This window comes from Desulfobacula sp. (genome assembly GCF_030145145.1).
GTDB lineage: Bacteria > Desulfobacterota > Desulfobacteria > Desulfobacterales > Desulfobacteraceae > Desulfobacula.
In genome coordinates this window covers 1-55,979 of the sequence record NZ_JAQYWD010000027.1, presented here as the reverse complement: position 1 = coordinate 55,979, position 55,979 = coordinate 1, and the positions used below count along the sequence as shown (strand labels likewise).

Annotated in this window: 67 protein-coding genes (1 of these 67 running past the window's edge); 17 read left to right on the top strand and 50 right to left on the bottom strand. The window is 48.6% G+C overall.

The features are described from left to right. On the bottom strand, positions 1-264 hold the 5' portion of the coding sequence (locus tag Q1Q15_RS15975; RefSeq protein ID WP_300462080.1) for a diguanylate cyclase. Its footprint begins 1,371 nt before the window's first position; only the first 264 of its 1,635 coding nucleotides appear in the window; the start codon lies at positions 262-264; the stop codon falls past the left edge of the window. A gap of 234 nt (positions 265-498) precedes the next feature. Between Q1Q15_RS15975 and Q1Q15_RS15970 the strand changes: the two genes are divergently transcribed. Genes Q1Q15_RS15970 through Q1Q15_RS15960 form a run of 3 tightly spaced genes read left to right on the top strand, consistent with a single transcriptional unit; the run spans position 499 to position 3,775 of the window. Next, a complete protein-coding gene (locus tag Q1Q15_RS15970) occupies positions 499-2,064 on the top strand; it encodes an NAD(P)H-hydrate dehydratase (protein WP_300462077.1) in 1,566 nt (521 codons plus the stop codon). Next, positions 2,061-2,525 carry a tRNA (adenosine(37)-N6)-threonylcarbamoyltransferase complex ATPase subunit type 1 TsaE gene (tsaE, locus tag Q1Q15_RS15965; RefSeq protein ID WP_300462074.1) on the top strand — a complete coding sequence of 155 codons (465 nt, stop codon included), beginning with the start codon at positions 2,061-2,063 and terminating at the stop codon, positions 2,523-2,525. The genes Q1Q15_RS15970 and tsaE overlap by 4 nt, the downstream gene beginning before the upstream one ends. Positions 2,526-2,554: 29 nt before the next feature. Next, positions 2,555-3,775 carry an aspartate kinase gene (locus tag Q1Q15_RS15960; protein ID WP_300462071.1) on the top strand — a complete coding sequence of 407 codons (1,221 nt, stop codon included), beginning with the start codon at positions 2,555-2,557 and terminating at the stop codon, positions 3,773-3,775. Positions 3,776-3,796: 21 nt separating this feature from the next. On the opposite strand, the gene pyrF is transcribed toward Q1Q15_RS15960, so the two are convergent. The 18 genes from pyrF to Q1Q15_RS15870 all read right to left on the bottom strand — a co-directional run bounded on the left by pyrF (position 3,797) and on the right by Q1Q15_RS15870 (position 25,800). After that, positions 3,797-4,528, bottom strand: coding sequence for an orotidine-5'-phosphate decarboxylase (gene pyrF, locus Q1Q15_RS15955; RefSeq protein WP_300462069.1), 732 nt, complete (start codon positions 4,526-4,528; stop codon positions 3,797-3,799). A 126-nt stretch (positions 4,529-4,654) separates the two neighbouring features. After that, complete coding sequence (locus tag Q1Q15_RS15950) at positions 4,655-4,798, bottom strand: hypothetical protein (protein ID WP_300462067.1); 144 nt, start codon at positions 4,796-4,798, stop codon at positions 4,655-4,657. Between the two features lie 70 nt (positions 4,799-4,868). Beyond that, complete coding sequence (locus Q1Q15_RS15945; RefSeq protein WP_300462064.1) at positions 4,869-7,304, bottom strand: GNAT family N-acetyltransferase; 2,436 nt, start codon at positions 7,302-7,304, stop codon at positions 4,869-4,871. Between the two features lie 3 nt (positions 7,305-7,307). Further along, positions 7,308-10,445, bottom strand: a complete 3,138-nt coding sequence (locus Q1Q15_RS15940) for an efflux RND transporter permease subunit (RefSeq protein WP_300462062.1) — start codon at positions 10,443-10,445, stop codon at positions 7,308-7,310. Then, positions 10,442-11,626, bottom strand: coding sequence for an efflux RND transporter periplasmic adaptor subunit (locus Q1Q15_RS15935; protein WP_300462059.1), 1,185 nt, complete (start codon positions 11,624-11,626; stop codon positions 10,442-10,444). Before Q1Q15_RS15935 ends, Q1Q15_RS15940 begins: the two co-directional genes overlap by 4 nt. A 33-nt stretch (positions 11,627-11,659) precedes the next feature. After that, complete coding sequence (locus tag Q1Q15_RS15930; RefSeq protein WP_300462057.1) at positions 11,660-13,069, bottom strand: efflux transporter outer membrane subunit; 1,410 nt, start codon at positions 13,067-13,069, stop codon at positions 11,660-11,662. A gap of 258 nt (positions 13,070-13,327) precedes the next feature. Then, positions 13,328-14,611: a hypothetical protein gene (locus Q1Q15_RS15925; RefSeq protein WP_300462054.1), complete on the bottom strand. Its 1,284-nt coding sequence runs from the start codon at positions 14,609-14,611 to the stop codon at positions 13,328-13,330. Then, a complete protein-coding gene (locus Q1Q15_RS15920; protein WP_300462051.1) occupies positions 14,604-15,164 on the bottom strand; it encodes a hypothetical protein in 561 nt (186 codons plus the stop codon). Before Q1Q15_RS15920 ends, Q1Q15_RS15925 begins: the two co-directional genes overlap by 8 nt. A 34-nt stretch (positions 15,165-15,198) precedes the next feature. Next, positions 15,199-15,732: a type 4a pilus biogenesis protein PilO gene (gene pilO, locus Q1Q15_RS15915; protein ID WP_300462048.1), complete on the bottom strand. Its 534-nt coding sequence runs from the start codon at positions 15,730-15,732 to the stop codon at positions 15,199-15,201. Continuing rightward, a complete protein-coding gene (locus tag Q1Q15_RS15910) occupies positions 15,716-16,333 on the bottom strand; it encodes a PilN domain-containing protein (protein ID WP_300462045.1) in 618 nt (205 codons plus the stop codon). Before Q1Q15_RS15910 ends, pilO begins: the two co-directional genes overlap by 17 nt. Next, positions 16,324-17,385 carry a pilus assembly protein PilM gene (gene pilM, locus Q1Q15_RS15905; protein WP_300462043.1) on the bottom strand — a complete coding sequence of 354 codons (1,062 nt, stop codon included), beginning with the start codon at positions 17,383-17,385 and terminating at the stop codon, positions 16,324-16,326. Before pilM ends, Q1Q15_RS15910 begins: the two co-directional genes overlap by 10 nt. A gap of 9 nt (positions 17,386-17,394) precedes the next feature. Further along, positions 17,395-17,934 (bottom strand): type II secretion system protein, encoded by a 540-nt coding sequence (locus Q1Q15_RS15900; RefSeq protein ID WP_300462042.1) that lies wholly within the window; start codon positions 17,932-17,934, stop codon positions 17,395-17,397. A 170-nt stretch (positions 17,935-18,104) separates the two neighbouring features. Further along, complete coding sequence (locus Q1Q15_RS15895) at positions 18,105-19,202, bottom strand: type II secretion system F family protein (RefSeq protein ID WP_300462040.1); 1,098 nt, start codon at positions 19,200-19,202, stop codon at positions 18,105-18,107. Between the two features lie 3 nt (positions 19,203-19,205). After that, the gene (locus tag Q1Q15_RS15890; RefSeq protein ID WP_300462037.1) at positions 19,206-20,924 is read right to left on the bottom strand and encodes a GspE/PulE family protein; all 1,719 of its coding nucleotides are present in this window, start codon (positions 20,922-20,924) and stop codon (positions 19,206-19,208) included. Positions 20,925-20,954: 30 nt separating this feature from the next. Next, entirely contained in the window at positions 20,955-21,308 is a 354-nt protein-coding gene (locus Q1Q15_RS15885) for an STAS domain-containing protein (RefSeq protein ID WP_300462036.1), read from the bottom strand. Then, on the bottom strand, positions 21,308-21,694 hold the full coding sequence (locus tag Q1Q15_RS15880) for a response regulator (protein ID WP_300462032.1): 387 nt from the start codon (positions 21,692-21,694) through the stop codon (positions 21,308-21,310). Before Q1Q15_RS15880 ends, Q1Q15_RS15885 begins: the two co-directional genes overlap by 1 nt. Beyond that, positions 21,687-23,489, bottom strand: coding sequence for an ATP-binding protein (locus Q1Q15_RS15875; RefSeq protein ID WP_300462029.1), 1,803 nt, complete (start codon positions 23,487-23,489; stop codon positions 21,687-21,689). The genes Q1Q15_RS15880 and Q1Q15_RS15875 overlap by 8 nt, the downstream gene beginning before the upstream one ends. Before the next feature lie 106 nt (positions 23,490-23,595). Continuing rightward, positions 23,596-25,800 (bottom strand): EAL domain-containing protein, encoded by a 2,205-nt coding sequence (locus Q1Q15_RS15870; RefSeq protein ID WP_300462027.1) that lies wholly within the window; start codon positions 25,798-25,800, stop codon positions 23,596-23,598. Between the two features lie 336 nt (positions 25,801-26,136). Here Q1Q15_RS15870 and ilvN point away from each other — a divergent pair, with 336 nt between their 5' ends. The 10 genes from ilvN (at position 26,137) to moaA (ending at position 36,116) form a co-directional block, all read left to right on the top strand. Beyond that, positions 26,137-26,637 carry an acetolactate synthase small subunit gene (gene ilvN, locus Q1Q15_RS15865; RefSeq protein ID WP_300462024.1) on the top strand — a complete coding sequence of 167 codons (501 nt, stop codon included), beginning with the start codon at positions 26,137-26,139 and terminating at the stop codon, positions 26,635-26,637. Positions 26,638-26,723: 86 nt separating this feature from the next. Further along, entirely contained in the window at positions 26,724-28,094 is a 1,371-nt protein-coding gene (locus Q1Q15_RS15860) for an HDOD domain-containing protein (RefSeq protein ID WP_300462022.1), read from the top strand. A 4-nt stretch (positions 28,095-28,098) separates the two neighbouring features. Further along, the gene (selA, locus tag Q1Q15_RS15855; RefSeq protein WP_300462019.1) at positions 28,099-29,505 is read left to right on the top strand and encodes an L-seryl-tRNA(Sec) selenium transferase; all 1,407 of its coding nucleotides are present in this window, start codon (positions 28,099-28,101) and stop codon (positions 29,503-29,505) included. Next, complete coding sequence (locus tag Q1Q15_RS15850) at positions 29,502-30,728, top strand: tetratricopeptide repeat protein (protein ID WP_300462018.1); 1,227 nt, start codon at positions 29,502-29,504, stop codon at positions 30,726-30,728. Before selA ends, Q1Q15_RS15850 begins: the two co-directional genes overlap by 4 nt. Positions 30,729-30,755: 27 nt before the next feature. Next, a complete protein-coding gene (locus Q1Q15_RS15845; protein WP_300462016.1) occupies positions 30,756-31,328 on the top strand; it encodes a D-sedoheptulose 7-phosphate isomerase in 573 nt (190 codons plus the stop codon). Next, the gene (locus tag Q1Q15_RS15840) at positions 31,318-32,262 is read left to right on the top strand and encodes a hypothetical protein (RefSeq protein WP_300462014.1); all 945 of its coding nucleotides are present in this window, start codon (positions 31,318-31,320) and stop codon (positions 32,260-32,262) included. The genes Q1Q15_RS15845 and Q1Q15_RS15840 overlap by 11 nt, the downstream gene beginning before the upstream one ends. Positions 32,263-32,429: 167 nt before the next feature. Then, entirely contained in the window at positions 32,430-32,672 is a 243-nt protein-coding gene (locus Q1Q15_RS15835) for a zinc ribbon domain-containing protein (protein WP_300462011.1), read from the top strand. Between the two features lie 6 nt (positions 32,673-32,678). Beyond that, positions 32,679-33,611 carry a hydroxymethylbilane synthase gene (gene hemC, locus Q1Q15_RS15830; RefSeq protein WP_300462008.1) on the top strand — a complete coding sequence of 311 codons (933 nt, stop codon included), beginning with the start codon at positions 32,679-32,681 and terminating at the stop codon, positions 33,609-33,611. Next, positions 33,601-35,130: a uroporphyrinogen-III C-methyltransferase gene (cobA, locus tag Q1Q15_RS15825; RefSeq protein WP_300462006.1), complete on the top strand. Its 1,530-nt coding sequence runs from the start codon at positions 33,601-33,603 to the stop codon at positions 35,128-35,130. The genes hemC and cobA overlap by 11 nt, the downstream gene beginning before the upstream one ends. A gap of 2 nt (positions 35,131-35,132) precedes the next feature. Beyond that, entirely contained in the window at positions 35,133-36,116 is a 984-nt protein-coding gene (gene moaA / locus Q1Q15_RS15820) for a GTP 3',8-cyclase MoaA (RefSeq protein ID WP_300462003.1), read from the top strand. On the opposite strand, the gene Q1Q15_RS15815 is transcribed toward moaA, so the two are convergent. After that, positions 36,117-37,172: an AI-2E family transporter gene (locus Q1Q15_RS15815; protein WP_300462000.1), complete on the bottom strand. Its 1,056-nt coding sequence runs from the start codon at positions 37,170-37,172 to the stop codon at positions 36,117-36,119. It lies immediately after the preceding gene. A gap of 403 nt (positions 37,173-37,575) precedes the next feature. Here Q1Q15_RS15815 and Q1Q15_RS15810 point away from each other — a divergent pair, with 403 nt between their 5' ends. The 4 genes from Q1Q15_RS15810 (at position 37,576) to Q1Q15_RS15795 (ending at position 42,044) form a co-directional block, all read left to right on the top strand. Further along, positions 37,576-38,688, top strand: coding sequence for a TRAP transporter substrate-binding protein (locus tag Q1Q15_RS15810; protein ID WP_300461998.1), 1,113 nt, complete (start codon positions 37,576-37,578; stop codon positions 38,686-38,688). 101 nt (positions 38,689-38,789) lie between these two features. After that, positions 38,790-39,335 carry a TRAP transporter small permease subunit gene (locus Q1Q15_RS15805; protein ID WP_300461995.1) on the top strand — a complete coding sequence of 182 codons (546 nt, stop codon included), beginning with the start codon at positions 38,790-38,792 and terminating at the stop codon, positions 39,333-39,335. Then, positions 39,335-40,669, top strand: coding sequence for a TRAP transporter large permease subunit (locus Q1Q15_RS15800; RefSeq protein ID WP_300461993.1), 1,335 nt, complete (start codon positions 39,335-39,337; stop codon positions 40,667-40,669). Before Q1Q15_RS15805 ends, Q1Q15_RS15800 begins: the two co-directional genes overlap by 1 nt. A 319-nt stretch (positions 40,670-40,988) precedes the next feature. After that, entirely contained in the window at positions 40,989-42,044 is a 1,056-nt protein-coding gene (locus Q1Q15_RS15795; protein WP_300461991.1) for a sensor domain-containing diguanylate cyclase, read from the top strand. Positions 42,045-42,103: 59 nt separating this feature from the next. On the opposite strand, the gene rplQ is transcribed toward Q1Q15_RS15795, so the two are convergent. The 30 genes from rplQ to Q1Q15_RS15645 form a co-directional block, all read right to left on the bottom strand. After that, on the bottom strand, positions 42,104-42,460 hold the full coding sequence (rplQ, locus tag Q1Q15_RS15790; RefSeq protein WP_300461988.1) for a 50S ribosomal protein L17: 357 nt from the start codon (positions 42,458-42,460) through the stop codon (positions 42,104-42,106). A gap of 6 nt (positions 42,461-42,466) precedes the next feature. Further along, complete coding sequence (locus Q1Q15_RS15785) at positions 42,467-43,489, bottom strand: DNA-directed RNA polymerase subunit alpha (protein WP_300461985.1); 1,023 nt, start codon at positions 43,487-43,489, stop codon at positions 42,467-42,469. Between the two features lie 47 nt (positions 43,490-43,536). Next, positions 43,537-44,163 (bottom strand): 30S ribosomal protein S4, encoded by a 627-nt coding sequence (gene rpsD / locus Q1Q15_RS15780; RefSeq protein WP_300461982.1) that lies wholly within the window; start codon positions 44,161-44,163, stop codon positions 43,537-43,539. 29 nt (positions 44,164-44,192) lie between these two features. Further along, positions 44,193-44,588, bottom strand: coding sequence for a 30S ribosomal protein S11 (rpsK, locus tag Q1Q15_RS15775; RefSeq protein WP_300461980.1), 396 nt, complete (start codon positions 44,586-44,588; stop codon positions 44,193-44,195). A gap of 26 nt (positions 44,589-44,614) precedes the next feature. Beyond that, positions 44,615-44,983, bottom strand: a complete 369-nt coding sequence (rpsM, locus tag Q1Q15_RS15770; protein ID WP_300461979.1) for a 30S ribosomal protein S13 — start codon at positions 44,981-44,983, stop codon at positions 44,615-44,617. 12 nt (positions 44,984-44,995) lie between these two features. Beyond that, entirely contained in the window at positions 44,996-45,109 is a 114-nt protein-coding gene (gene rpmJ / locus Q1Q15_RS15765) for a 50S ribosomal protein L36 (protein ID WP_041279618.1), read from the bottom strand. Positions 45,110-45,157: 48 nt separating this feature from the next. Next, positions 45,158-45,376, bottom strand: coding sequence for a translation initiation factor IF-1 (infA, locus tag Q1Q15_RS15760; protein ID WP_014958808.1), 219 nt, complete (start codon positions 45,374-45,376; stop codon positions 45,158-45,160). 36 nt (positions 45,377-45,412) lie between these two features. Next, the gene (gene secY / locus Q1Q15_RS15755) at positions 45,413-46,732 is read right to left on the bottom strand and encodes a preprotein translocase subunit SecY (RefSeq protein WP_300461967.1); all 1,320 of its coding nucleotides are present in this window, start codon (positions 46,730-46,732) and stop codon (positions 45,413-45,415) included. Positions 46,733-46,763: 31 nt separating this feature from the next. Beyond that, positions 46,764-47,198, bottom strand: coding sequence for a 50S ribosomal protein L15 (rplO, locus tag Q1Q15_RS15750; protein WP_300461964.1), 435 nt, complete (start codon positions 47,196-47,198; stop codon positions 46,764-46,766). Position 47,199: 1 nt separating this feature from the next. Next, positions 47,200-47,382, bottom strand: a complete 183-nt coding sequence (gene rpmD, locus Q1Q15_RS15745) for a 50S ribosomal protein L30 (protein ID WP_300461961.1) — start codon at positions 47,380-47,382, stop codon at positions 47,200-47,202. A 13-nt stretch (positions 47,383-47,395) separates the two neighbouring features. Continuing rightward, a complete protein-coding gene (gene rpsE / locus Q1Q15_RS15740) occupies positions 47,396-47,890 on the bottom strand; it encodes a 30S ribosomal protein S5 (RefSeq protein WP_363320999.1) in 495 nt (164 codons plus the stop codon). 16 nt (positions 47,891-47,906) lie between these two features. Further along, positions 47,907-48,275 (bottom strand): 50S ribosomal protein L18, encoded by a 369-nt coding sequence (rplR, locus tag Q1Q15_RS15735; protein WP_300461958.1) that lies wholly within the window; start codon positions 48,273-48,275, stop codon positions 47,907-47,909. 20 nt (positions 48,276-48,295) lie between these two features. Beyond that, the gene (gene rplF / locus Q1Q15_RS15730) at positions 48,296-48,838 is read right to left on the bottom strand and encodes a 50S ribosomal protein L6 (RefSeq protein WP_300461956.1); all 543 of its coding nucleotides are present in this window, start codon (positions 48,836-48,838) and stop codon (positions 48,296-48,298) included. A 17-nt stretch (positions 48,839-48,855) separates the two neighbouring features. Further along, positions 48,856-49,254 carry a 30S ribosomal protein S8 gene (rpsH, locus tag Q1Q15_RS15725; RefSeq protein WP_300461953.1) on the bottom strand — a complete coding sequence of 133 codons (399 nt, stop codon included), beginning with the start codon at positions 49,252-49,254 and terminating at the stop codon, positions 48,856-48,858. 53 nt (positions 49,255-49,307) lie between these two features. Continuing rightward, complete coding sequence (locus Q1Q15_RS15720) at positions 49,308-49,493, bottom strand: type Z 30S ribosomal protein S14 (protein WP_300461951.1); 186 nt, start codon at positions 49,491-49,493, stop codon at positions 49,308-49,310. 19 nt (positions 49,494-49,512) lie between these two features. Then, on the bottom strand, positions 49,513-50,052 hold the full coding sequence (gene rplE / locus Q1Q15_RS15715; protein WP_300461948.1) for a 50S ribosomal protein L5: 540 nt from the start codon (positions 50,050-50,052) through the stop codon (positions 49,513-49,515). 21 nt (positions 50,053-50,073) lie between these two features. Continuing rightward, complete coding sequence (gene rplX, locus Q1Q15_RS15710; RefSeq protein WP_300461945.1) at positions 50,074-50,403, bottom strand: 50S ribosomal protein L24; 330 nt, start codon at positions 50,401-50,403, stop codon at positions 50,074-50,076. 26 nt (positions 50,404-50,429) lie between these two features. Continuing rightward, positions 50,430-50,798 carry a 50S ribosomal protein L14 gene (gene rplN / locus Q1Q15_RS15705; protein ID WP_300461943.1) on the bottom strand — a complete coding sequence of 123 codons (369 nt, stop codon included), beginning with the start codon at positions 50,796-50,798 and terminating at the stop codon, positions 50,430-50,432. Between the two features lie 16 nt (positions 50,799-50,814). Next, positions 50,815-51,075 carry a 30S ribosomal protein S17 gene (rpsQ, locus tag Q1Q15_RS15700; RefSeq protein WP_300461941.1) on the bottom strand — a complete coding sequence of 87 codons (261 nt, stop codon included), beginning with the start codon at positions 51,073-51,075 and terminating at the stop codon, positions 50,815-50,817. Between the two features lie 17 nt (positions 51,076-51,092). Then, positions 51,093-51,290, bottom strand: a complete 198-nt coding sequence (gene rpmC, locus Q1Q15_RS15695; RefSeq protein ID WP_300461938.1) for a 50S ribosomal protein L29 — start codon at positions 51,288-51,290, stop codon at positions 51,093-51,095. Position 51,291: 1 nt separating this feature from the next. Beyond that, positions 51,292-51,702, bottom strand: coding sequence for a 50S ribosomal protein L16 (gene rplP / locus Q1Q15_RS15690; RefSeq protein WP_300461935.1), 411 nt, complete (start codon positions 51,700-51,702; stop codon positions 51,292-51,294). A gap of 22 nt (positions 51,703-51,724) precedes the next feature. After that, positions 51,725-52,375 (bottom strand): 30S ribosomal protein S3, encoded by a 651-nt coding sequence (gene rpsC, locus Q1Q15_RS15685; protein WP_300461932.1) that lies wholly within the window; start codon positions 52,373-52,375, stop codon positions 51,725-51,727. A gap of 12 nt (positions 52,376-52,387) precedes the next feature. Further along, on the bottom strand, positions 52,388-52,726 hold the full coding sequence (rplV, locus tag Q1Q15_RS15680; RefSeq protein ID WP_300461929.1) for a 50S ribosomal protein L22: 339 nt from the start codon (positions 52,724-52,726) through the stop codon (positions 52,388-52,390). A 27-nt stretch (positions 52,727-52,753) separates the two neighbouring features. Beyond that, positions 52,754-53,029, bottom strand: coding sequence for a 30S ribosomal protein S19 (rpsS, locus tag Q1Q15_RS15675; protein ID WP_300461926.1), 276 nt, complete (start codon positions 53,027-53,029; stop codon positions 52,754-52,756). A 14-nt stretch (positions 53,030-53,043) separates the two neighbouring features. Next, on the bottom strand, positions 53,044-53,877 hold the full coding sequence (gene rplB, locus Q1Q15_RS15670) for a 50S ribosomal protein L2 (protein WP_300461922.1): 834 nt from the start codon (positions 53,875-53,877) through the stop codon (positions 53,044-53,046). Between the two features lie 12 nt (positions 53,878-53,889). After that, positions 53,890-54,177 (bottom strand): 50S ribosomal protein L23, encoded by a 288-nt coding sequence (gene rplW, locus Q1Q15_RS15665; protein WP_300461919.1) that lies wholly within the window; start codon positions 54,175-54,177, stop codon positions 53,890-53,892. 1 nt (position 54,178) lies between these two features. After that, a complete protein-coding gene (rplD, locus tag Q1Q15_RS15660) occupies positions 54,179-54,799 on the bottom strand; it encodes a 50S ribosomal protein L4 (protein ID WP_300461917.1) in 621 nt (206 codons plus the stop codon). 106 nt (positions 54,800-54,905) lie between these two features. Further along, entirely contained in the window at positions 54,906-55,529 is a 624-nt protein-coding gene (gene rplC / locus Q1Q15_RS15655; RefSeq protein WP_363321003.1) for a 50S ribosomal protein L3, read from the bottom strand. A 17-nt stretch (positions 55,530-55,546) separates the two neighbouring features. After that, complete coding sequence (gene rpsJ, locus Q1Q15_RS15650) at positions 55,547-55,855, bottom strand: 30S ribosomal protein S10 (protein ID WP_014958830.1); 309 nt, start codon at positions 55,853-55,855, stop codon at positions 55,547-55,549. A gap of 20 nt (positions 55,856-55,875) precedes the next feature. Further along, the coding region (locus Q1Q15_RS15645) for a hypothetical protein (protein ID WP_300462151.1) at positions 55,876-55,979 on the bottom strand (104 nt) is incomplete at its 5' end.

The window sequence follows — 55,979 nt, the reverse complement described above, 5'->3', positions numbered from 1 at the left end:
ATTGGAAATTTTAAAAATGGCTTTATTGATATTTTCAGAATGGATTCTCTGTTGAATTTCCAGTTCCAGCTGGTAGTTCCTGATTTCAGCATCTGCGGTCATTTGATTGGAGACAAACATGGCCTTTTCCAGGCTTTTATTGGTATCAATCAGACGTTGACTTTTTTCATGAAGTTCTGCCTCCAGTTTTTTTCTTTTGGCGGTTTCCGATTCAAAAAACCGAATTTTTTCTTCTAATTCTTCATAAGCCGGTTTATGCGTCATCTTGAGCCTCTTGGTTCAATGCACTATCAACGGGAAAGACCCCACAAATCCTGTCATCCATTCAACATCAAAAATTTGAGTAAGCATATTATTAATACATCTCCGGCGATTATTCAATAACGGATTCTCTTTGGAAAAAATTTTAACCGTTAAAGGGGTTTAAATTACCGTAAAATCATGTAAGATAATCTGGATTTACAGGTGAACACATTATTCGATCAAGGGAGGAAACCCATGATACTTGTTACCGCGAATCAAATGCAGGATATGGACCGACAGACCATCGAATCTTTTGGCATTCCCGGACGCGTTTTAATGGAAACCGCAGGACGGGGCGCCTTTGATTTTCTGATTAGAAAATTTGGTCTGCTTCACGCAAAGAAAATTGCCGTGATGGCCGGCCGGGGAAATAATGGCGGAGATGGATTTGTCATGGCACGGTTATTAATGGAAAAGGGCATTCCCGTCACTGTTTTTTTATTGTCGCCCAAGCATAAGGTCGCCGGAGATGCAAAAAACAATATGGATCTTGTTGAAAAACTATGTGATCGATCCCCGGCCTGTTCCCTCATTGAAATACCGGATGCCGAGGCGTTTGAACACCATAAAACAAAGATGCTTCATCATGATTTTTTCATTGACGCCCTGTTGGGAACCGGTCTGAATTCAGCGGTCCGGGGAATTTTCAAGGCAGCCATTGAATTGATGAATGCCTCCCCAAATCCCGTTTTTTCAGTGGATATTCCTTCAGGCCTTCATTCGGATACAGGTCAGCCCCAGGGGGTTGCGGTGAAGGCCGATGCCACGGCCACGTTTGCCGCCGCCAAGCGGGGCCAGATTCTCTATCCGGGACAGACCTACACCGGTGATCTTGCGGTCATTGATATTGGTATTCCCCATTTCATTGCCCGGGAAAAAAATATTTCCCTCTCCGTGATGGAAAAAAAGGATATTGCAGCCTGGTTTCATCCCCGGGGGTTCCAGACCCACAAAGGCAGTTACGGTCATCTGCTGGTGATTGCCGGTTCAGTGGGAAAAACCGGCGCTGCAGCCCTTTGCGCCAATGCGGCCATGCGGTGCGGAACCGGACTGGTCACCCTGGGGGTGGCCCAGAGCCTCAATCCCATCATGGAATCCCTGGTCTTAGAACCCATGACCTGCCCGTTACCGGAACGGGAAAAAGGGTATTTATCCGATCATTGTCTGGCGGAGATTCAAACCCTTTTAACGGGGAAACAGGCCCTGGCACTGGGTCCGGGTCTCGGCACCCGGGCGGGCACCCGGCAACTGGTCCAGGCCCTCATTCAAACCAGTGAGGTCCCCCTGATTCTGGATGCGGATGCCCTCAACGGGATTGCAGATACCCCAGATGTGTTGAACGAGAAAAAAGTCCCGGCCGTCATCACCCCCCACCCCGGTGAAATGGCAAGGCTGTGTGGGGTAACCGTCTCAGAAATCCAGGCAGACAGGATCGGCAGGGCCTCAAAATTTGCCAGGGCATTTGATACCCTTGTGGTGCTGAAAGGCGCCCAGACCATTGTCAGCCTTCCCGATGGCCGATCCTATGTCTGTCCCACCGGGAATCCCGGCATGGCCTGTGGCGGAATGGGAGATGTACTGACCGGTATGATCGCCGGCTTCTGTGCCCAGGGATTCTCCCCGGAACAGGCCAGCCTTGCCGGTGTTTACATCCATGGGTTGTGTGCGGATCATCTGTCCCGGGACATGGGGCGGTTCGGGTTCCTGGCCACTGATATGGTCCAGCGTATTCCCCGGACCATTCATCAGGATCTGTTGTGAACCCCCTGACGTCAACAAGTGCCCAACAGACCCTTGAACTGGGAGAGGCGGTGGGCAAAGGCATTTCCCAAGGGGTGTCCATCGCCCTGATCGGTGATCTGGGCGCCGGCAAGACCACCTTTGTCCAGGGACTTGCCAAAGGACTGGGTATCAGTGAAAAAACCTATATCACAAGTCCGACCTACACCCTTATCAATGAGTATCCGGCCCAGACCTTAACCCTCTGCCACCTGGACCTTTACCGGCTCGGATCTGTGGAGGAACTGGAATACATCGGGTTTGATGACCTGGTGGATGACACCCATGTTATCGTGGTAGAGTGGCCCGGGATCCTGGCGGAGATTTCCTTTCAATTTGATCTTGAAATACGGTTTACATTTGATGACCACTATAACCGAAAAATATCTGTTTTTGCCTCTGGACAATCGGGAACAAATCTGTTAAGCAGATTGTTTCCATAATTTAACCTATTTACTCTATCGGAGTTGTTATGGCTTTACGCGTACAAAAATATGGTGGGACGTCTGTTGCAGACATTGAACATATCAACCGGGTGGCAGACCGGGTCCAGAAATCCCAGGACCAGGGCGACCAGATCGTGGTGGTCCTGTCGGCCATGTCAGGTGTGACCGACAGTCTTATCCGTCTTGCCGAACAAGCCTCAAAAACACCTGACAAAAGAGAACTGGATGTCCTGTTGGCCACGGGTGAACAGACAACGGCAGCACTGCTGGCCATGATCCTCAAATCCAGGGGATACAAGGCAAAATCGTTTCTTGGATTCCAGGCCGGCATTCAGACAAACAAAATTTCAGGCAAGGCCAGAATTATGGATATTAACGGCACCAACATCCTCCATGCCCTGGCCGACGGCCACATTGCAGTGGTTGCCGGTTTCCAGGGTGCGGACGAAGACGGTGCCATCACCACCCTTGGCCGGGGCGGCTCAGACACGTCGGCCGTGGCCATTGCATCCGCCCTGAAAGCCGATGTCTGTGAAATTTTTACCGATGTAGACGGTGTGTACACCACTGACCCGAGAATTTGCAGCAGTGCCAGAAAAATCGACAGAATATCCTATGAAGAAATGCTTGAAATGGCCATATTGGGTGCCAAGGTACTTCAAATCCGTTCCGTTGAATTTGCCAAAAAATATAATGTCCCTGTGCATGTCCGGTCATCATTTAATGAGGAGAAAGGAACCATGGTCGTCAATGAGAGTTCAGATATGGAAAGTGTGGTGGTATCCGGTATTACCTGTGATATGAATGAGGCAAGAATCACCTTTAAAAAGGTGCCGGATCAGCCCGGTATTTCCGCAAAAATATTTTCTCCCCTGGCCCAGGCAGAGATTGGTGTGGATATGATTATCCAGAACACCCGCTCGGGGGGTGAAACCGATTTGACCTTTACGGTTACCAAAGATGACTTTGAACGGGCCAGGGAAATTTCAGAACGGGTGGGAAAAGAGGTGGGGGCCCATGAAATTCTGACGGCAGTTGAGATTGCCAAGGTATCGGTGATCGGACTGGGAATGAAAAGTCATTCCGGTGTAGCCGCCACCATGTTTCAGGCCCTGGCATCGGAGAATATCAACATCCGGTTAATCAGTACGTCCGAAATCAGAATTTCCTGCGTCATCCTGGCAAAATATGCTGAACTTGCAGTGAGAACCCTCCACTCGGCATTTGGACTGGACAAAGAAAAATAACCCCGGAAATAATGGCACCGGTTAAGGCTGGCGCAAGGCGACTTCAATCTCTTGAATAACGGTTTGGGCTGCCCCGGCAGGGTCCTGGGCATCCCGTATGGGCCGGCCGATGACAATCAGGTCACTGCCCAGGGCAACGGCCTGCCCCGGGGTGGTAATCCTTTTTTGATCATCTTGTTCCACCAGGCTCCATGCCGGCCGGATCCCCGGTGTGACCGCCAGGAAGTCTCGTCCAAACTGCTGTTTGATCTGCTGGACTTCCCGGCCGGAACACACCACCCCGCTGCACCCGGCTTCATAGGCCATCCGGGCCCGGTGCAGGACCAGAAGGCGGGGATCCTGTACAAACCGGTCTTTAAATCCGGCGGCCTCAAGGGTTTCCCGGTCATTATCCGTCAACAGGGTCACCCCCAGAACCCGGGTGTCCCCTTTTGCCCCTTCAACGGCGCGTTCCAGCATGGCCGCCGAAGAAGAACAATGGACCGTGACCAGATCCACCCCCAGGTCTGCCACCCGTGCCATGGCCCGGTGAACCGTGGCAGAGATATCATGCAGTTTCAGGTCCAGAAATATTTTGGCCCCACTGTGTTTTCGGATCATCCGGACCACGGACGGACCCTGGTCAATGAACAGTTCCAGCCCGATTTTAAACATCCCCACCCATCCATCCAGAAGTTTCACATAGGCTTTTGCCTCCTTTAAGGAAGAAAAATCCAATGGAAACACAATATAATCCTTACCGTGTTTGTGCATATCAATATCCTTTTTTAACCGCTAATAACTGCTATGCCCTGACGGCACAACCAATAACGAAAATGGTATTATGCCGCCCCCGACGGGCGATGGGATCGGCCCCGGACCGTCAGCGGCCCATTTGCCCTACCGGTCTAAAGCGCAGGAACTGCGGGCAGGTGTGTCCTCAAACAGCCTGCGCTTCTTAACGCCCGGCAGGGCAAATGGGCGGATCGCCTTTGGGTCCGAACGGGCCGATCCCATGGCCCGTCGGGGGCTCTGATGTCGCATTTTTATATAAAAATTCCCTGCATCTTTTTACCCTCCCAACACAGAGGGGGGCTTGAGCGCCTTATCCGCCTTAAAGTTTCCCCAGATTCTCAAGGTCAAGAATCACTTTGTATTCTGATGAATCCAGGTCTCTTACAACCCTGAACCCCAGGTTCCTGGCCAGGTTGAGCATGGGGGAATTGGTGGTGATCACCGGTCCCCAAACCTGCTCAAGGCCGTATTGCCGGGCACAGACCAGGGCATGGTGGAGCAGTTTTTTCCCCAGGCCTTTTCCGTGATACGCATCCGCCAGGACAATGGCAAATTCGCCGTGTTTACCATCGGGCAAAAAGATAATACGGGACACCCCCACAAGTTTTCTGTCCGCTGAAGTTCCGGAAAACGCCATCAGGGCGATTTCCCTGTCATAATCAATCTGGCTCAATTTAATGAGCATGGACCTGGACATCTCTTTAATGGGGGAAAAAAATCTTAAATACACGGTTTCCGGGGACAGTTCATCAAACAGATCAATCATCTGCTGGGCATCACTGGGACGGACAGGCCGGACAAAAAGAGATTCATCCCCCCGGATCCGGACAACGGTTTCCTGCCAGTAGGGATAGGGGCTGATGATCAGATGGGCTGGCGATTTCAACCGGGTTTTCTCCACGATCACACGGCCACCGGCGGCCATCATTTGCCCCGCTTTTACGTGCACCGGGTTGATATCAATGGCTGCTATCTCCGGAAAATCCGTCACCAGCCGGCTCAACCGGATCAGGATTTCTTCAAGCTCTGCCATGTCCAGTCGTTCAATCTTCCGATACCCGGCAAACACTTTTGAAATCCGTGTCTCTTCCAGGGCGGTTCGGGCCAGCTGCCGGTTCAGGGGGGGAAATGCCATGGACACATCCTTGAACACATCCGTCATGATACCGCCCAGGCCAAACCGGATCACCGGGCCAAACGCAGGATGGCGCTGGGCACTGATGGTCAACTCATAATCCGGGATACCCACTGTCCGGCTGGCCACTACAGGAATGCCATAGGCGGCCACCAGGTCTTTTGCCAGGAGGTCCGGCAGATGTCCCCCCCGGATCTTTAGCCCCTGTTGAATAATCTCCCGGGCCCTCACCCGGTTGACATTCAGGCGTGTGTCTGTCCGGTAGGGAATTTCCTGAAGCGTTTCTATATTTTTCCCATACTGATACAGGTTTACAAAGGCCCGGACGGCCCGTTCAGGGGTTTCATAACTCACCATGCCGGCCTGGTTGAAAATCGCCCGGGACCGATCAACGTCCAACCCCCCCATCCAGGAGGTAAACACGGGGCAGGGACTGGTTTTCAACAGCAGGGCCAATTCCTTTGCCAGGGGTTCGGAATCATAGGTGCCCACGGGAGAACTCAACAGCAACAGGCCATCAATCTCCGGGGCATTCATGCACAGGGCAGCCGTCTGAAGATAATGGGTGTCGGATGCGCTTCTGGACAGATCAATGGGATTGGTTTGGCTCCATTTTTTTTTCAATACATTTTCAAGGTCACCAAGGGTTTTCTCAGACAGGTCTGCCGGCTTAAGCCCGTGCCGGGCCAGGGCATCCTGGGCCATCACCCCGATCCCGCTGCCATTGGAAACAATGGCCAGTCTCGACCCCCGGGGACGTTTCTGCTTTGCCAGAAACTGGGCACAATCAAACAATTCTTCAAGTTCACTGACCCGCAGGATCCCTGCCCGCTTGAAAGCCGCCTCATAAATATCATCTTCACAAGGGAGGATATGGGGACCGGACCGGTCTGATTTCAATGCGATAATGGGTTTGACCCGGGAGACAGCCCGGGCCGCACTCATGAAATTTCGAATATCCACCAGCCGTTCCACGTACATGACAATACTCTCCACCTCGTATAACGACCCGAGGAAATCCAACATATCGGCAAAACAGACATCCTGCATGGATCCCAGGTTTACAAAATGGGAAAATCCAACATTTTCCCGCAGGGCCATATCCAGGACAGACGAGCAGACCGCACCGCTCTGGGATAAAAAAGCAATTTTACCGGGCAGGGGGATCCGATGCATGATACTGGTGTTCATTCCCCGGGCCGTGTTCACGATGCCGACACTGTCCGGACCAATGACCCTCAGTCCTGTTCTTTGGGAGATCTCCCGGATCTGTTCGGTTATTTTTTTTTCCGGATCCCGGGAGAGACTGTCCCCGGCTGAAATAATCACGGCGCCCCCCATCCGTTTGCGGCTGCAGGCCTCAAGAATATCCGGGACCGAGGCAATGGGGGTGGCAATCACGGCCAGGTCCACTGCCTGGGGAAGATCCGCAACATCCGCCCAGGTCTGAATCCCCTGTACACCCGCATGCTTTGGATTCACCGGGAAAATTTCTCCGGCAAATCCTCCGGCCATGAGGTTTTCCATGATCACTGCGCCCACACTGCCTTTCCTGGGGCTGGCCCCGACCACGGCAATGGATTGAGGCGTCATGACCCGGTTTAAATTCAACGTACTCATGGGTTATATCTCCTGTTCCTCTGGTGCGTATGCCGGTTCCGGCAATTGTTTTGCCGGGATAAACAGGCGTTTCATATCTTCAAGGATCATGTAAAGGCAAGGCACCATCACAAGGGTAATAAAGGTGGCAAACAAAATGCCGAACCCAAGGGAAATGGCCATGGGGATCATAAATCTTGCCTGGCGGGAGGTCTCCAGGATAATCGGCCCCAACCCGCCGCAGGTGGTCAACGTGGTCAGCAAAATCGGCCGGAATCTCTGAATCCCTGCGGCATGAACCGCATACAGCACCGGCACCCCCTGGCGATACCGTCGGTTGGCAAAATCAATCAACACCAGCGAATCATTCACCACCACCCCGGACATGGCCACCAGCCCGAACAAACTCATGACGGAAAGGGAATACCCCATGATCAGGTGACCGGCAATGGCCCCAATCATCCCGAAAGGGATACAGAACATAATGATAAACGGTTGCAGATAGCTCTTAAACGGGATGGCCAAAAGGGCAAAAATACAGAGCAATGCAAGTCCCAGGCCCTTTAGCAGGGCCGAGACACTTTCCCGGAGATCTGCCTGACGGCCCTTAAAACTAACCGACAACCCGGGATATTTGCCCAGCAGCGCCGGCAGGATATCCTTTTTCAGATCTGTTACAATATTTTCCGCCTGGGAAGGGGGCCGGACATTGGCGGTAACGGAAATTTCGCGTTTCCCATTGGTTCTTATGATCGTTGTATAGGCCCTGCCGGCAAGGGTATCTACGGCATTGCGCAGCAGAATCTCCCCGGCCGGTGCCTGGAGCACCAGGTCTTCAAACGTGGCTTCAGACATGCGTTCTGTCGCCGGTAACCGGACCCGGACCGTGACCTCACTTCTTCCCCGCTGGTTTTTCACGGCCGCGACCCCCTGAAAGGCATGACGGATCTGGTTGGCCACTTCCCGGGAGGTGAGTCCCATTTGTTTGCCTGCCGGGCTCACGGTGATATCAAATTGTTTTTTCCCCTTGGCAGATCCGTCATCAATATCATGGACAATGGGATATTCGGACAGGCTTTGGGCAAGGTCTTCCCCTGCCCGGTCCAGATACGCCTTGTTTCGGTGACTCAAGCTGACGGTGAGATTTTTCCCGGAACCCGGCCCCCCTCGGTTGGACTCAAAGGTAAGGGTCTCAACCCCGGGAAGGACCCCTGTCTTTTGTCGCCATAGATGGGTGACCTGGGAGGTATTCAAGGGTCGTACATCCGGATCGGTCAGATAAATTCTGACCCGGACCCGGTTATCACTGACCTGGGAAAAAATACCCGTGGACAGATCCTGATCGCCATTGTCAGCCACCACCTGCTGGGCCATTTGAACCAATTGCTGTTCAACAGCGGTCAAGCTCCGGGCGGGGGATCCATAGGGCAGGAACGCTTCACAAAACGCATAATCAGACTCCACCTTGGGAAACATCTCCATGCCCATGCGACCGGAAGACACATAACCGGCCGAGATCAGGAGCAATGCAATCCCCAGGGAAATAACTGCATAGCGATGATGCAGCAGCCAGAACAACACCCCGCCGTATTTCTTTTTGACAAAGGCTTCAAAGGCTTTGCTGAACCGTTCCTGCCATTTTTCAAGATAATTCAGGGGAAAAAATAAGGGCCGGCGGCTTTTATGACTTAAATGGGCCGGCAAAATATACAGGCTCTCAATCAAAGAGACCCCGAACACGGCAATCACCACAATGGGAATGGTTTTAAACACCTTTCCCATAAAGCCCGGCACAAACAGCAACGGGACAAAGGCCACCATATTGGTAATCACACTAAAGACCACGGGCATGGCAATGCTCCGGGTTCCCTGTATGGCCGCCGTTAGAAACGGCAGTCCCTGACGTCGACAAAAATAAATGTTCTCCCCCACCACCACCGCATCATCCACCACAATTCCCAGGGTCACAATAAACGCAAACATGCTGATCATATTAATGGAAAACATCGTGGGGGATAAAAAAAGAAAAGACCCTAAAAAAGAGATGGGGATCCCCAGACTGACCCAGAAGGCCAGCCGGATTTCAAGGAACAGGGCCAGGAAAAAAAAGACCAGCCCCAGCCCGAAATAGCCATTCCGCAGCAACAGATCCGCTCTCTGGGCAAAGATTTTGGATAAATCCCTTAAAACGGTGAGGCTGACCCCCTCGGGCAATGACCGATTGATGCGCTGGATCACGGCTTTGCCTGCCGTTGCCACCTGGGTCGGCGTCTGATCCCCCACCCGGTAGACCTCTATGATGACGGCCCGCTTGCCATTAAAGGACGCCCAATTGTCCGTATCTTCAAAACCCTCGGTCACGGTTGCCATATCTTCCAGCAATACACTGGATCCGTCTTCCAGGGTAATGATCGGAAGCCTGGCATATTGCCTGGCATAGTCTTTGCGGTCCCTGATCCGCAGAAGGATATCGCCCCCCCGGGTTTTGATGCTGCCGCCCCCCAGTTCCACCGATGCCCTGGAGATGATAATGGCCACATCCTGAAGGGTAATGCCGAACCGCCGCAGGGTCTGCTGGGAAATTTCCACTTGAATCTCCCGGTCCCGAACCCCTTCCAGTTCCACCTGGGTGATGCCCTCATCCATGAGCAGCTCATCCCGGATCTGGTCGGCCAGGGCCCGCAGGGTTGTTTCCAACGCGTCCCCGTACAGGGCCACCCGGAGGACTTCGCGTTTCCTGGCGGCGATCATCACCTGGGGATCTTCGGATTCATCCGGAAAGGTATTGATGCGGTCCACCTCACTTTTAATCTCCTGCCACAGCCGATTGATATCGGTTCCTTCCAGGGCTTCGATGCTGATAAACGCCACCCCCTCACTGGCCGTGGCCGTCACTTCATCAATGCCTTCCAGGTCCTGCACCGCCTCCTCAATGGCACGGATAATACCATTTTCCACCTCTTCGGGACTGGCACCGGGATAGGCCACAGAAATGGTCACCCGGTCAAGGCTGAATTCCGGAAACACCTCCTGGGTGATGCTAAACCCCATAAACAGTCCGCCCACCAGCAGTACGGCCATGACCAGGTTGGCGGCCACGGTATTGCCGGCCATCCAGGCAATGGGGCCTCGAAATTTCCGGGGATCCGCACCCTGGGTCATGGGCGGCCTCCGGATGCCGACTGCAGGGCCATTCCTTTCACCGGTGCCGGCAGATCCGATGTGATCACGGCATCCCCGGTACGAATACCGGTATTGACATACACCACCCCGTCTTCTTTCCAGGCAAGGCCCACCGCTCTGATTTCAAGGACCCCGGAACGGTACACCCACACCGTGTTCCCGTCTCTGAGCAGGGATCGGGGTAAGGAAAAGACATTTTCCAGGCGGGGTCCCATGATCCGGACATCCACATGATCCGCCAGCAGAAGGGGCGGTCGCTTGTCTGTCCCCTTTAAGCCCAGGGGATCGGCCACCAGGATAATGACCCCGGCCATCCGGCTTTTGTCGGTTATTTTCCCGGTGGTTCGAACCACCTTGCCCTTCCAGGTCTGTTGCGAGTACTGGGAATGAATAATGGCCTCACTGCCGGTTGTTTCATTGATCCTGAGGGCGGCCAGCCGGTCCGGCGGCACCACGGCTTCAACCTGGTATGCATCCACATCCACCAGGGTGGCCAGGGTGCCCTGGGCAGGCACGAGGGACCCTGAATCCACCTGTTTTTCAAGGATAAGGGCATTAAACGGCACCCGGACCCGGGTCCGGGACAGGTTCAACCGGGCTTGTTCAAGGTCTGCCCGGGCACTCTCCACCACCGCATTTGCCTGGACCAGCTGGGGCTTGCGCAACGCCAGATCTGTTCCCGTCATCTCCACCGGGGAAACCTCATTAATCAATTTGAGCTCCTCTTTTGCGATGAGCTGGCTGCCTCTTTCAATGGCCAGGTCTGACAGGGCCTTATTCACAGCACTCTGGGCTTTTTGAACCGCTATTTGATAATCTGAATCTTCCAGCCGCAGAAGGGTCTCTCCCTTTTTCATCAACCCGCCCTGGACAAACTTTTCAGAAATGGACACCACTTCTCCGGACACTTGGGCTTTTAATATGATTTCCTTGTCCGGCATGACCTTCCCCATGACCGTAACATAACTTTGATAATTCCCCGGTTCCAGGGTAAGGGTCTCTACCACGGCAGCCTGCCGAAGGGGCGGTTTTCGTTTGAGTGTCACTTCCCTTGACTTGAAATAATTAAATCCTGCCACCCCTGCTAGGATCAGGCAGACCGGCACGGCAATGCGAATCAGCAGACGGAGTGCAGACCCTTTTGTTTTACGCTCACTCATCTTAATTCAGCCACCTTTTCATCTATTCAACCCCTATCTTACGTCTCGAATGTATTTCAATTCAGGAACCATTGTCCATCCCAGGGACCGGTAAAGTTTGATCTGCTCTTTGACCAGCGTTGCCCGCTCCCCCACCAATTGTCTTTCCAGCCGTTCAATGCTGGTCCAGGCAATGAGATAGGCCAGATAACTGCTTTTACCATTCTGGTATTGGACCCTGGCATCTTTCAAGGTCAGGCGAACCACCTCAAGTTCTTCTTCCAGTAATCGGATATAGGTTGCCTGTTTCTGGAGCGTCACCAAAAGGTCTTCCACCTCAAAGATGGCCTGGGCTATCGTCCGGGCATAAACGGATACGGTTTCGTCAACCACGGCTTGAACCCGGTCCAGCTCAGCCCGTCGCAGTCCCCCATCCACCAGGGGACCGGCAATGCTGGCGGCCAGGGTGGCCACCCAGTTTTGGAACAACAGATCCAGAGTCCCACTGGAAAACAGGGCCTGGGCCGTCAGGTTAAACGTGGGTAAAAGATCTGCCCTGGCGGCGGTCACCTCCCAAAGTGCTGAAGACAATCGCATTCTGGCCGCCTGTATATCGGGCCGGTTTTTCAGCAGTTCCGATGGAATCCCCACCCGGGGAAGGGGCACCGGTTCCGGCAGAAGGGGGGTGGTTACCTGAAGGGGATCCACCTGTGTTTTCCCGGACAAAAAGGCCAGGTGGTTTAACAACAGTCGTTCCTGCTTTTCCAGCAGGGGGACCTGGGAACTGGCCTCGGCCAGGGCTTCCCTCTGCTGGGACACATCCAGGGCATTTGCCTTTCCATTAACAAAGCGTAAGCGTTGCAGTTTCAACAGGGTCTGGTTGATCTGGATCTGGTGGTCCAGGATGCGGTTCTTGTTCCGGACGGAAATGATATCAACCCAGGTTTCGGCTATCCCGGCCGTCACTTCCAGGGCAGCCGTTCTGAATGCCAGTTCGGCAGCCTTTAAACTGGCCATTCGGGCCTGTTTACCCGCGGCGGTTTCCCCCCAGACGTCTGCCGTATAGGACCCGCTCAAGGTCCCCTGCCAGGAATGGGTGTCATCAAAAACCGCACGTTTACCGCCCTGTTTCACCTGGGTGCCGCGTTTCTGGCCACCCGCCGAGAACCCCAGATCTGGGAAAAAAGCAGCATTCTCTTTTTTAACCAGGGCTTCGGCCTGGGCCGTTTTTGCCGCCAGGGTCGTTAAATCAAAATTATTGTTCAGGGCATCCTGAATCAAGGCATTGAGCTCATCACTGCCAAAGATTTGCCACCAGCTCTCCATGGTTTCAGTGCCGCCTTGATCCATGGAAAAATGGTCGGGTATTATTATGGGAAGCGGGGGGCGGGGTTCGGGTTCAAGGGTTTTACAACCGGAAAACAACAGTATACTGGCCAGAACAACCCAAAAAACAGATCTCATCGGTCCTCTTTCCATCAAGGTTTAAAAAGTCTAAATTAAGCCTTCAGCAGGAATATAGCAATAGTGATTTTAACGGTAACCTGTGTTTTTTTAACCGCTGCCCAACATCCATGGAAAAAGACAATGGATATGGATTAACCGATTTTAATGGGAGGATGGTGTAACCACCAGCAGAAGGCTGGTACAAAGATAAATCCGGCGGGAGTCGGGGGGGACTGCGGAGAAAATTGTCAGTTGACGATCATAAAACGATCCGGTTTAATCCGGTTGAACGATATATTTGGCGTTGTCTATTATCCGGGGGGTGATAAGGACCACGAGTTCACTTTTGGCTTTATTGGTAACGGTCCGCCCGAACAGGTTCCCCAGCAACGGGATATCCCCGAGAATCGGTACCTGCTGCCGGGTGTGGGTATCAATGTCCTCAATGAGGCCGCCGATGAAAATGGTTTCACCGTCCCGGGCCACCAGCCAGGTGGACACCGAGGTGGAACTCACCACTGGAATATCATTTTCAAGTTTTGCCGTGTTAATGGTGGGCATGACATTTAACAGGATATTGTTGTCCTGATCAATGTGGGGGGTAATTTCAAGAATCACACCGGTGTTGATGAACTGAACCGATTCCGTTGAAATGCCCTGGTTGCTGGTGGTGACCTTATACCCCTGTTGGCCCCCCACCTGGACCCGGGCCGACCGGCCGTTTATGGCCAGAATCTTGGGGGTGGAAACCGTATTCACCGTTGTTTTTTCCTTGAGGGCATCAATGGCCATGGAGATATAATGGTCGCTGCCCACCCGGGAAAAAAGGTTGGCAAACCCCCCTTTTCCAACAAGGCCCACCGGCGACGTGTTTGGGCCATCCGGAAGAATGGCGCTGGAAAACCCGTTGGTGGCCATATTCACATCCCCCCAGATACTTTTCCAGTCCACCCCATAGGACATGTCATCGGTGAGGGTCACCTCCAGAATCCGGGCCTCAATCAACACCTGTTTGGGCACAGCATCCAGGAAGTTGAGCACCCGCTCAATTTTCTGAACATTCTCCCGGGTGTCCTCCACAAAGATGGACTTGGTGGCGTCATGGACTTCAACGGGCTGAAGTCCGGGCAAGGCGTTCAAGGTCTCCTTGATCTTTTCCATGTCCACATAATTCAATTTAAAAATCCGGGTTTCAAACACCCGGGGATCTGTTTTGTCGGCTGTCGGGTGAAGATCGGTTTTAAACACATGAAAGGTATGACCGTCCTTTTTAGCCGTAAACCCCCCGGCCAGGGCAATGGTGGAGATGGCCTCTTCCAGGGTCGTATCAAAGATATGCAGGGTAATGGGGCCTTTGACCTCCGAGGACAGCACCATATTGGTCTTGAACTCCATGGCCAGGGAGGAAAACGCATCCCGGATATCCATGTCCCTGAAACTCAGTGACACCGGATGGGTATTTTCCTGGAGCGGCCATTGACGTTCCTCACAAAAGAGGGGACAGGACATCGTCACCAGGAAAACGGCAATGATCAACGAGCAGACAGATGGTTTAATCATATTTTAGAATCTCTAAAGTTATTTTTCCCCGGGTGGAGGCAATCTTGACTTCTTTTTCGGAAATGGAGATCACCTGATATCCGTTAATACGGTCTCCGATGCGGAAAAATGAATGGTTGATGATGGCCACGGACCGGCTGCCATGCAGGATAGCCCCCTTAAACGCCAGGGCAGTTTTGATGGCATCCCGTTCCTGGTTTGACAGGGGTGTTTCTTTTTCAGTCCTGCTTTGGGAGGCCTCTTTTGGGGGTGAAGCCTTTTGAGATGATGCCATTTCCATGGCCCTGGGCACCTGGAAAATATCCCGGATGGACGGCTGAAAGACCTTCGTTGGTTTTCCGTTGGGGGGGATGGCCATGACCACGGTATCCGATGTTTTGATATCCGGCCCCTGTTCCGGTCCATCCAACGCCTGGATGCCCTGAACCGGCGGGCCAGGCAGGGAAGGCCTGCTTTTCGGTGGTGCTTTGAAAAAAGTGACATAGGCGGTGATCACAAAAATCAGGGAAACCACCCCCATGGCCACCTGCTTTATTTTTTTTTGTTCACGCATGGCCAAGGGCTCTCATTTCAGTAATATCCCGCAATCACAATCCTTCCTGGAATACATTGGCCATTAATTCCATCCGGCAGACACCCTGTTTTTCAGATGTTGTGATCCGGATGGATTCGATAATGACCAACCGGTTCAAGGTTTCAACATCATGCACCAGGTGATACAATGCAAGAAATTTGCCTTCCAGGATAAGGTGAAGGGGAATGCGCTGATACCGGGAAATCTTTTCCGGGGGTTTATGGCTGAACTGGGTCAAAACAATATTTCGCTGGTTGATCTGCTCATGAATCACGGTTAGCAGATCCCCGACCCCGGCAGTACGGGGAATTCTCTGGTTCAGACGGGTCAATATGGCCTGGCTGTCCGCCAGCACCCCCTGGAGAAGGGTCAGATTATTTTCCACGATTGTCAAATCCGTTGTTTGTTTAGACAGCAGGTGACGTTTCAATTGAATGTCTTTCTGGCCGGATTCATAAGCCTGATAGATAAAAAAAACACCCAGGATCACTGTGACCATCAAAACCAGACCCGCACCCAGGTCCAGATGTTTAATTTGAAGGGTCATTGTCAGAGAGTCCCCTCATTGTTGCGGATATCTTAAACCGGACGGCGCCTGGGAATTCAGCACCTGCAGTGGCTGCAGCAGGGAGTGTCCCGTCGGTGTTATGGGCATTTCCCAGAACCACTTGCCGGATCCGGGGCGTCTGGGAGAGACGGTTTAAAAACAGACCCAGAGAATGATGATTCCATGACGTCCCCTCACATTCCAGCCTGGCAGTGTCGGATTTTTCCGGGTCCTGTTGTATGGAAAGCGCTGTGATCCATGTTTCATCGTTCAAACAACTGGAAAACGTCCCCATGATGTCAAAAAACAGCTGCCCCCGGACCAGGGCGGAAAGGGACCGGTTTTTTTCCTGAATGGCCTGAATTTGATCCTGCAACTGACGGATGGTCATCATCTTTGAAGCGACCGGGTCCCTGCCGGCACTCACCTGGGACGGTCCTTGTTTTTTCTGGACGGCCATCCATTGGTGCAGGACCCCATAGCTGATCCCCAGGAAAAAAATCACCAGCATCAGGCATTTTGCCCAGAACCGGATATGGCGAAACCGCGTGGTTTTTTCCAATACATCCCACGGCATCATGTTGATGTCGATTAAAGCCATGGAATTTTCCTCATGGCCAGCCCCAGGACGGGACAGAACCCGGCTGCCTGGTCCGGGGTCAATGATGCCATTTGTCTGGCCGATTCAATCCTGTCCCCCATATCCGCCTGGACAGCCGGAATATTGAGCCATTTCTCAACATAGGCATCCAGCCCCTTGATCAGACAAGCAAATCCGTAAAAATAGACCTGGCCGATGTCATGAACATTTTCCTTTGTGCGGGCATACCCCAGGACTTTATGAAATTCAAACACCAGCTCCTCAATGGCCGGGGCAAGGATACGGGCCACAATCCGGGCGATCTTTTCATCCCCCGGATGATCCGCCCCCTCGGAAATGCCATAGGTCTGGAGCAGGTCAACAGCACTGGTGACCTTGTCACTGAGCCCCAGGGTTTGATTCACCTTATCCACCAAAGCGTCCTTTCCCCAGGAAAACTTGCTGAACGCATACATCCGGTCCTGGTTTATCACCTGTAAAAAGGATTGCTGGTGCCCCACATAACAGACAATGCAGGGCTTTTCCAAAGGCTCAAATAAAAAATGGTGCAACCGGATCAGAGAAATGGGACTGAAATCAACCGCATCAATGGAGAAACCGGCCTGCCGACAGGTGGTCAAGAGTTCCAGCACCTCCTGCCGTTTGGCTGCCACAAGGGTGGCGATGTGATGATGGGCGGATGCCGTGGGGCTAAGGGAGGGGTAGTCAATCACCGCATCTTCAATGGGATAGGGTAGATTTTTCCCGGCCTCCAGGAGGATGGCCTCATCCAGGCTCTCATCGTTCTTTACACGAACCTCCACGGGGAAACAAAGGGCCTGGTCCAGGGGCAGGTGGATCACGGCCCGTTTACCGGAAAACCCCCTGGCACGTTTCAGCGTCTGCAACCCGGACAACAGATTCAACTTGTCCCGGGAACCGTCCCCCTGTTTCCCGGGATCCAGCGGCTGCCGGAAAATGGCCCGGATGCCCACCCGGTCTTTTAAGGGCTGTAATTGAAGGGCAGAAACGTGTTGTCTGTCAAAATCAATGGCAATGGGATATTTTTTCAACAGAAAGCCCTAAAGGTTGGTATGGGCCCCGTCATTGGCAATCAAATTGCCGGTTTTGACATAAAACAGCCAGCCGGTGGCACTGGTGGCGGTTTTGACGAGAATACTGGTCTCTGTAATATTGCAGACCACATCATTTTTGTCATTGAACGGATTGGTGGGCAGGGACCCGCCCTTTAAATAGGGTCCGAATGGGGCAGTGGTGGCATTGTAGGCCACTGCCACCTTGCCGGTGGCATCGGTATACTGGGTCAGCTGCTCCACAAAGGCTAGGGCCGAATCGTCGGCATTGCCAAGAGCAGCACCGGTGTTTTTCGTCCCCCCCGGGTAAACATTGTTGTGCTGGAGGTAATACAGCTCAATGGCATTTCTCAAGGCTGAAATATTGGTGGCCAGGGTGCTTTCCTTGGCATCCTGTGTGGATACCGTTATCTGGGGAACAATGATCATGGCCAGAATCCCCAATACCATCACGACAATTAAAATTTCAATGAGGGTAAATCCTTTTTGTTTCCAGATGCATAGTGTCCCAAACATACAATTTTTCATGCGCTCACTCTCCTCACAAAATGAAACATTTCCCGTATCGACTTTATTTCTTTATTTCTTTATTTCTTTATTTCTTTATTTCTTATGACCCTGCTTTCTCTTACACCACAAAAACACCGGCAACGCAAGGACTTAATGCAAACAAACCCTTTTCGCCAGGCCACCCCCTGTCACTTGACCGCACCGGCCAGTCGGAACATGGGCAGGATAACCGCTGATACAATCATCCACACGGCCCCCCCCATAAACACCAGGGCCAACGGCTCAATCAGGGAAGTCAGCCGTTTAAAGTCCTGTTCAATTTCCTGTTCATAGAACCGGGCCAGCCGGACCATGACCAGGGGCAGCTTGCCCACTTCTTCCCCAATGGCTATCACCTGTTTCACGGAATCCTGGATATGGCGATTTGCTGAAAATCCCAGGGAAAAATTCTGGCCCCGCTCGATATTGTCCGAAATCTTGTCTACAAAGGCCTTGTAATGTTGGTTGGTCATTGATTTTGCAGCAATGGACAATGCTTCTTTGAGGGACACCCCGCTGTCCAACATATTCCCGAGGATGCGAAGAAACAGCCCGGTATAAATATTATGGCTGATCTTTGATACAATGGGCAGATGGATGAGCAGCCAGTCCATGTGGGACCGCCCCGTTGAAGACGACAGATACCGGTGCAGGGCCACGCCCCCGCCCACAAGCACCAGGATACCGGCCCACCAATACTCATGCAATCCCCGGCTGAGGGCCATCATGGCCCGGGTGGAAAACGGCAGGAGATCGATTTTATTCTCAAAAAAAACCATGAATTTCGGCAGGATCCCCACCAGAACAAACAGGGTCACCACCAGGGCCAGGCAGCACAGCACCATGGGATAAATCAGGGCCGTCTTCACCTGGTCGAACACGCCCTGGTTTTTCTCCTGGATTTCAATGACATTGGCCAGGACCCGGACCAGGAATCCGCCGCTTTCACCGGATCGGATAATATTGACATACACCGGTTTAAATATACCGGGATGCGCTGCCATGGCATCGGAAAGCTGTTGACCATCTTCAATGGTATCCTTCATGGTGAGCAGAACAGACTTGAACCCGGCATGGGGGGTCTGATGGGCAATGGTTTCAATGGATTTGCTCACCGAAATGCCCACTTCCAGCATCATGGACAGCTGGGTGAGAAAAAAAATAATCTCCTTGGGTTTAACTGAAACACGGGAATGCCGTTGCTTTGATTTGACGGGTGCAATTTTTTTTTGAATGGCAATGGCCATGAATCAGTCTTCTTCTATCAGGGTAACCCGTTGAATTTCTTCAATGGTGGTGTGGCCCTGGATGACTTTTTTAAACCCGTCAGCCCGCAGGGACGTATGGTGAATGCTCTTGAGATATGCCTTGATCCGGTCAATGGTGGGATTGGTCAAAATCAGCCGCTGGAGTTCATCGTCATTTTCAAGGATCTCATGGATCCCGATGCGGCCCTTGAAACCGGAATCCAGGCAGTCGGAACAGCCCTTGCCCCGGAAAAATTTTGCCGTGTCGGTTTCCGCCAGGCCCAGGGTTTTCAAAGCCGCTTTGGGGGGATAATAGTCGGTTTTACAGCTGGGACAGATGGACCGCACCAGCCGTTGCCCAATGGAGGCCAGCAGGGCCGAAGAGATGAGATAGGGTTCAATCCCCATTTCCAGCAGCCGGGTGATGGCACTGGGGCTGTCATTGGTATGGAGGGTCGTCAGGACCAGATGACCGGTCAAGGAGGCCTGAATGGCAATTTCTGCGGTTTCCCGGTTCCGGATTTCCCCCAGAAGGATGACATCCGGATCCTGGCGCAGCACATGCTTGAGAATCTTAGCAAAGGAAAGGCCGATGGCAGAATTCACAGCGGTCTGATTCACGCCCTCCAGCTGGTACTCCACCGGATCTTCAATGGCCACAATATTTTTATCCGGGGTATTGAGCATGCTGGTGCCGGCGTACAAGGTGGTGGTTTTCCCACTGCCGGTGGGACCGCAGACAATGATCAGGCCATAGGCCTGTCTGACCAGGTGTTTGAACCGTGTCAACAGCATCGGATCAAATCCCAGGCGGTTAATATCCAGAATAATTTTACTCCGGTCAAGGATACGGATGACCAGCTTTTCACCAAAATATCCGGGCATGGAAGAAAATCTCAAATCCACCGGATGGCCGTCCACCTTCACCTGAAGCCTGCCGTCCTGGGGCATCCGACGTTCCGAGATATCCAGGTTGGCCATAATTTTAAGCCGGGACACGACCGCTGAATGCCGTTCCATGGGATGGGTCATCAATTCATACAGCACGCCGTCAATCCGGGCCCTGACCCTGAAATACTGCTGCTGGGGTTCAATGTGGATATCACTGGCATTGGAACGGATGGCCTTGAGGAGAATCAGGTTGGTCAGGTTTATGACCGGGCTGCCTTCGGCCATTTCGGCAATTTCCCGTATGGAAGATTCCACAGCCGTTTCCACAACATCAAGCTCGCCGTCTTCCAGGCTGGACATGACATCTTCAATGTCCACCTCTCCCTGGTAGCACTCTGAAATGGCCGCCTGAATGTCTTCGGTTCTTGAAAGCACCAATTGGATGTCCAGACCGGTGATTTCAGAGATCTTGTCCTGCTTGAAAAAATCATAGGGATCACTGGTGGCCAGGGTCAGGACATTATGGACCTTGAACATGGGAATGACATTATATTGAAGGGCTTTGGGCTTGGGGAGGACATGGACGATGGCGGGATCCACCAATCCCTTGCGAATCCAGACATGGGGGATGCCCAACTGTTCGCCCAAGGTCTGGTTCAGCTCCTCTTCGGTAATGATGTTCTCTTCCACCAACAGATGGCCCAGGCTCTGGCCGGACTGCTTCTGCACCTGAAGCAGCTGGTACAGCTGTTCCGGTGTCAATTTCCCTTTGAGGATCAGCATCTCGCCAAGCTTCATCCGCTTGGGAATGATCTGTTTTTTTATGGCCATGGGGTGAATTGCCGATAAAAAACCGGCCCTTTATGAACTGCCATGTACTTTTGCCATCACTTTAAACCGGTTGATCAATCTGACACAGATCAGGATATCCCGGCACACTTCGTTCAGATTGGAAAGGCTCAGATTCCCCCCCTTTGTCTGAAGCTGGGTCTGCATGTCCACCATCAGTTCCAATGCCCGGCTGTCAAGAAAAGAAACCCGGGTAAAATCCACAACCATTTCCATCACCTCCCGTTTGAGCAGTCCGTTAAACAGTGTTTCAAGCTGGTCACAATTTTTATGGGTCAAAGAGGTCTGGGGGGACAGGACGGTGCGTCCATTAATATTTCGAATGGTAATATCCCGGACGGCACCACTGGATGCAACAGCTGTCATCAAAGGCCCCCTGCTGAAAAATAGTCATAAACGGTTTCAAGAATTCTGGCAGGACTGAAGGGTTTTTGAATCAGCACGGTATCGCACAGCTGTTCGGTCCACACCTGATCCTCGGGATGAATTCTGGCCGTGACCATGATGGTCAGAAACGGCCGCTGCTGTTTTAAGGGGTCCGTCATCAGGCAAAAGGTTTTGCCGTCAAGTTTGGGCATGTTGATATCGGATATCACCGCATCCGGTGATTCCTTGTGAACCAGATCAAGCCCTTCCTGTCCGTTTTTGGCTGCCAGCACCCGAAATCCGGCATTTTTGAATTTCAACTCCAGAATCCGTCGAATATGGACTTCATCATCCACGATCAAAATGGTTCTGTTGGCGTTATCCAATACTCACATTCCCTTTTGGCAGGGTGACAATAAAATGACTGCCCTGTTCGGGCTCACTTTCAACCTCGATCATCCCATTGTGATTTTTGATAATTTCAGCCGTAATGGCCAGCCCCAGGCCATTACCAACCTGTTCAGCCACCTGGTTGTTTTCAGATCGGTAGAACTTTTCAAAAATATGGGGCAGATCCTGCTGGCTGATACCGAATCCCGTGTCTTTAATTTCAAACACAATGGTTTCAGGGGTTTCCCGGATGGTAACGCTCACTGATCCGGATTCCGGTGTGTATTTCACGGCATTGCCCATGACGTTGATCAATGCGGATTTGAGCATTTCCTTGTCTCCGGAAAGGGACGGCATATTGTCCGGCAGAAGGGTCTTTAAGGCAATACTTTTTTCCCGGGCAACCGCTTCAACGGAATCCAGACAGCTTTCCAAAAGCCACTGGACCTTCACGATCTCCTGTTTCATGGTCACCTGACCGATCTCGGTTTCGGCCAGCTTTAAAATACTCTTGATCAGTCGATCCAGCCGGTTGGTCTCATCATTGATGGTATTGAAAAATTCTTTCTGCATCTCCAGGTCACTGATTTCCCCTTCCATCATCATTTCATTGTAGGCTTTTATATTGGTGAGGGGTGTTCGCAACTCATGGGCAATATGGTTGACAAAATCCTGTCGGGACTTTTCAGATTCTTTTTCCCTGGAAACGTTGACCACCTTTATCAAGCGGGCAAACAGGGCCCCGTCCGGATCGGTTAATGACTGGGATGTGGCCTGGTAAAACTGACCGGGTTGACCCTCGGGAAAGACAACTTCAAGGCGTGCCATACCATGGTCCTGATCCATCAGGTGCTGCTGCTGGATAAAGGCGATGAACGCGTCATGACCCTGAATATCTGAAATGGGGTGATGCAGAATATTTTCTCGATCCATGCCCAGGAGGGTTAACAGATAATCATTGATAAAAAACACGGTATCCTTGATATCCACCATGAGAATACCAAAATCAAGGCGGTTAAAAATATCAAACATTTGATGATTTTCATACTCTAGCACTTTTAGTTTGGCCGTCAGCTGCTGGGCTTCCTGTTCTGCCCAAGACAGGCGGTCATGGGTGGTCTTAAAAAAGGTTTCCAGTTCACCCACAATGGCCTGAACATTGCCCTGTTGGGGCGCTGTCGCGGCAAGATCCGTTGCCGTATTGATTTTTTCAAGGGGTTTTAACAATAAAAAAAACCAATAGTATCCAAAGACCAGGGCCATGAGAATAAAAACCACCAACTGGAATGGGATCATAAAATTTTCCAGGGTGAAAAAGGTGTCGTCCGCCTGAACCTTTCCGAGCCGGACCACCACTTTTGGACTCCCATTTTTATAAATCGGCCGGGAAAACTCGATGCAGGGGGTGCCATCGGACAGGATGAAATCCTGCATTAAAAAACCGGGACTGAGCAATGAGCTGAGCGCAACGGTCCTGGGTATGTTGTTTTGAATATCCTCCAGGAAAAATGAAATAATGGGGGTGTCTTTGTTTTTGTCTTGAATTACCACATAGTCAAATTTCCGACTGGATAAGAGATGGGACAGTTCCCGGTAAAAAAGATGCTTGTCGACATCCTCGCCTGTGCCATTATAGGCAAGGCCCACCAGTTTTACCAGGGATTGGCCGCTGGCCCTGATCTGGTGAGTCTCTTTTCCCACCTGGTATTTAAACCGGGCATAGGCGGTCATGACGATACCGATGAGCAGCAAGGCAAAGAGCAGCAGTATCATATTTTTTTTATATCTCATGGGCAAACAAGGCTCCGCAGTGTCATTTACATCCGATACACGCATGCAACAACTTGAAATAACACCCTATATATTGCAAACAAACCGGTTTCCACCCGCTTTCAGGTCAGGTTTCCCGGCAAACATCCTGTTGTTGAATCCTTTCCAGGGCATCCCGCAACGGAAAGGGTTTCCCGGTATGATAGCCCTGGGCATAATCAATTCCCCCCCGGCGCAAAAAATCAAGAATTTTTTCATTTTCCACAAATTCAGCAATGGTTTTGATTTTCAAATGCTTTGAAATGGTGGCAATGGACGTCACCATCACCTGGGCCAGGGTATCGGTGTGCAAGTGTTGCACAAACATGCCGTCAATCTTTAAAAAAGATATGGGCAGCTGCTTCAAATATGCGAAAGAGCTGTATCCTGAACCAAAATCATCCAGGGAAATGGCAAACCCCATGCGGGTTATCTGGTCCATCACATGGATGACCCGATCAAAATTCCGGATGGCCACCGTTTCCGTGATTTCAAAGTTGAGCCAGGATGCCGGGAACGGCAGTTGGGACAAAAACGAAAGAAAATATTTTAAAAACACCTCGTCCTGCAGGGACTGGCCTGAAAGATTAACGGCCCAGCTGATATTGACAGCGGATAGAAAGGGTTCTGACGCTTTCAGAAGTCTGCAGGTCTCTTCAAGAACCCATTGATCGATAAAGGGCATTTTGTTATACCGTTCTGCTGCCGGTAAAAACTGACCCGGCGCTATTATATTTCCTTTTTCATCTTTTAACCGGATCAGTATTTCATAATGCATCCGCCCCCCCTGCAGGGGGACGACCGGCTGACAGAAAAGAACAAATTGACGATTCTCCACCAGGGTTTCGATCTGGGTGGCCGTGCGGGCCTGGGTCTGCTTTTCAGCTAATCTGCTATCCCCTTCCGTGTAAACACTGATAGTGTCCCCCCCCCTTTCCCGGGACGACTGAACCGCAATTTCCGCTTTGGCAATGACGTCGGATATTTCCTTGATGGGCCAGGCGATAGGGACCATACCGATTCGCACCTTAATATGGATACGGGTATCCTGGAACATGAATTGCTGCCGGCTAAACTGCTTTCTGATCCGCTCCAACACCTCTTGACCATGCGCCACACTGTGAAGGTCAAACAGGATCACGGCAAATTCATCTCCTTTGATCCTGGCCAGAAAATCCTGATCTCTGAAATGGGTTTTTAAAACAACGGCCACCTGTTTCAGGACGTCATCACCGGCTGCCATCCCATAGGCATCATTTAATAATTTGAATTGATCGATATTGAACAGACTGACGGCAGCGGCCCGCCTGATCTGGGAAGGATCAGACACCAGCTCTTCCAGTTTTTTTTCAAAACCAACCCGGTTGGCCAGACCGGTCAAGTCGTCCAGGTCTGAATGGATAATTTTCCTGACCCGCCGGGCCGTCACTTCCATCAGTTTCTGGTCTCCGGTGACAAACGCCCGCCCCCCCCGCCTGCGAAGGCACCCGATAAGGCCCATGGCCTGAAGATCGGAATTCAAAACCGGAAAAACCATCATCACCTCTGCCGACAATACACTTGCACTTGAGTCCTGGATGATGTTCCCGTGTTTGTTGACAACCATGGGCTGACCGGTTTTCTTGATGGTTTCAAACAAGGGGGTTACCCAATTTCGGATGTGGGTTTCATTGTCAATGTCCCCGGTCCTCCCGGCCATGTGGAAAAACCAGTACCCCATGTCCGGAAGCCATAAACAGGCGGCCTCCACATCCATGAATTCCGTCATCTCCTTGACCAGATCCCCAAGGCTTTCTTCGCTGGTCTCCGTTTCGTTGTTTGGGTTCTCCGTCTGGTAAAGAAAATTCAGTTCTTCATAGCGCTGGGACAACTCTTGAACCATGTTGTCGTTTTCCATGCGCAGGTTATACTGGGAACAGATGCAGGCGACCACATCGGAAAAATAATCTTGAAACATATCGGCTCTGGAAAATTCCGGGGTGCCCCGGGCAACAAGTCCGATGAAATACAGTTCCCCGTCAATATATTCCAGATCAAGGTCTTGGATAAGGGTAAGGCGATTTTCAGGACAACCTGCGCTGATCCTCTCAGATAAGCTCCCGGGATGAAGGGGCGTGTCTTTTAACCGGCCAAGCAGCCCCTCCATGGGATCGCCATCGTCACCACCGGCCTGCCAAAGGGGTTGATAATGCTCATCAATGATCGCGCAAACCAGGTCCGATCCCAGCACCGACCGCAGCATACGAACATAGGGGGCCATATTCTGATGGTTAAAATCAATGGCGTGTTTCATTTATTGAGTACCAACGCTTTGCCAAGCCTTTTCAGTCAAATCATATGGTGAATCCATCACGACTATTTTTTCGAAATCGCTCTATCTTGATCAGAACCTCCGACAAAAGTCAAGGTGAAATCCTTCTACCTGTTCGGTTTTAACCATTCAGCGATGTTTATCGGAACGGATGCCGCAGCACTGCCCAGCTGAACCATAGTCCAAATCGTTCACCAGAAGAAAAATTCTTTGTGATGTCCCCGGACAATGGGCTTGCATTATCGCCATAATGAGAATGGCTGTTCTCCCTATTCTTAACTTTACAAATCCTGAAAGGATTGATACAAAATTCAGACAATGAAACCGAACAAACACATATTGACCATGCTGGTGGAAAATGAACCCGGTGTAACCGCCAGAATCACAGGGCTTTTTGCCGGCCGGGGGTACAATATTGAAACCATTTGCGGGGCCCCCACCGCCAATCCGAAAATGTCCAGGATCACCATTACCACCACCGCCAATCCCCTCCAATTAGCGAACTGCATGAAGCAGATCCGGCGCCTGGTGAATGTCATCAAGTTGCGGGACATGACCGGAGAAGCGGCTGTAAAACGGGAAATGGCCCTTGTTTGTGTTACCATAACACCGGAAACCCGGGATGCCGTCACCCGGATTGTCACCGACTGCCAGGGTCGAATAATGGATGCCGGTGCCCACAATTGTATTTTCGAAGTCACCGGTAACGAAGAGACCATTGATGTGCTGCTGGAGAAACTGGCCCCCTTTGGCATTAAAAAGCTGGCAAGATCCGGGGTATTGGCCCTCTATAAGGACCCAGACCCAGACCCAAAATAAAAAAATGCAGTATGAGTTGAAACTTGTGGCCCATTAATGATATCTAAAGACTGAATTTATATAATATGGGGGCAAACCATTCCAGGATGACATACCAGAGAATCGAACACATTGCCGCAGGTCAATTTAAAACCGGCAAAGCCGAAACAACGATATACCAGGCATATCTTGGCACCTGCCTGGGGGTTGCTCTGTATGACCCGTCAACAAAGATCGGTGGTATGATCCATATTCTGCTGCCGGAACCCCCGGGAATTGTCAGTGCGCTTTTTCCGGAAAAATATGCATCCACCGGTGTTCCCATGCTCATCACAGATCTGATAGAACTGGGGGCAACCCCGGAAAATTTAAAGGCCAGCATTGCCGGGGGCGCCTTGATGGGGCCTGTCAGCCAACAGGACATCAACCTTGATATTGGAGGAAGATCCGCTGAAATTGCCGTCTCTATTCTGAAAACCCTGGGGATTGAAACCATCCGATCGGAAACCGGCGGATTTTTTACCTGTACCCTTGAATTAAACATGGCCACCGGTGAAACCGTTATCAGCCCGGCCTGGGAAAATACCGGTCAAGTGGCGAGCCATTTTACGGCACCGTCACTGGCGGATATTTTAGATACCATTGAAAAATTAAAGCCCATTCCCCAAACCGCATTAAAAATACTCCGGCTGTTTCAGTCCGGTCAATACCAGATTGAAGACATCACAGATGAACTGGCCCGGGATCAGGTACTTTCCGGACAAACCTTGAAACTGTGCAATTCCGCTTTGTTTGCCGGAAGGGTCAGCATCGAAACCTTGAAAGATGCCGTGCTTCTTTTGGGAGAGAGCATGTTGATCAAGTCTGTGATCACTGCAGCCCTGAATAATTATTATGGCCAAACCGGAAATTCAGGGTATTCCCTGTGTAAAGGCGGTCTTTTTTTCCATGCCGTAGGGGTGGCCACCACGGCTGAAAAAATTGCCGAAAAACTGGCGGAACGATCCGGCAAGCCCGTTATAAAATTAGCCTACACCGCAGGATTGCTCCATGATATCGGCAAAGTCATCCTGGATCAAAACGTGGCAGACAGTTCCCCGCTTTTTTTCCGGCGGTTACACCAGGAAAATCAGAGCTTTACCGATCTTGAAAAAAAATTACTGGGCATTACCCATGGCGAGGCCGGGGCTATCCTGGCCAGAAAATGGCACTTTTCCAATGGATTATCCGAAGCCATTCAATTTCATCATACACCGGAAACGGCAAAAGAAAACCCGGATCTTACCTATATCATCTATCTGGCGGATCTGATCATGGAAAAATTTAATGCCGGATTTGACATGGAAAAAATGCAGACCCAAAGCCTTGAGAAGACCCTTGATCATCTGGGGTTTACCCTGGGGGATCTGCCGGAACTGGTGGATGCCATTCCCATCACTGACTTGAACAAGGATGCGGCTTTAGCGCCGAAACTATAGCCCAGTGACACTTTCAGACAAACATATGCACCTCAAGGCCCTTCCCGGTGTTGATCATCTGCTGGAACTTACAAAAAAAAAGGCCCCTTTCCGTGACATCCCCAGGCGCGTGATACTGGAGTCGCTGAGAAACGCCCTGGACCATACAAGACAGGCCATTCTGGCAGATCGTGACCCCTGTATGACCGATGACACCCTCCTTGACAGGGCATACCGCCTGGCAACACAAAAAATTCGATCCCGGCTTGTCCCGGTGATCAATGCAACGGGTGTGGTTCTCCATACCAACCTGGGCCGGGCCCTGCTGTGCGAGGATGCATTGGACAATATCCAGACCATTGCGCAGTCCTATTCCAACCTTGAGTTGAACATTGGCACCGGCAAAAGGGGCATTCGATATGAAGCCGTGGAGGATCTGATCTGTGAGTTGACCGGTGCCCAAAGCGCCATTGTGGTCAACAATAATGCCGGTGCCGTCTTACTGGCCTTGAACACCATCGCCCAAGATACCCAGGTGGTGGTATCCCGGGGGGAACTGGTTGAAATCGGCGGATCTTTTCGGATACCCGACGTGATGTCAAAAAGCGGGTGTATTTTAAAGGAAGTGGGCACCACAAACCGAACCCACCTGAAGGATTACGAAACCGCCATATCAGATAACACCGGACTTTTTTTAAAGGTTCATGCCAGTAACTACAGCATCCAGGGATTTACGGCCAGTGTTGCCCTGAAAGATCTGGTGGTCCTGGGGAAGGCAAAAACCATACCGGTCATGGAAGACCTGGGATCGGGAACCCTGATTGATTTCTCCCCCTACGGACTCCCTGCGGAAACCACTGTGGCAGACTCGGTCAGCACCGGCGCAGATGTGGTCACCTTCAGTGGCGACAAGCTGCTGGGAGGGCCCCAGGCCGGCATCATTGTCGGACAGAAACAGACCATTGATCGCATCAAAACCAATCCGATAACCCGGGCCCTGAGAATTGATAAACTCACCCTTGCCGCCCTGGAATCCACCTTAAAACTTTACAGGGATGAAGAAAGGGCTGTCCGGGAAATCCCCACCCTGAGAATGCTGACCATTTCCTTTGAGGATATTTGTAAAAAGGCGGACCGGTTGTTCAACATCCTCCAAAAGGATATCAAGGCCGATGTTGAGATGGATATGGCAGACATGACTTCCAGACCCGGCGGCGGATCATTTCCGGATTTGACTCTTCCCACCCGGTGTATTACCCTCCGCCCCAGACACATGTCCGTTTCCAAACTTGAAACCGGCATGCGGGAGTCAACGCCTGCCATTATTGCCCGGATTGAAGACAATAAATATATTCTGGATCCCAGAACCATTCAAAGCGGCCAGGAAGACATAATTTCATCCACCTTAACCCAGATACTGAAAAAAAAATGACCATCAAATTCTCTTCAAAAGAAATTCACTTTCTAAAAACTGATTCTGATGATTTTACCATCACGCCACCTGAAACGTATCTGAGCGATCTTCTGTTGGAAAAAACAACGCCCATAACCGTTGTTGAGACCAAACTCGCCCAGGCAAAAAAAACAGGCAAAAAATTTTTATGTGCCGTCCTTGAAATGACGTCAACCACATCTGATGCTGTTCTGGAAAAAGGGGCAGATGTTTTTGAAGCGACCTTTAACGCGTTTTGGGACCCCCAGAAAGGCCTCTGGGAACCCTTGAGCCAGACATCTTTTGTCCTGGTATTCTGGGACCAGGGGAATGGAAAAAAAGCGTCCCACCGCCTTGTGTCGTTCAAAGAAAAATTATCTGTTGCCCTTAAAACAACCGTCCTGATGGGGGCGGCCATATTTCCCCATCATGATTTTTCAGAACCGCAAACCATTGCCAATGCCGTTAAAGCATTTGATCACGCCGCATTTTTCGGACCGGACACCCTGATTTACTTTGATGCCACCTCCCTGAATATCAGTGCAGATCGACTGTATCAGCAGGGCCAGTATGACAGGGCCATCGCAGAATATAAAAAAGGCCTGGACCTGGCCCCCACGGACATTAACCTGATCAACAGCCTCGGGGTGTGTTTCGGTGTCATGGACAACCTGGACCAGGCAAAACTCGAATTTAAACGCGCCCTGGCAATCACCCCCAATGAAGTGCTGGTGGTGTATAACATGGGCCTTCTTTACCAGATTAACGGGGAAATGAACAAGGCCATCCAGCAGTTGCGCAACGCCCATGACATTGATGACGCAATATTTGAAGTTGAACTTCTCCTGGGGCATCTCTTGTTTAAAAATGGACAGCCGGACCCGGCCATGCCCCATCTTGAAACGGCCAGCCGGATAAATCCAAAATCAGGATCAGCGTTCAGGATGAAAGGGGAAATTTATCTGGCAAAAAACCTGCCTGAAAAAGCCGGACATGAATTCAACACCGCCATCAAACTGAATCCGGGTGATGCCATCTCGTTGTCCGGATATGCCGTTGCCATGGCACACCAGGATAAAAACCTGGGCATCGCGGTCAGCTTTGCAAAAAACAGTATTGCCCTTCAACCGGACAACCACCTGTTCAAGGAACGACTGAAAGCTATCCTGGAAAAAATCGAAGGGCATACGCCCCTTCCGGAAGAGACCATCAAATCAGCATAATATGGCCTGGGGAAAAAGCAAATACCCATGAAAACCCTGATTCAACAATCGGTTGACGACAGTATCGCAGCCAAAAAAAAATTTTTTGCCGGACACATGGATGCCATCGAATCCTGTGCTGCCCGGATAGCCCGGGCCCTGGAAAACGGAAACAAACTCCTCTTGTTTGGCAATGGCGGCAGCGCAGCCGACTGCCAGCATATTGCCGCGGAATTTGTCAACCGATTCCAGATGGAAAGAAAACCCCTGCCTGCCATTGCCCTGACCACTGACACCTCTATTATTACCAGTATCGGCAATGATTATGCCTTTGAAGACATTTTTTTCAAACAAGTCCAGGCCCTGGGGAAAAAGGGAGATATTGCCCTGGGTATCTCAACCTCGGGCGCATCTCCCAACGTTGTCAAAGCCATGCAGGAAGCCCGGGAAATGGGACTTGTGGGCATCGGGTTCTCCGGCGCTTCCGGCCCCTTAAAAACCCTAGCCGACATCCCCTTTTGTGTGGATTCCGGCACCACCGCCAGGATACAGGAAGTCCATATCCTGCTGGCCCACATCCTGTGCGACCTGACAGAAAGGATTCTTTTCAATGGGGAATGATTATAAACCGCTGGCGTATGGGAACCTGAAAACCTATTCCATCCATGACAGGTACAGCAAAGTAGACATGCGGGATTTTTCAACCCCCTGGAAAAAAGGCAGTCAATTTTCAGCCTTCCTGGACAGTCTGCCTTCCATCCTGGCCGGCAATGATCTTCGCTCGGTTATCGCGGCCATCAGCCGTGCGGTTAAACATAAGCGTCCGGTCTGCTTTGCCATGGGCGGCCATGTGATAAAAACAGGCATGTCCCCCATTGTCATTGACCTGATGGAAAAAAAAATTTTTACCCTGCTGGCCATGAACGGGTCCGGTATTATCCATGACCTTGAAACCGCCATGATGGGAAGGACCTCGGAAGATGTTGACCAGTCCCTTGGCAACGGCAGTTTCGGTATGGCCAGAGAAACCTCAGCCTTTCTCAACCAGGCCATAAAAAATGCAAAAACACACGGTATGGGACTGGGGCGGGCTGTGGGGGAACTTATCCTGGCAGAAAACCTTCCCCACAAAGCATTAAGCTTGACCGCCACGGGTGCTGCCCTTGACATACCGGTCACTGTTCATGTGGCCATTGGCACCGATATCATCCACATGCACCCTGACTTTGATGCGTCGGCCTGTGGTGCTGCATCCCATGATGACTTTAAGCGGTTTGCCGCAACCATTGCCGATCTGGAAAACGGCGTATTTATCAATGCCGGATCTGCTGTTATCCTGCCGGAAGTATTTCTCAAGGCGGTCACCCTGGTCAGGAACCTGGGTCATCAGCTGGATGCGGTGACAACGGTCAACCTTGATTTTATCCGCCAGTACCGACCCATGACCAATGTCGTAAATCGTCCCACCCTTGGCAAGGGAAAAGGATTCAGCATTATCGGGCATCATGAAATCCTCATCCCCCTCATTGCAGCAGGCGTCATAGAATCCGTATAAAAAACCAGCCCTTCTCATTATGGCTGAACTTAGCGCGCTATCGCGCGAGCGTTTAGCATTTAGCCATAATGAGAATGGCGGATAAAAAAAATACAGCCTTGAAAATCTTTGATTTTATCCTTATATTGGTTTGTTTATTTAACTGGAAATACATGAGGTCAGAAACTATGCCAATATATGAATACAAATGCAATGCCTGCGGTAATCGATTTGAAACCCTTGTGATGGGTAGCAGCACACCAGAATGCCCGTCGTGTGACAGTCCGGATCTGGCAAGATTGATGTCTGCCTGCGGGTTTGTTTCAAAATCATCCGGGCCGGGTGGAGAAACCCGGGTTAAATCCTCAGCATCATCTTCTTCGTGTGCCGGATGCTCCTCCACCAGTTGTTCTTCCTGCGGGGTGGGATAAACGGCCATGAAAAAAACCGTATGGATTGGTACCAGAGGCAGCCAGCTGGCGCTGTGGCAGGCCAATTTTATAAAATCAGAAATCCAGCACCTTTTTCCTGATCTTACCGTTGAATTAAAGGTCATTAAAACAACCGGTGATAGAATCACGGACCGCCCCCTTGCCATGATTGGGGGAAAAGGATTGTTTGTCAAGGAAATCGAAACAGCGCTATTGAACAAGGAGATTGACCTGGCCGTCCACAGCATGAAGGACATGCCGGGGGAACTTCCAAAAGGGCTGACCATCGGTGCCATCCCGGAAAGAGAAAATCCCTTTGATGCCCTAATTTCCAGGGACCACCGCCGACTGGCCGATTATGAAACCGGGGCGAAAATCGGTACGTCAAGTCTCCGGCGGGCCTCCCAGATCAAACATATCCGGCCGGATGTAACCATTGTTTCCATCCGGGGCAATTTGGACACCCGGATCAAAAAATTAGACGCGGGGGAGTATGATGCCATTGTTCTGGCAGCAGCCGGTCTTCGGCGCCTGGGACAGGCGAACCGGATCACCGAATACCTGGATGAAACCACCATGATACCGGCGGTTGGACAGGGCGCCCTCTGTATCGAAACCCGACAACACGATGACACGATCGCCCCTATCATGGCGAAACTTGACCATTCTGACACCCATATCTGTGTGACGGGAGAGCGGGCTTTTTTAAGACGGATAGAAGGTTCCTGTCATATCCCGGTGGCCTGTTTTGGTAAAATAACGGATCAGGGGGTGATGCTCACCGCAGTGGTGGCATCGGAAGACGGCAGAGAGCTGATTCGAGAACAACTGATTTCCCCGTTGGATCAGATGGAAAATGCCGGTCAGGTACTGGCTGACAAGGTCCTTGAAAAAGGGGGAAAAAAAATATTGGAGCGGTTGAATTCAAATGACGGATAAAACGGGCACAGTATATCTGATTGGCGCCGGTCCGGGTGATCCGGGCCTTTTGACCCTTAAGGCAAAAGAGTGTATCGAAACGGCAGATGTGGTGGTGTATGATTACCTGGCATCTCCTTTCTTCTTGAATTATGCGGGAAAAGACGCCCAGATAATTTATGTGGGGAAAAAGGGAGGGGATCACACCCTTACCCAGGAAAAAATCAACCGGCTGCTGGTGGACAAGGCAAAACAGGGGTTGAATGTGGCCCGGCTGAAAGGCGGTGATCCCTTTGTGTTTGGCCGGGGGGGAGAAGAAGCCCAGATGCTGCTGCACCATGGCGTATCCTATGAAGTGATCCCCGGTGTTACCTCGGCAATTGCAGCGCCGGCTTATGCCGGAATTCCGGTCACCCACAGGGACCATACCTCGTTTGTCTCCTTTATTACCGGCCATGAAAACCCCGCCAAACAAAACACCAGTATGCAATGGGATGTCTTTGCAAAATCCCATGCCACCCTTGTTTTTTTGATGGGGGTTAAAAATCTAGACCATATTGTAACAAATCTCATGGACCATGGCAAACCATCGGACACCCCTGTGGCCCTTATCCAATGGGGAACGACAGCCCGGCAGCAGACCGTCACCGGCACCCTTAAAACCATTGTTGAAGCCGTTCGCCAGGCCCGCCTCACATCACCGGCCGTTATTATTATTGGCCAGGTGGTCTCTTTGCGGGATGAACTGGCATGGTTTGATAAAAGACCCCTGTTTGGAAAACGGATTGTGATTACCCGGGCCCGGGCCCAGGCCAGCGATCTGGTAACAAAGCTGTCCAAGCTGGGGGCCCTTTGCATTGAAATTCCAACGATTCAAATTGATCCCCCCCGGGACATGGCCCCTTTAACCGCATCCATTGAACATATCAAGCAGTATGACTGGCTGGTTTTTACCAGTGTCAATGGGGTAAAATTCTTTTTTGATACCCTGTTTGATATGGGCAAAGACGTGAGGGTTCTGGGACACCTTCAATTCGCCTGTATCGGTCCTGTGACCCGGGACCGGCTGAAAGATTACGGAATTATCAGTGATATCCTGCCGGAAACCTACCGCGCAGAAAGTGTGGTTGATGCATTTTCAGGAATCGAAATAAACGGTAAAAAAGTGTTGCTTCCCCGGGCAAAAAAAGCCAGAACCATCCTGCCGGATGCGTTAAGAAAAATGGGGGCCCGGGTGGATGAAGTGATTGCCTATGAAACCCGGCTCGCTGATGAACGTCGACAGGAACTGATCGCTCTGCTGGAAGACAATGCGATTGATGCCATCACCTTCACCAGTTCTTCCACTGTATCCAATTTCATGTCCCAGCTTGAATCCACGGATGCAAAAAAACTGTTAACAAATGTTGTGACCGCCAGTATCGGCCCGATCACGTCCGACACCGCAAGATCACTTGGTATTGAACCGGACATTGAAGCCAAAGCGTATACCATTCAGGGACTCGTGGATTCTTTGTCAGCCTATTATGAAGGCCATTAAAAATGATTGCCGGAAACCGTACTATTAATTATCTTCGTATCTCCGTCACGGACCGATGCAACTTCAGGTGTCGATACTGTGTTCCCGCTTCACCCTTTCATGTGATCGAACATGAACGAATCGCCCGGTATGAAGAGATCCTCAGGATTACCAACCTGGCCTGTGAACTGGGCATAACAAAAGTCAGGATCACTGGCGGCGAACCGTTTGTCAGAAAGGACATCTTTTTATTCCTGGAAAAACTGTGCGCCATTGACAGTTTGAAAGATATTTCCATTACCACGAATGGATCATTGCTGACCCGTAAAAAAATAAAAAACTTGATCTCACTGGGGATCAAACGCCTCAACATCAGCCTGGACACCCTGAATCCCGTTAAATTTGCAGAAATAACGGGTCGGGATAGATTTGACCAGGTCTGGGAATCCATTCTGGCGGCCCATGAATTGGGGATATCCCCCATAAAACTCAACACCGTTATTTTAAGGGGCATTAATGATGATGAGATTGAAAAAATTACCGCCCTGACATTAACGTACCCGTTTCACATCCGGTTCATCGAATACATGCCCATGGGAAACTCTGCCGTGGAAAAACAACAGCAGATATTAACCGATGAGATCAAGGAAAGAATCGAATCTAAATTTGGTACGCTTATGCCGGTGGAACGAACGATCAATGATGGCCCGGCAAAAAAATTTCACATTAACGGTGCAAAGGGCATTGTCGGCTTTATCACCCCCATCAGTTCACATTTCTGCAGTACGTGCAACCGGCTGAGGCTGACATCAAGGGGCACATTAAGGCCCTGCCTGCTCAACAACTATGAAAAAGACATTATCACTCCCCTTCGAAACGGGGCCTCTGATGATGAATTAAAAGACATTATTCTGGCTGCACTGAAAAAGAAACCCTCGTTTCACGGGTTAACGGATCAGTCGGTCAAAGACATGCCCATCAGTCATATGACGTCCATTGGGGGATAATTATTTGTCTTTTTCCACCTGGAGCAGCCGGGAGGCCTCCTTGTTTGACCCCAGCAGGATGGACAGCCATTTGGTGGATTCCCTTCCTCCCAGGGCGATTTTAACGGCCATGGTCAAGGGAACCGACAACAGCATCCCCACCGGTCCCAGTACCCATCCCCAAAACGCCAGGGAAAGGAAGACCACCAGGGTGGACAGTCCGATTCCCTGCCCCATGACCTTGGGTTCAATCACACTTCCCACGAATATATTGATTATTACAAACCCCGCTGCAGCCCCTGCCGCAGCCAGAGGTCCCAACTGGATCAGGGTCAGAAGAACGGCGGGAACAGCCGCAATAATGGAGCCGATATTGGGAATATAATTCAACAAAAAAGCAACCACCCCCCACATGACCGGAAAATCCACGCCCTGAACGGCCAGCCAGATGGCAATGCTGATGCCGGTCCCAAGGCTGGTGAGGGTTTTTAACCCCAGATACCGGTTCACCCCCGAGATAATTTCAGCATATTTTTCAAGATCTGTATTTTTATCGTTGAAAATTGCCCGCACTTTATTGGGAAACCCAGCGGCTTCCAAGAGGATAAAAATAAAGGTTAAAAACACAAAAAACGTATTGGTCAGAACCCCTCCCAGTCCGTTCAGGGTATTGGCGACAAGTTTCAGAATACGGCTGGGGTTAAATAATTCTGCCAGTCTGTCGGTTTCAAGATCAATCCCGTGACGTGACAAGAGTTGTAAGCTGTCAAAGGTCACGGTCTTTAATCGCTCCTGATAAAAGGGAATATTCCGTGAAAAATCGGCAATGGAGGACGACACCAGACTCACCAGAAGCGTTTGGATGACGATCACGCCCAGCATGAGTATAAGAATACCCAGCAGACTGGGCAGGCCTTTTTTCTGCATCCAGAACAATGGCGGTGCGCAGATAATCGAGAGAAATACAGCCAATAAAAACGGTACAACCACCATGGTGGCCGATTTCATTCCGGCAACAACAATAACAAATGCCGCAAACTGAATTAAGGGATTCGTGCGATAAACCATGACGTCCATAATGATTTCACCTTTTAGATTCCTTTATTTAAATCTTTTGTAGTCAACCTCAATGGTAAAGTCAAGGTGTTGAAACAATATCCAGCAATTCTGCGGTCCTTAACTGATTGTTATAAACTCAACTTTCGGACTTTAGCTTTAATGGACGGGGTCAGGCTTTTTTTATTGTACTTTTTATCACTATTTCATAACCAGACGGGTAAAAAGTGCCATAAGGAAAGCCTGACCCCATATAAAATGACCAACTCCGAAAGTTGAGTTATAAAAATAAATATTGACTTGCAGCGGTCACTATCGATATGGTCAATTGAATATAATTGATTCAAATGTAGTATTTCAATTCGCAGGATGTTCATTTGTAAAAACCGGTACGTTACAGGTACCCTAACCCAAAGGAGATCCCATGGAAAGAAGACAATTCCTACAAAAAGCAGCCATTGGCACTGTGGCCGCGGTTACCACCAGTGGTATCATTCAAGCACCTGCTGTCCACGCCCAGAAACGAATCAAATGGAAAATGGTCACCACCTGGCCGCCGAAACTGCCCTATCTTCAAGATGCTGCTGAGCTGCTGGCAAAAAAAGTCGACCTCATGACCGGGGGTCTGTTTAAAATTAAAGTATTTGCCGGCGGAGAGCTTGTGCCGCCGCTACAGACCTTTGATGCAGTCAGCAAGGGGACCACGGTCCAGGCCGGTTCCGGGGTCGGATATTACCAGGCTGGCAAAGCACCGGCAGCCCAATGGTTTGCGGCGGTTCCCTTTGGCCTTAACGGGTCGGGCATGGCTGCCTGGTATGAGTTTGGCGGCGGACTTAAGCTATGGGAAGAGGTATATGCCCCTTTTAATGTCATTCCCAGACCCGGTGGTTCCACGGGTCCCCAGATGGCAGGATGGTTCAACAAAAAAATAGAAACCGTGGATGATTTCAAGGGTCTTAAAATGAGAATCCCGGGCTTGGGCGGAAAGGTCATGGCAACGCTGGGGTCAACGGTGATCCTCTGCCCTGCCAGTGAAATCTTCACCAATCTGGAGCGGGGCGTTATTGACGCCACAGAATGGATCGGCCCTCTCCATGACCAATTAATGGGGTTCTATAAAGTGGCCAAATACTATTATTATCCCGGCTGGCATGAACCCGGCCCCTTTGTGGAATTTATCTTTAACAAACAAGCCTATGAAGCGTTACCACTGGAATACCAGGCGATTTTAGATGCCGCCTGCACCCAGATCAACAACTGGACGACCCAGGGGTTTAATGCCGGCAACGGCCAGGCCCTGGAAGAATTAATCACCCAGCACAACGTCAAGCTGATGAGACTTCCGGACCCGGTGCTGGCAGATCTCAAATCCCATGCCAAAGACGCTGTTTCAGATATTGCCGCTAGTGACCCCATGGCCCGAAAGGTAAATGAGAGTTTTGAGCGTTTCAAGAAAATTATCGGTCCCTGGGGAGAAGTCTCTGAGAAGCCTTATTACAATGCCCTGGCTGATCGATATCCGTTAACCGGTTCATAATCGCAACCAATGGCTGTTCCTGTACCGGAGAATTCCGTTACAGGAACAACCGGTAAACGGTGATGAAATCACTCAACCATATACAAAAAAGGATTATCACCATGGGGACAGGGTCATGTCTGGCAAAAATTATCAAAACAATTGATACATTAAACGAGTGGATCGGTAAAGGGGTTTCCTGGGTTGTCATCCTTCTTGTTGCCGTGGTGTTTGTTGATGTGGTCATGCGGTATGCCTTTAATACCAGTTTTGTCTTTACCCAGGAACTTGAATGGCATCTGTTTGGATTCATTTTCCTGATGGGCGCGGGCTATACCCTTTTATATGACCAGCATGTCCGGGTGGATGTCGTTTATCAGCGCCTTTCTGAAAAAGCACAGGCCTGGGTGAATGTGCTGGGATGTATTTTTTTTCTATTTCCCGGTGCTGTTTTGATCATCTATGTGTCCACCGTTTTCACCTGGGAATCATTGAAATTCATGGAAGGCTCCCCCGACCCGGGTGGCATCCCGCTGAGATTTATATTAAAAGGCTGCATCCCCCTGGGGTTTGTATTTTTTTTCCTCCAGGGAATCTCCATGTTCGTTCGCAATCTGAATATTATTCTGGGCCACCGGCCAAATGAGAATCAGGAGATGTTAAACTAATGGGATCTGAATATCTGGCCGGCTGGATGTTTCTGGCACTGACCATTTTGCTCATGGCAGGCTTTCCGGTCGCCTGTACCCTCATGGGCACGGCTATCTTCTTCGGGTTCCTGGGATCTGGTCTGGATTTTTTCGAGCTCTTGCCATTGAGAATATGGGGTTCTGTTAAAAATGTTGTTCTCATCGCTGTTCCCCTGTTTGTCTTTATGGGAGTGACCCTTGAAAAATCAGGGCTGGCCGAAGAATTACTGGAAACTATGGGCCTGCTGTTTCGACGGGTTCGAGGGGGCCTGGCCATCAGTACTGTTTTCGTGGGCGCGCTTCTGGGGGCATCCACAGGCATTGTGGGCGCCACCGTTGTCACCATGGGACTTTTAGCGGTTCCCACCATGCTGCGCCATGGGTACCAGCCGGAACTGGCCACCGGAACGGTGTGTGCATCCGGAACCCTGGGACAGATCATTCCACCGTCCATTGTTCTGGTGCTGCTGGCCACCATTGTTCAGATTCCGGTGGGCGATCTGTTCATGGCATCTTTACTGCCGGGCATCATGCTGGTCATGCTCTATATGGTCTATATTTTAATCATTTCCATGGCAAAACCGGAAATCGCACCACCGGTATCCATCGAGGGGGAACACGATCTAACCAAACAACAATTGATAAAACGAGCGCTTCGTGCTTTATTTCCCCCCCTTTTTCTGATCACAGCTGTTCTGGGGTCCATCTTTGCCGGGATTGCCTCACCAACGGAAGCCGCTTCCGTTGGATGTGTGGGTGCCGTCATTCTGGCAGTGTGGAACCGCCGGTTCAACCTTTCTATCCTTAAGGAAGTCTCGGCCACCACAACCCGGCTGACCTGTATGGTCTTTATTATCCTGATTGGTGCCAATGCCTTTGGATTGACCTTTCGTGAACTGGAAGGCGATGAGCTGATTCGGCGGTTTTTATTTGATATTGCCGGGGACTACAACAAATGGGTGGTACTGGCCATTGTTATGGGCGTTATTTTTCTGGTGGGATTTGTTTTGGATTTTATTGAAATCATTTTTATCCATGTGCCGGTCCTGGTGCCGATCCTGGTGGATGATTTTGGATTCGACCCCCTCTGGATCTGTGTGCTCCTGGCGATTAATCTGCAAACCTCCTTTATGACACCCCCTTTTGGGTTTTCCCTTTTTTACTTGAAAGCCGTGACACCTCCCCAGGTGACCACGGGTCACATTTACAGGGGCATTATTCCCTTTGTTCTGATCCAGCTGGCAGGCCTTTTTGTGGTCGCATTCTGGCCGCAAATAGCCACGTGGCTGCCCACAATCGTGTACACACGGTAAAAACGAAACACGATCACAACAGCTAAATATGACACATCAGGGCGGTATCAGGCTTGCTTTATAGCACTTTTAGCCTCTTCAAGAACCCATTTTAATAACGGCCATGCCCTGGCGGGCAGATCGAATCATGAAAAATCTTTTCACCACAGAGACCACAGAGGTTTCCTCTCTGTGTCCCCTGTGATCTCTGTGGTGATATTCTTTTTCATATAAAAAAGCACAATAAAACTGTCCTGATCCATTCACGCAAATACCAAATTGAGAATTGCTAATACAAAAATGATTGACTTTCTCGGGCGTGCAACTTAAAAAGAAGTGGATGAAAACAATACACAAATATGTCAATAGAGATCTGACAATTTCGAAATCACTGATAGAGCGGCTGAAGCATAACGAAATTATCGCCAGAAAATTTCATGAAATTGAAATGAGTATTTTAACCATTTTAAATTTCCAGGATTTCATTGAAAAGTTGTTATACGAAATCAGTTCAAAATTTTCTATTCCCTATACCTGGATCTCAATTATTGAAGAAAGCAGTATTTCAAAATACCTTCATGATATTCAAACCTCAAATACCTTAAAAACTGCCACGGCATTTTTATCAAAAAAAGAATTCTCCGAGATCACCCGAAACAGACTCAAACCCCTGCTGTCCAATAAAGACATCAATCGATTCCGTTCGTTAATCCCTGAGGCATCCGAATATGACATCAGTTCCATTGCCATTGCCCCCATCACCCTGGATGGGGAAATTGTCGGGAGCTTTAACCAGGCCGACAAAGATATCAACCGGTTTGAACCGGGCATTGATGCCTCCTTGTTGGAACAACTGGCGGTTAAAGTCTCCTTATGTCTGTCCAATGTGACAGCACATGAAAAATTAAAATTTCTGGCCTTTCATGATCCATTGACCGGACTGTTAAACCGAGGGGTTATGGAACGCGTGCTTGAAAGGGAATTTCAGCGATCCAAACGATATCATATTGACCTGACGATTCTCTTTCTGGATCTGGATGATTTTAAATCCATCAACGACACGTTCGGCCATGACAAGGGAGATTTGGCATTATGTCATACGGCAGATTGCCTGAACAGTTTAAAGCGGGAGTCTGATGTGGTCGCGCGGTTTGCCGGGGATGAATTTGTGGTCATCCTGCCGTCCACCAGTAAACGCCAGGCGGAAGCCTATATCACCCGGGTAAAAAATAAATTAACCAACCACCCCTTAACCGACGAAAATGCGGCTATTTCCGTCAAATTAAGCCATGGGCTTGCTTCGGTTTTTGAAAAAGGCATGGACTCTTCGGCCATACTTTTAAAGGCTGCAGACAAACGGCTTTACCAGGCCAAACAAACCAAACGACACACGTAAAAATCCCCGGCCAGGACAACCTTGCCGGGGATTTGATCTTTTAAGCAACTAGAGAAAAATCAATCGAAAATCAATTCGATCTGTACCATGGGGGCCACATCCCCTTTTCTGGGACCCAGCTTGGTAATCCGGGTATACCCCCCCTGTCTTGAATTAAATTTATCTGATACTTCATTAAACAAGGTGTGAACAACATCTTTTTCCCGAATCACTGCAAACGCCTGTCTCCGGGCATGTAAATCCCCTCTTTTTGCAAGGGTGACCATTTTATCGGCAATGGACCGCAGTCCTTTCGCTTTGGCTTCGGTTGTTTTTATTTTATCGTGTTTGAACAGGGAAGTTACCATGTTTCTGAACATAGCCTTTCGATGGCTTGAGGTCCTGTTTAATTTTAACACTGATTTTCTATGTTTCATGGAATATTATTCTCCTTCCTGATTGTTCTCATCTTCTGGCGGTTCAAACCCTTCTAGATCCATGCCCAATGAGAGATCCATGGACGTCAGGACTTCCTTTATCTCATTTAAGGATTTTCGACCAAAATTTTTGGTTTTTAGCATTTCGCCATCCGTTTTTTGAACCAGTTGATAAATGGTATGGATTCGAGCATTTTTCAAACAATTGGAACTTCTGACAGATAATTCAAGCTCGTCCACAGATCTGTAAATATTCTCGTTAAGGCCGATATCAGCGTCATCGGAATTTTCATCAACATGATCGGGTTCCATGTCTTCATCAAAATTGATAAATGCCGTCATTTGCTCTTTAAGTATTTTTGCAGCATATGCAACCGAATCATCCGGTGATACCGAACCATCTGTCCAGACTTCAAGTGTCAGCTTATCATAGTCGGTTTTATGTCCAATCCGGGACGTCCCCACAACATATTTCACACTCTTGATGGGAGAAAACACACTGTCAATGGGAATGGTTCCAACGGGTGCCTCCTCATCCTTGTTCGCTGAAGAAAGGGCATACCCTTTCCCGGTTTTCACGACCATGGTCATATTAAGTACACCGTTTTTAGAAATAGTGGCAATATGCTGTTCCGGGTTCAGCACCTCAACCCTGCCATCCGGACTGACAATATCGGCCCCTGTGGCTTCACACTCTCCACTAAGGCTTAATGTTAATATTTTGTCATCGGTATCTTCAACCCTGAGTTTTAGCTCTTTCAGGTTTAAAATGATTTCGGAAACATCTTCTCTCACATCAGATATCACACTATATTCATGAAGAGCATCATCGAATTTGACCGATACTATGGCTGCGCCATATATGGACGAAAGAATAATACGCCGCAGAGAGTTCCCGATGGTGATACCGTATCCCCGTTCAAGGGGTTCACATACAAATTTACCATATGTTGAAGTTGTGGTAACGTCAAGCTTCTCCGGCTTGATCATCTCTCGCCAGTTCACATATGCAAGTTTTTCAGATGACATTCATATCTCCTGAATAAATATTTGGACAAACCCTGTCAAAGGTCTGCCTACTTTGAATAAAGCTCTACGATCAATTGTTCCTGAATCGGAAGCGTGATGTCTTCCCGGGCAGGTATCCCCACCACTTGACCCTTGAATTTCTCTTTATCGATCTCCAGCCACTGGGGAATACCGCGTCTGACAATGGCATCCAGGGAATCGGAAATGGCTTGAATTTTTTGACTTTTCTCCCGCAGTTCCACCACATCCCCTTTTTTGACCTGGTAAGAGGGAATATTCACTTTTTTACCATTGACCGTAAAATGATTGTGACGGACAAAATGTCGTCCTTGGGTTCTGGAATTAACAAATCCCATTCTAAATACAGAATTGTCCAGGCGAGTTTCCAGGAGGGACAATAGGTTTGTACCGGTGATCCCCTTTTGTCGATCCGCTCGTTTGAAAGAAATTCTAAACTGTTTTTCTGATATCCCGTACAACCGTCTGACTTTCTGTTTTTCTCTCAGCTGGATACCGTAATCTGATAATTTACTTCTTCTCTGGCCATGCTGACCAGGGGGATATCCTCTTCTATCATAACTGCATTTATCTGAAAAGCATCGATCGCCTTTCAAAAAAAGTTTCATATTTTCGCGTCTGCATTGTCGGCAAACAGAACCTCTATAACGTGACAATGTTTCTCTCCTTTATCAAACAAGTATTCTTATACTCTTCTTCTTTTGGGCGGACGGCATCCATTATGGGGAATCGGCGTAACATCCTTGATCATGGATATAATGAATCCAAGGGAATGCAATGCCCGTAAGGCTGATTCTCGGCCCGGTCCCGGACCTTTAACATATACACCGATATTTTTCATGCCGTGTTCCATTGCTCTTGCCCCTGCATCTTCTGCAACCAGTTTTGCGGCAAAAGGCGTACTTTTTCTTGACCCCTTAAACCCCTGCATGCCGGCGCTGGACCATGAAATGGTATTTCCGTTTTCATCGGCAATGGTGACAATTGTATTATTAAAAGTGGATTGGATGTGCACAATACCTGTAGAAATATTCTTTCTTACCTTTTTTTTGGATACAACTTTTTTTGACTTTTTTGCCATAATTACTAGTACCTTTTTAGATTATCCTACTTTTTCTTTTTAACTGCGGTCCTTTTTGGACCTTTTCTCGTTCTGGCGTTAGTGCTGGTTCTCTGACCACGACAGGGAAGGCCCTTACGATGACGTAACCCTCTGTAACATCCCAAATCCATGAGTCGTTTAATGTTCATGGAAACGTCGCTTCTCAGTTCACCCTCAACTTTGAACTCCGCATCAATGACATTACGAATGTCATTCACCTGTTCTTCAGTCAGATCATTTGATTTCGTGGTGGGGTTAATACCTGTTTTTTCAAGAATCAATTTTGATCTGCTTGACCCTATACCATAGATATAGGTCAATGCAATCCATGCATGCTTATTTTTTGGTAAGTCTACTCCTGCGATACGTGCCAAATTTCTATCCCCCTATCCCTGCCTCTGTTTGTGGCGTTTGTTAATACAAATCACTCTTATGACACCCCGTCTTTTGATCACTTTACAATCTCTACATATTTTTTTTACAGATGCTCTCACTTTCATCTATTAACTCCTAACCTAAGATTTTCTTATGAAATTAAAATCTTGTCATTATTTATATCTATATGTTATTCTTCCCCGGCTCAAATCATAAGGTGATATTTCTACGGTCACCCGGTCCCCTGGCAAGATTTTAATGAAATGCATTCTCATTTTGCCTGAAATATGCGCAAGCAGAACATGCTTGTTTTCGAGCTCAACTCTGAACATGGCATTGGGCAGTGTTTCAAGTACTTTCCCGTCAACTTTGATGGGTTCTTCTTTCGCCATAGTGTTATCAGTCTCCTTAAATATTGAACGGTTAAATCAGGATCTGCCTTTGATTCTTTTTGTACCGGACCTTCCCAGAAATCCATCATAATTACCGGTAATCAAATGGGATTCGATCTGGGAAATGGTATCAATTGCCACCCCTACAACAATCAACAGGGCAGTGCCCCCAAAATAAAACGGGATATTAAACTTGCTCATCAAAAAAGTTGGCAGGACACACACAGCAGACACATACAAAGCGCCGCCCACGGTAATTCGGGTTAACACCCTGTCAATGTATTCAGCAGTGCGCTTACCCGGCCTGATACCGGGAATATATCCCCCATTTTTTTTCATATTTTCTGCCACATCTTCCGGATTAAACTGGACAGCCGTATAGAAAAAACAAAAGAAAATAATAAATCCAATATACAAAAGATAATACCAAATTGTTCCCGGGCTGAACATGGCGGCCACCGTCTTCATGAGCGGCAGATTAATAAATTGAGCCAGGGTCGTGGGAAACATGATAATAGAGGAAGCAAAAATAGGGGGTATCACACCGGCTGTATTAATTTTTAACGGCAGATGCGACGTTTGACCCCCATACATCTTACGCCCCACTACCCGTTTGGCGTAATGCACGGGTATCCGGCGCTGGGCCTGTTCCATATAAATGATCGCACTAATAACAACGACCATGAGAACCACCAGGATAATGATGGCAAAAACACCCATTTCACCGGTTGTCATGAGTCTAACGGTGTTTCCCATGGCCGATGGCATCCGAGCCACAATACCGGCAAAAATGATCAGGGAAATACCATTTCCAATCCCTCTTTCCGTAATCTGCTCACCCAGCCACATGATAAATGAGGTACCGGCTGTCAAGGTGATAATGGTCACCAGTCGGAACCCCCATCCGGCATAGGGCACAATGGCGATTCCAGCAGGAGACGTCATGGATTCCAGACCGACACTGATGCCCAGTCCCTGAATAATGCTCAGGACAACGGTTCCGTATCGTGTATACTGGGTTTTCTTTTTACGACCGGCATCACCCTCTTTTTTTAATTGTTCCAGGTGCGGTACAACCACAGTCATCAGTTCTAAAATAATAGAAGCACTGATATAAGGCATAATCCCTAATGCGAAAATGGAAAGTCTTTCCAATGCACCGCCTGAGAACATATTGAACATGGAAAACAACGTTCCTTCAGCTGAAGCAAAAAAAGAAGCCAGCGCTGCACCGTTTACCCCGGGTGTGGGAACATGAATACCGACACGGTAAACAAACAATAAAGCGAGTGTAATAAAAATCTTTCTTTTAAGTTCAGGAAGTTTAAATAGATTCTGGTAGCTGTTCTCGATCATTTATTGGTTCCTTAAATCACGTCTCATTGTGTTACTCGATGGTTCCACCGGCAGATTCGATTTTTTCTTTTGCAGTTTTGGAAACAAGAATATTTTTCAAGGAAAATTTCTTTGTTGTTTCGCCCTGACCCAGAAGTTTAACACCATCCAGACGACCCTTTACCATCCCGGCAGTTCTTAAGGCATCTATATCAATGGTAGCGCCATCTTCAAACCGATCCAAATCGCTCACATTTAAAACCGCATTATTGGTTTTAAAAATATTAAAAAATCCTCTTTTGGGAAGTCTTCGGTATATCGGCATTTGCCCGCCTTCAAACCCAGGCCTTACACTACCGCCGGATCTCGATTTAAGTCCTTTATGACCCCGGGTACTTGTTTTCCCCATTCCTGATCCCGGACCCCGACCTACTTTTTTTCGATTTTTTCTAGACCCTGGTGCCGGTGTTAAATCATGAAGCTGCATATTACACCTCCTCTACTTTCAAAAGGTGGGACACTTTTTTTACCTGTCCCAGGATAACCGGATCCATCGTATGCTCCACCGTATGATGCATTCTTCTGATCCCCAGGGAGCGAATAATCCGGCGCTGTTTTGACGGTCTCCCAATCGTACTTCGTATTTGTGTGATTCTAATTTTATCAGCCATTTTTCACAACCTCTTATATATCTTCAGGTCTAAGACCCCGACGTTTTGCCACATCTTGTTTTGTACAAAGCGACTGAAGTCCTGCCATTGTCGCTCTCACAATATTCTGGGTGTTGTGCGTCCCAATACATTTGGTCAGGATATCCGTCACGCCGACAGCTTCGAGAACCGCACGGATCCCACCCCCTGCAATCAACCCCGTACCGGGGGACGCCGGTTTAAGCAACACACGGCCTGCGCCTGCTTTCCCCACAACCTGAAAAGGAACAGTACCATTCAGTAAAGAAATTTTGACCATATTTCTTTTTGCTTTTTCCATGCCTTTTTTAATGGCTTCGGGGACTTCTTTTGCTTTTCCCAGACCGTACCCCACACTGCCCTCACCGTCACCCACAACAACCAATGCGCTGAAGGTAAAATTTCTACCCCCTTTTACTACTTTTGCCACGCGATTGATCCTGACGACTTTATCTATTAATCCAGTATCTTCCATCTGCTGTCTTGCCAAAGGTGTTCCTCCTTAATTAGAAAATCAATCCGGCTTCACGAGCTCCGTCGGAAAGCGCTTTGATGCGACCATGATATAAAAATCCGTTCCGATCAAGGACGATTTTAGTAATCCCTTTATCAAACGCTCTCTTACCGATAAGGCTTCCAACTGCCTTTGCAATATCAACCTTTTTGCCCTCTACCTTATTTTCAATAAATTCTTTGTCAAGGGTAGATGCAGATACCAGAGTAATCTTTTGTGTATCATCAATAATCTGGGCATAGATATGTTTTGCACTTCTGAATACACTCAATCTTGGGCGATCCTGATTACCAAAAATATTTTTCCTGATTCGTTTTTTTCTTTTCAGCCTTGATACAAGCCTTGGTGATGTATTTGCCATAATCTTTATATTCCCGCCTTTTAATCTTTACCTGCAGTCTTGCCTGCTTTTCTTATAATTCTTTCGTCTGCATACATAATGCCTTTGCCTTTATAAGGCTCTGGTGGTCTAATGTCTCTGATGTTTGCTGCCACCTGACCAATCACTTCTTTATCAATGCCTGACAGATTAATTTGGGTGTTTTTTTCAACACTGGCTGAAATTCCTTTGGGCAGGTTGAATTCTACCGGATTGGAATAGCCAACATTGAGGATAAGATTACTTCCATTAACTTCTGCACGATACCCAATACCGTTCAGCAGCAATTTTTTTTCATACCCGGTGGTCACACCGGTCACCATATTCGAAATCAAGGATCTGAACAATCCCTGCAAAGCCACTTTTTTTCTGTCGCTTGTATCTGTTTTTACTTCAACAACATCGTTGTTGATTTCAAGTGCGATAGCCGGATGCAATTGACGTTCCAAATTACCTTTGGGTCCTTTGACTGAAACCATATCCCCCTTCAGGGAAAATTGGACCTTATCTGGAAGCTGAATCGGCTGTTTTCCTATTCTAGACATAACTTACTCCTAAAAAACTACCATACGTTACAAAGAATTTCACCGCCGACATTCGCCTCTCTGGCCTGTTTGTCCGTCATCAACCCTTTGGAAGTTGAAACAATTGATATGCCCAGGCCATTTAAAACCGGCTTAATTTGTTTTGATTTACTGTAAACCCTGCAGGAGGGTTTACTCACCCGAACAATACCAAAGATGGTATGCTCACCTTCGGATGAATATTTTAGATAAACCCGCAACACCCCTTGTGTTTCATCCTCAAGGAATTTGTAATTCTTAATATATCCTTGATCTTTCAGCACCCGCACCATTTCCAATTTAATTTTTGATCCGGGGATATCCACTTTAGCAAACCCTACTTTACCACCATTTCTTATGATCGTGAGCATGTCTGCGATTGGATCACTAATTGCCATTATACCTCTCCTTAAAATCGGCTGATATTAATTTTATTTTATAAATTTGCTGATTACCAGCTTGATTTGGTAACGCCTGGCAGCTCGCCCTGTGATGCAAGCTTCCGAAAACAAATTCTGCAAATACCAGCTTTTCTAATAAATCCTCTTGGTCTTCCGCATAAAGGGCACCGGTTGTATGCACGTACTGAAAACTTTGGTTTTCTTTGCGCCTTTACGATTAAAGATTTTTTTGCCAAGCTTTCCTCCTTAAGATCCTTAATTTTTGAAAGGCATCCCAAAAAACTTCAGAAGCGCCTTGCCTTCCTCATTAGTTTTAGCTGTCGTTACGATTGTAATATTCAGACCTTTGATACTGTCGGTCTTATCATAGTCAATTTCAGGGAAGATAATGTGTTCTGTGATGCCCAGGCTGTAATTGCCCCTGCCATCAAACGCTTTTCCAGAGATTCCCCGAAAGTCCCTGACACGTGGTAAAGCAATATTCACAAGTCGGTTGAAGAAATCGAACATTTTTTCACGCCGCAAGGTAACCTTGCACCCGATGGGCAGGTCTGCCCGAAGCTTAAAATTTGCAATCGGTTTTTTTGCTCTTGTAATTATCGCTTTCTGACCAGCGATCAACGCCAGTTCTGAGGCTGCTGAATCAACGATCTTTGGATTTCTGACCGCTTCTCCCAGTCCCATGTTTAACACGATTTTCTCTAACTTCGGCACCTGAAATTTGTTGGTATAATTAAAGGTCTCGATGAGTTTGGGAATAATCTCGTTAGTGTATTTTTCCTTAAGAGTTGACATGTATTATCTCCGCCTTTGGTCTCAAGCATCTATCTGCTGATTGCATTTTTTGCAGATTCTGACCCGTTTTCCATCTTCTAACTGTTTCATTCCAATTCTGGTTGGTTTCACACATGCGTTGCACATTACCATAAGATTGGAAATCTGAATCGGCATGGTTTTTTCAACGATTCCCCCCTGGGGGTTTGCCTGGGTTGGTCTCTGATGAACTTTAACGACATTAATATTTTCTACAATGACACGGTTGGTTTTTTTCACAATTTTCAGTACTTTCCCGATTTTACCTTTATCTTTGCCGGTGAGCACTTTAACCTTATCATCTTTTTTAAGTCTTGTTTTCATGGTTTCCATCTATTTTTTCTCCATTAACCTGATCCTTAAAGCACATCAGGAGCCAGAGAGACAATTTTCATAAATCTTTTTGCCCTTAACTCTCTTGCTACCGGACCAAAGATACGCGTTCCAACCGGTTCGTTTGATTTTGTCAAAATAACGGCTGAATTATCATCAAACCGGATCATTGAGCCATCAGGTCTGGATATTTCCTTTTTGGTTCTGACAATCACTGCCTGCACAACGTCACCTTTGCTTACTTTTGCATTGGGGATGGCTTCCTTGACGGAACAAACGATAATGTCACCAATACCGGCATATCGTCTTTTAGATCCCCCCAATACCTTTATACAGTAAAGTTCCTTTGCACCGGAGTTGTCTGCCACAGTTAATCTGCTCTCACTCTGAATCATTTTTCAACTCCCTTAATCAAACAGCTTTTTTGACGATTTCACTGATTCTGAAACGTTTCAGCTTGCTCAAAGGTCTGGTTTCGATGATTTTAACCGTATCACCGATCCTGCATTCATTCATCTCATCATGTGCGTGGTATTTTTTATACTGTTTCATGAATTTTTTATAAACATTGTGCTGAACAAATCTTTCGACCTGAACCACAACAGATTTATCCATTTTGTCTGATACGATAAGACCGATCAGCTGTTTTTTATTTTTTCGAATATTTTCCATAATTGTATCTTCGCCAATTAGCTAATGTTTACATTCATTTCCTTGGATATGGTATAAAGCCTTGCAATATCCTTTTTGACATTTGAAAGGGTCGCAGTATTTTCAAGCTGACCGACATCGTTCTGAAACCGCAGATTAAACAGCTGCTTTTTCAATTCTGCCAGCTTATCTTTGATCTTGTCTGCCTCCAATTCTCTTATTTCACTAGCTTTCATTTTACCTGCTCCTTTCCACAAAACGCGTTTTCACGGAAAGTTTTCTGGCAGCCAGTTTCATGGCTTCTACGGCAACGTCCCTTGGGATACCTTCCATTTCATAAAGAATTCTACCCGGTTTGACTCTGGCCACCCAGGCATCCGTGGCGCCTTTTCCTTTACCCATTCGTACTTCAGCCGGTTTTTTTGTCACCGGATGATCCGGAAAAAAACGAATCCAGCTTTTACCGGCTCTTTTTGCATGACGGGTTAAGGCCACCCTTGCCGCTTCGATCTGTCTTGCATTCACATATCCGCATTCAGTTGCCTGGAGACCGAAGTCACCAAAGCTGAGCGTATTGCCTTTGTCTGGTGAACCTTTTGTTCTGCCACGGAACTGTTTACGAAATTTTACATTTTTTGGACTAAGCATGTTTGATCTCTCCTAATCACCTTTATTTTACCAAGGCTTGTTCACCAGGACTTAATACTTCACCTTTGAAAACAAAGGTCTTAATTCCAATGAGCCCATACGTTGTTTTTGCTTCAATAAACCCGTAATCAATATCCGCCCGTAAGGTGTGAAGTGGAATACGGCCTTCTTTGTACCACTCGGTCCTTGCCATTTCAGCACCGCCAAGTCGTCCGGCGCAGATAATTTTAATTCCCTTTGCACCGAACCGCATGGCAGAGGATACACTTCGTTTCATGGCTCGTCTAAAGGCAATTCGTCTCTCCAGCTGGAGAGCGATATTCTCCGCCACCAGCTGGGCATCAATTTCAGGACGTCTGACTTCCTGAATATCAATGAGCACCGAAGGCTTGAGCATTCGTTCAAGTTCTAATTTGAGAAGTGCTATCTCTGAACCTTTTTTCCCGATAATAATACCGGGTCTAGCGGCAAAGACCCTTAGTCGAATTTGCTTTGAAAACCGTTCGATTTCAATTTTAGAGATTCCGGCGTGATAGAGTTTCTTTTTCAAAAATTTTCGGACTTTGAAATCTTCTTCAACAAAAGAGGCATAATCTTTGTCCGCATACCATCGGGAATCCCAAGTCCTGATAATGCCTAATCTTAAACTGGTAGGATGTACTTTCTGGCCCAAGCTATATTCCTCCTATTTGTCCATTGCTTCGACAATGACAGTTAAATGACTGCTTCGTTTTAAAATTCTGGCTGCCCGTCCTCTGGCTCTCGGTCTGAACCGTTTCATGGTCGGACCAGAATCAACAAAAATATTTTTGACCACCAGTGTATCCACATCCAGTTCATTATTGTGCTCGGCATTTGCGACGGCTGACTGCAAAGTTTTATATATAATTCCTGCGGCTTTGAGGGGCATAAACTTTAAAATGGTCAGTGCCTGTCCGGCATTTTTCCCTTTTACTTCAACAATGGGCAACCTGAGTTTAAAAGGTGAAATTCTTGTATACCTTGTAGTTGCTTTAACTTCCATATCAATATCCTTTAATCAAACAAGAGATCATCTCTTGGATTTTTTATCTCCCGCATGACCCCAAAATGTCCGTGTAGGTGAAAACTCACCCAGTTTATGACCGACCATATTTTCTGAAACAAAGACCGGTATAAATTTTTTACCGTTGTGTACAGCAAATGTGACACCGACCATTTCCGGGAATATAGTGGATCTACGAGACCAGGTCTTGATAACTTTGTTGCGTGAGGAGGTCCCTGCTGCCAGCACTTTTTTTAACAACTGTGGTGCAATGTAGGGTCCTTTTTTCAATGATCTTGGCATAATTTATCCCCTATTTATTTTCTCTTAGCTCTTCTTTTAACAATAAACTGATCTGTTCTGGCATTCCTTCTGGTACGCTTCCCTTTTGTCGGCACGCCCCAGGGGGTACATGGTTGTCGACCACCAGAAGACCTGCCTTCGCCACCGCCCATGGGATGATCAACCGGGTTCATGGCGACCCCTCGAACAGAAGGTCGGATCCCCATCCATCTGGACCGCCCGGCTTTACCGATTTTAACGTCCCCATGCTTCTCGTTGCCCACTCTGCCCACCGTGGCTTTGCATTTGACGTGAATCATCCTCACCTCACCCGACGGCAGTAGCACCTGGGCATAGCTGCTTTCTTTTGCCATCAATCGCGCATAGGCACCGGCACTCCTGACAATCTGGCCGCCTTTGTTGGGTTTTAATTCAATGTTGTGAATTCGGGTACCCGTGGGAATATTTTCTAATGGCATGCAGTTACCCGGTTTTATATCCGCTTCCGGTCCGGTTTCAAGAATATCCCCCACAGTGACTTCCAACGGCGCAAGAATATATCTTTTTTCACCATCTGCATACACTAAAAGGGCGATTCGCGCACTACGGTTCGGGTCATATTCAATGGCCGATACCTTGGCCGGGATACCATCTTTATCTCGTTTAAAATCGATAATACGATACTTCTTTTTTGCCCCGCCACCTCTGTGCCTGGCCGTAATTCTTCCGTAGGAATTTCGACCTGCATGTTTGTTTACATTCTTAGTCAGTCGTCTTTCAGGCTTGGTTTTGGTAATTTCATCAAAAGAAAGGTATTCCTGAGAACGTCGTCCGGGAGATGTCGGTTTTGTCTTAATTATTATTGACATATATATACCTCTTTAAACACCTTCAAAAAAATCAATTCGTTGTCCTGGCATCAGGGTCACTATCGCTTTTTTCCAATCTTTTTTCTTGCCAAGGATTCTACCCCGCTGTTTTACTTTTCCTTTTACCTGAAGCGTTCTGACCTGCTTTACGCGGGTATTAAAACTCTTCTCAACAGCATCTTTGATTTCAACCCGGTTGGCGCTTCGGTCCACTTTAAGCGTCACCTGGTTATTCAATTCTTTTTGAAGGGTTGTTTTTTCGGTCACCACAGGGCCGCGAATAATGTCATAGTGTTTCATATTAACTCAACCTCCCCTCGATATTTTTAATGGTTGATTCCACAAGAAGAAGGTTCTTAAACTTTAAAATATCATACACATTCAGGCCTTCCGTTTTTATGACCTTTATATCTGAAACATTTCTGGAAGACAGCAATAAATTTGTGTCTTCTGCATCAGAAACGATCAACAGATCTGAAAGCGATAGTGTTTTGAGGACTTTGACAAGTGCCTGGGTCTTGATGTCTTCAAGATTGAAATCGTCAATCACATAAATAGTGTTGTCTTCCACTTTAGAACTTAATGCCATTTTAAGTGCCAGTTTTTTTACTTTTTTCGGCACTTTTATCGCATAAGATCTTTGGGATGGTCCAAATATAACCCCTCCGCCTTTTCTCAAAGGCGATTTTACACTACCGGCCCGGGCATTGCCGGTTCCTTTCTGCCTGAATAGCTTTTTAGTACTCCCTTTCACCATCCCACGGGTCTTACACGCAGCAGTCCCTTCCCGTTTTGCAACGAGCTGGGACCGAACGACCTGGTGAAGAACGCTAGTATTGATGGGGGTCTTGAAAATCTCATCCGAGAGATGAGTTTCAGACACTTTTTCACCTGCACTGTTTAATACATCTACAGTAGCCATATTCTTCCTCATAAATTTTGATCAGCTATGCATCACTGCGAAATCCGTGCAATACCCATAGCCGCATTTTAATCTTAACTGGAACTGATTTTACGAAACAAATTGATTAATCAGTTTTTTTAACTTCCAATATGCCTGTTTTAAACCCCGGTACCGGACCTTTGATCAACAGAAGATTGTCATCGTGTCGAATATCCACAATGGTAAGATTCTTTACTGTTTCTCTATTGGTGCCCATGTGACCCGGAAGTTTTTTGCCTTTAAACACTTTTCCCGGCCAGGCGCTGTTACCGATAGATCCGGGTTTTCTATGATTCCTGGACCCATGTGTCTCTGGTCCACGGCTAAATCCGTGCCGTTTAATCGTTCCCTGAAACCCTCGACCTTTGGAAATCCCGGAAACATTCACCTTGTCTCCAATGGAAAACATATTGATTTCCAGGGTGGTGCCGGCTTCAACCGTTTGGGCATCATCGGTTCTAAATTCTCTTAAAACTCGAAATCCTTTTTCCGTGGATTTTTTTAAATGTCCTGCAATGGGTTTGTTCAATTTTCCCACCGGTCGTTCATCAAATCCAAGCTGCAGGGCATTATACCCATCAGATTCTTTTGTTTTAACCTGGGTAACAACGCATGGTCCGACCTGCACAACAGTAACAGGAACAAGCTTTCCATCTGCGGAAAACACATTGGTCATTCCGATTTTTTTTCCAAGTAATGCACTCATAATTGGTTCCTGTTATTGGCCTATAATTTAATTTCCACATCCACGCCCGGCGATAGATCCAGTTTCATTAACGCATCTACTGTCTGCTGGGTGGGTTCCAGAATGTCCATCATTCTTTTATGGGTCCTGATTTCAAACTGTTCCCGGGATTTTTTATTCACATGGGGAGACCTCAAGACCGTAAATTTATTGATCCGTGTCGGAAGGGGAACCGGCCCCACGATTTTGGCGCCACTTTTCCTTGCGGTATCGACAATATCCACCGAAGATTGATCAAGAAGCTTATGATCATAGGCCTTGAGCCTGATTCTTATTTTTGTTTTCAACATGATAGATCGTTCGTCCTAACTTATTCTACAATTTCACCGATAACGCCGGCGCCAACGGTACGGCCACCTTCTCTGATGGCAAACCGGAGCTCTTTTTCCATGGCAATGGGGTTGATCAACTCCA

Coding starts and splice junctions, on each gene's coding strand:
- Q1Q15_RS15970 (WP_300462077.1), top strand. CDS start 499: ATGATACTTGTTACCGCGAATCAAATGCAGGATATGGACCGACAGACC.
- Q1Q15_RS15960 (WP_300462071.1), top strand. CDS start 2,555: ATGGCTTTACGCGTACAAAAATATGGTGGGACGTCTGTTGCAGACATT.
- pyrF (WP_300462069.1), bottom strand. CDS start 4,528: ATGCACAAACACGGTAAGGATTATATTGTGTTTCCATTGGATTTTTCT.
- Q1Q15_RS15950 (WP_300462067.1), bottom strand. CDS start 4,798: ATGCGACATCAGAGCCCCCGACGGGCCATGGGATCGGCCCGTTCGGAC.
- Q1Q15_RS15945 (WP_300462064.1), bottom strand. CDS start 7,304: ATGAGTACGTTGAATTTAAACCGGGTCATGACGCCTCAATCCATTGCC.
- Q1Q15_RS15940 (WP_300462062.1), bottom strand. CDS start 10,445: ATGACCCAGGGTGCGGATCCCCGGAAATTTCGAGGCCCCATTGCCTGG.
- Q1Q15_RS15935 (WP_300462059.1), bottom strand. CDS start 11,626: ATGAGTGAGCGTAAAACAAAAGGGTCTGCACTCCGTCTGCTGATTCGC.
- Q1Q15_RS15930 (WP_300462057.1), bottom strand. CDS start 13,069: ATGAGATCTGTTTTTTGGGTTGTTCTGGCCAGTATACTGTTGTTTTCC.
- Q1Q15_RS15925 (WP_300462054.1), bottom strand. CDS start 14,611: ATGATTAAACCATCTGTCTGCTCGTTGATCATTGCCGTTTTCCTGGTG.
- Q1Q15_RS15920 (WP_300462051.1), bottom strand. CDS start 15,164: ATGCGTGAACAAAAAAAAATAAAGCAGGTGGCCATGGGGGTGGTTTCC.
- pilO (WP_300462048.1), bottom strand. CDS start 15,732: ATGACCCTTCAAATTAAACATCTGGACCTGGGTGCGGGTCTGGTTTTG.
- Q1Q15_RS15910 (WP_300462045.1), bottom strand. CDS start 16,333: ATGGCTTTAATCGACATCAACATGATGCCGTGGGATGTATTGGAAAAA.
- Q1Q15_RS15900 (WP_300462042.1), bottom strand. CDS start 17,934: ATGAAAAATTGTATGTTTGGGACACTATGCATCTGGAAACAAAAAGGA.
- Q1Q15_RS15895 (WP_300462040.1), bottom strand. CDS start 19,202: ATGGCCATTGCCATTCAAAAAAAAATTGCACCCGTCAAATCAAAGCAA.
- Q1Q15_RS15890 (WP_300462037.1), bottom strand. CDS start 20,924: ATGGCCATAAAAAAACAGATCATTCCCAAGCGGATGAAGCTTGGCGAG.
- Q1Q15_RS15885 (WP_300462036.1), bottom strand. CDS start 21,308: ATGACAGCTGTTGCATCCAGTGGTGCCGTCCGGGATATTACCATTCGA.
- Q1Q15_RS15875 (WP_300462029.1), bottom strand. CDS start 23,489: ATGAGATATAAAAAAAATATGATACTGCTGCTCTTTGCCTTGCTGCTC.
- Q1Q15_RS15870 (WP_300462027.1), bottom strand. CDS start 25,800: ATGAAACACGCCATTGATTTTAACCATCAGAATATGGCCCCCTATGTT.
- ilvN (WP_300462024.1), top strand. CDS start 26,137: ATGAAACCGAACAAACACATATTGACCATGCTGGTGGAAAATGAACCC.
- Q1Q15_RS15860 (WP_300462022.1), top strand. CDS start 26,724: ATGACATACCAGAGAATCGAACACATTGCCGCAGGTCAATTTAAAACC.
- Q1Q15_RS15850 (WP_300462018.1), top strand. CDS start 29,502: ATGACCATCAAATTCTCTTCAAAAGAAATTCACTTTCTAAAAACTGAT.
- Q1Q15_RS15845 (WP_300462016.1), top strand. CDS start 30,756: ATGAAAACCCTGATTCAACAATCGGTTGACGACAGTATCGCAGCCAAA.
- Q1Q15_RS15840 (WP_300462014.1), top strand. CDS start 31,318: ATGGGGAATGATTATAAACCGCTGGCGTATGGGAACCTGAAAACCTAT.
- Q1Q15_RS15835 (WP_300462011.1), top strand. CDS start 32,430: ATGCCAATATATGAATACAAATGCAATGCCTGCGGTAATCGATTTGAA.
- hemC (WP_300462008.1), top strand. CDS start 32,679: ATGAAAAAAACCGTATGGATTGGTACCAGAGGCAGCCAGCTGGCGCTG.
- cobA (WP_300462006.1), top strand. CDS start 33,601: ATGACGGATAAAACGGGCACAGTATATCTGATTGGCGCCGGTCCGGGT.
- moaA (WP_300462003.1), top strand. CDS start 35,133: ATGATTGCCGGAAACCGTACTATTAATTATCTTCGTATCTCCGTCACG.
- Q1Q15_RS15815 (WP_300462000.1), bottom strand. CDS start 37,172: ATGGACGTCATGGTTTATCGCACGAATCCCTTAATTCAGTTTGCGGCA.
- Q1Q15_RS15810 (WP_300461998.1), top strand. CDS start 37,576: ATGGAAAGAAGACAATTCCTACAAAAAGCAGCCATTGGCACTGTGGCC.
- Q1Q15_RS15805 (WP_300461995.1), top strand. CDS start 38,790: ATGGGGACAGGGTCATGTCTGGCAAAAATTATCAAAACAATTGATACA.
- Q1Q15_RS15800 (WP_300461993.1), top strand. CDS start 39,335: ATGGGATCTGAATATCTGGCCGGCTGGATGTTTCTGGCACTGACCATT.
- Q1Q15_RS15795 (WP_300461991.1), top strand. CDS start 40,989: ATGAAAACAATACACAAATATGTCAATAGAGATCTGACAATTTCGAAA.
- rplQ (WP_300461988.1), bottom strand. CDS start 42,460: ATGAAACATAGAAAATCAGTGTTAAAATTAAACAGGACCTCAAGCCAT.
- Q1Q15_RS15785 (WP_300461985.1), bottom strand. CDS start 43,489: ATGTCATCTGAAAAACTTGCATATGTGAACTGGCGAGAGATGATCAAG.
- rpsK (WP_300461980.1), bottom strand. CDS start 44,588: ATGGCAAAAAAGTCAAAAAAAGTTGTATCCAAAAAAAAGGTAAGAAAG.
- rpmJ (WP_041279618.1), bottom strand. CDS start 45,109: ATGAAAGTGAGAGCATCTGTAAAAAAAATATGTAGAGATTGTAAAGTG.
- infA (WP_014958808.1), bottom strand. CDS start 45,376: ATGGCGAAAGAAGAACCCATCAAAGTTGACGGGAAAGTACTTGAAACA.
- secY (WP_300461967.1), bottom strand. CDS start 46,732: ATGATCGAGAACAGCTACCAGAATCTATTTAAACTTCCTGAACTTAAA.
- rplO (WP_300461964.1), bottom strand. CDS start 47,198: ATGCAGCTTCATGATTTAACACCGGCACCAGGGTCTAGAAAAAATCGA.
- rpmD (WP_300461961.1), bottom strand. CDS start 47,382: ATGGCTGATAAAATTAGAATCACACAAATACGAAGTACGATTGGGAGA.
- rplR (WP_300461958.1), bottom strand. CDS start 48,275: ATGGCAAATACATCACCAAGGCTTGTATCAAGGCTGAAAAGAAAAAAA.
- rplF (WP_300461956.1), bottom strand. CDS start 48,838: ATGTCTAGAATAGGAAAACAGCCGATTCAGCTTCCAGATAAGGTCCAA.
- rpsH (WP_300461953.1), bottom strand. CDS start 49,254: ATGGCAATTAGTGATCCAATCGCAGACATGCTCACGATCATAAGAAAT.
- rplE (WP_300461948.1), bottom strand. CDS start 50,052: ATGTCAACTCTTAAGGAAAAATACACTAACGAGATTATTCCCAAACTC.
- rplX (WP_300461945.1), bottom strand. CDS start 50,403: ATGGAAACCATGAAAACAAGACTTAAAAAAGATGATAAGGTTAAAGTG.
- rplN (WP_300461943.1), bottom strand. CDS start 50,798: ATGATTCAGAGTGAGAGCAGATTAACTGTGGCAGACAACTCCGGTGCA.
- rpsQ (WP_300461941.1), bottom strand. CDS start 51,075: ATGGAAAATATTCGAAAAAATAAAAAACAGCTGATCGGTCTTATCGTA.
- rpmC (WP_300461938.1), bottom strand. CDS start 51,290: ATGAAAGCTAGTGAAATAAGAGAATTGGAGGCAGACAAGATCAAAGAT.
- rplP (WP_300461935.1), bottom strand. CDS start 51,702: ATGCTTAGTCCAAAAAATGTAAAATTTCGTAAACAGTTCCGTGGCAGA.
- rplV (WP_300461929.1), bottom strand. CDS start 52,726: ATGGAAGTTAAAGCAACTACAAGGTATACAAGAATTTCACCTTTTAAA.
- rpsS (WP_300461926.1), bottom strand. CDS start 53,029: ATGCCAAGATCATTGAAAAAAGGACCCTACATTGCACCACAGTTGTTA.
- rplB (WP_300461922.1), bottom strand. CDS start 53,877: ATGTCAATAATAATTAAGACAAAACCGACATCTCCCGGACGACGTTCT.
- rplW (WP_300461919.1), bottom strand. CDS start 54,177: ATGAAACACTATGACATTATTCGCGGCCCTGTGGTGACCGAAAAAACA.
- rplD (WP_300461917.1), bottom strand. CDS start 54,799: ATGGCTACTGTAGATGTATTAAACAGTGCAGGTGAAAAAGTGTCTGAA.
- rpsJ (WP_014958830.1), bottom strand. CDS start 55,855: ATGTTGAAAACAAAAATAAGAATCAGGCTCAAGGCCTATGATCATAAG.